The organism is Lichenifustis flavocetrariae (assembly GCF_026130545.1).
In the GTDB taxonomy this organism is placed as follows: domain Bacteria; phylum Pseudomonadota; class Alphaproteobacteria; order Rhizobiales; family Beijerinckiaceae; genus Lichenihabitans; species Lichenihabitans flavocetrariae.
In genome coordinates, this window is the sequence record NZ_JAMOIM010000008.1 from 1 (window position 1) to 56828 (window position 56828).

Below are 56828 nucleotides of genomic sequence, written 5' to 3' on the forward strand. Positions count from 1 at the left end.
TGGGAGCCGAGTGCCCGAATTGGGCCCGCTCGGATCTGTGCGGGGGGCGCTCAGCAATGAGCGTCCCTACCGCGATCGCGCCAAGCTGTCCCTCGCCCGTGCTTGCGGCCGTGGCGCAGCAGGAAACCTTGAAGATGTTGATGCGCTCGGGTGACGACCTGTCGGACGACGCTGCGGAGCCGGACCAGGTCTCGCATGGCCTCGTGATCCGCGTCAGGCACCCAGACCGGCGTCAGTTCTCCGGCGCGATGAAGGCGGGCCAACAGGGTGGCGTCACGGCGGTCTGTCTTCACCCGATCGCCCGGCTTCATCGGAATGAGCGACGGGGCCACCACCTCACAGCGATGACCCAGGCTCGTGAGTTGGCGATGAACGCCATAACCGCACGGTCCCGCCTCGTAGCAAAACGCCAACGGCTTGCCCTGACGCCCGAGCCGCTCGCATAACTTCCGGATCGCGCCAAGGTCGTTGTCGATCTCGCCGAGGTATTCGACAGCGCCAGACCGCCCGCTCTCGGCGACCGCGATCGAGATCCGTTCCTTGTGAACATCCAAGCCAATAAATCGGGTATGGTCCATGTGGCCCGTCTCCTATGCGTGAGGCTCTGTGCCGGCGCGCCGGCTTAACCCTCGTACCGTCGCATATCGGATGACGGCCACCCTCAGGCCCAGCAATCATACGGTCTAGTCGGCATGCGGATGCTCGGTTCGTCATCGATAATCGACAGTGTTCCGGCTTGTCCAACGGATGGGGCGAGGCCCTCCTCTAATATTACTCAGTCAGAAGGCCACAAATGGCTGCCAATGATTGATGTATTCTCGCCCCTCTGCTGTTGAGGGCTTCGGTCATGGACGACAGGGAAACGCAATTTCGGCCTATGTCGCGGCGCTTGTGGACGTAGTGGGGCATGACGGTTCGGGGGGCGCCGTTGCTTGATTACTGTCTGGGCACTCCTTGGCGAAGACCACCTTCTGCTGGTTGCCACCTGACAGGTTGACCACCTTGGCCTCCGACAGGCGCGGGCGGATGTCACAGGTCTCGAGTGCGGTCGCCACATCCCGTCGCTCCAGCGCCCGGGATATGAGGCCGAATGGCATCACGCGCCGCAGCGTCGACATCACGGCGTTCTGAGCCACCGTATGATTTAGCACGAGGCCGGTGCCCCGGCGGTCGTCGGTCACATAGGCGATGGCGGCGTGTCGCGCCGAGCGAGGCCGGCTTGCCGCGGACCTCGACCGTGCCGCGCCAGCGGCCGCTCGCTCGGAAGCCGTGCAGGGCCGACAGAAGCTCGGTGCGGCCGACCCCCATCAGGCCCGTGAGGCCGACGATCACGCCCGCGTGCACGATCAGGGAGACATCATGCGGCGCCTGCCAGCCGGGCCGAGGGTGGCCGGGCTCGGCGAATTCAGGACTGCCCGTTAGGTAAGATCCTTATTCCTATCTTGCGTCCGGGCAAGCGGGACACTTCAACCTTCGTCGTTGCGCCGGAAACGGCCCAGTCTTGCAGTCCCGTTCCAAATGCCCGCAAAATACACAAAAAGAGGACTGCCCATGACCACAGCCACGATAGACCGCCCCGGCTTTTACAAGAACATGCAGGGCACGACCCACGTGAACGCCCTGCCGGAAATCGCCGTACTGGCCATCCCCGAGGATGAGAGGGTGTGGGTGCCTCAGGCGCCCGACGTGTGGTTCCGGCCCCTCATGCTCAACCGTATGGCCGGGCAATGGTGCAACCTGCTGCGCGTGCGCAAGAGCGGCATCTTGAGCCGGCACCTGCATCCGAACCCGGTGCATGGCTTCGTGCTGCGCGGACGATGGAAATACTTCGAGCATGCGTGGATGGCCGAGACCGGCTCCTACGTGTTCGAGCCGCCGGGCGAGATCCACACGCTGTGGGTCCCCGAGGACGTTGAAGAGATGATCACCTTCTTCAACATCACCGGCAGCATGATCTACCTCGACGAGAACCAGCGCCACATTGGCTACGAGGACGTGTTCACCAAGATTGACATGTGCCGGGCGCACTATGCGGCCTGCGGGCTCGGGGCTGATTATGTCGATCAGTTCATACGCTGAAGCCGCGGTGGCGGTGTTCGCGCCGGAGCTCTTCGCGGGCCACCACGTCCTAGTGACGGGCGGCACGTCCGGCATCGGCGCCGCGATCGCACAAGGGTTCGTTGCGCTCGGAGCCACGGTCACCGCCACCGGCGCCACGACCGGCGAGGTCGAGGCCGCGGCTCAGATCGAATCTGTGGCTTACGCGGAGCTCGACGTACGCGACGACCCGGGCGTGCGGGCGCTGGTCGAACGGCACGAGCGGCTCGACGTGGTCGTCAATTGCGCCGGGGTGATCCGCCGTGGCGACGAGCTCGACCCCGAGGTCTTCGCGTCTGTCGTGGACATCAATCTCACAGGCAGCATGCGGGTATGCGCGGCGGCGCGGTCGCGCCTCGCCGAGAGCAGCGGCAGCATCGTCAATACGGCTTCAATGCTGAGCTTTTTCGGGGGCGGCCTCGTCCCGGGCTACGCGGCCTCGAAGGGTGGCGTGGCACAGCTGACCAAGTCGCTGGCCATCGCCTATGCGGCCGAGGGTATCCGGGTCAATGCGGTCGCGCCGGGCTGGATCGAGACGCGGCTGACGAGCGCCCTGCAGAACGACCCGGCGCGTCATAAAGCCATAAGCGACCGCACGGCGCTCAAGCGCTGGGGAACGCCCGAAGACGTGGTGGCTGCGGCGCTGTTCCTTGCCTCGCCGGGCGCCGCCTACATCACCGGCGTCATCCTTCCGGTCGATGGCGGATATCTCGTCGTGTGATCCCGGCCCGTGTTGATGCTTGGACACCTCGACACGGCAGAGACGCGGCCGAAAGTGCATCGCTGCTTGCACGCGAGAGATGCGGGATCGCGGTGTCACCGCGATGCGAACACCACCTCGGGCGGATCAACCGAGGCCGCCCAGGCACGTGTATTTGAGATCGAGATAATCCTCGATGCCGTATTTCGATCCTTCGCGGCCCATGCCGGATTCCTTGACGCCGCCGAAGGGGGCGACTTCGGTGGTGATGAGACCCTCGTTCACCCCGACCATGCCGTATTGCAGCGCTTCGGAGACCCGGAAGGCGCGGCCGAGGTCGCGGGTGTAGAAATAGGAGGCGAGGCCGAAGTCGGTGTCGTTGGCCATGGCCACGGCCTCTTCCTCGGTCTCTACCTTGAACACCGGCGACAGCGGGCCGAAGGTCTCGTCATTGGCCACCAGCGCGTCGGCCGGCACGCCGGTCAGCACCGTCGGCTGGAAGAAGGTGCCGCCGAGGGCGTGCCGCTTTCCACCGGTGACTACGCGGGCGCCCTTGGCGACGGCATCGCCGATATGTTCCTCCATCTTGGCGACCGCCTTCTCGTCGATCAGCGGGCCCTGCTGCGTGCCGGGCTCCATGCCGTTGCCGACCTTCAGGGCCTCGGAGGCCGCCACCAGTTTTTCGACGAAGCGGTCGTGGATGCCAGCCTGGACGATGAAGCGGTTGGTGCAGACGCAGGTCTGGCCGGAGTTGCGGTATTTGGCGATCATCGCGCCTTCGATGGCGCGATCGACGTCGGCATCGTCGAAGACGATGAAGGGCGCGTTGCCGCCCAGTTCCATCGAGACCCGTTTGAGGGTCCGGGCCGATTGCTCCACCAGGATCTTGCCGACCGGGGTAGAGCCCGTGAAGGTGATCTTGCGCACCTGGCGGTTCGCCGTGAGTTCCCCCGCGATCGCCGTGGCCGATCCCGTCAGCACGTTGACGACGCCGGCCGGCAGGCCTGCCATCTCGGCCAGCACGCCCCATGCGAGGCCCGAATAGGGCGTCTGGGTCGCGGGCTTGATGACGATCGGGCAGCCCGCCGCCAAGGCCGGTGCGAGTTTGCGGGCGATCATCGAGGACGGGAAGTTCCATGGTGTGATCGCACCCACGACGCCGACCGGCTCGCGCGTCACCAGGATGCGCCGTCCAGGCCAGGGCGACGGGATGACGTCGCCATAGACCCGCTGGGCTTCCTCGGCGAACCAACGCACATAGGCGGCCGAGAACTGGACCTCGCCGCGCGCCTCGGCGAGCGATTTCCCTTGTTCGCGCGTGAGCAGGGTGCCGAGATCGTCGGCATGGGCCTCAACGAGGTCCGCCAGCTTGTGCAGAAGCTTGCCGCGCGCCTTGGCGGTCTGCGCCCGCCAGGCCGGAAAGGCCGCATGCGCGGCCGCAACCGCACGCGCCGTCTCGGCCGCGCCGCAGTTCGGCACGGTGCCGAGCGTTTCGCCCGTCGCGGGATCGGTCACGGCGATCGTTCCGCCCGCATCGGCCGCAATCCACTTGCCGTCCACGAAGGCGGCCTGTTTCAGGAATGGAAGAGTTTGGGACATCGAGAAACTCCGGGGTCGGCTGGGGCCGATGGTCAATCGTAGAAGCTACGTGGGGCGTGCTTGACGTTCCGCCACGTGTCGGGGTCGTGCCCGGTCACCACCATCGCGCCGGTCTCCTCGGCGATGCGGCGCAGCTTGCGGACCGAGTGGGCAGCGTCGACCGAGGAGCAGACGAGCCCGGGCAGCGCCTTGTCGTTCCAGTGGTCGAGGGTATAGGCGGCATCGATCGTGAGCAGCACCGGACCCGTGTTGGGGAGGCGCACCAGGAAGGACTGATGGCCGGGCGAATGGCCGGGTGTGAAAATCATCCGGATCGCCCCGTCGCCGAACAGGTCGAAGTGATCCGTATATTCGCCGCCGAGGAACTTCCAGGTGAGGTTGGGACGGTCGAAGTCGCGGCGGATGTAGGCGCCCTTGGTGAACCAGTCGGGCTTGAACGCATATTCGTGCTCGATCCGCTGCACGACATGGGTGGCGCGCGGGAAGCGGCCGATCGCCCCCGTATGATCGAGGTGCAGGTGGGATTGCAGGACGTAGCGCACGTCTTCCGGCTCCACCCCGACGCTGCGGGCCTGGGCCACACAGGTCTCGTCACGGCTCATCACCGGCTCGTAGGCGGCCAGCACGTCGCCCCAATGGCCGCGCGCGTCCTCAGCCACCTCCGCCGCATTGCCGCCGTCGATCACCACCGTGCCGAGCGGGTGCTTGATGAGGAACCAGGGCACCGGAATCTCGTAGTCGCCTTCGCCCTGGTTCATCTTGATGTATTTGAGCTTGGTGCGCAGCGTTCCGGTCTGGAACATGAAGAGCTGGATGTCGGACGCCGGCCGGGCGGGTGCCTGCATGGCTTGCCGACGCTGCGCGGCCGCAGGAGGCGGCGCGCCGAACTCGACCACCTTGAGCCGGTCCCGCTCGACGGGGCGGCCATCGTCGCCGAATTCCACGATCTTCATCGATTCCGTCCTGGCTGTCGCGGCTCAGCCGCCCGTCTTCTCGCGGATAATGCGGAGCGCTTCCTTGAGGTAGACCCGGAACACCGGATAGTTCTCGCTCATCGGAAAATGGCCGATGTCGGTCATCTCGATGTAGATGCCGCCTTTGATGCGGCGGGCAGTGTTCTCAGTCACCTCGGGCGGAGTGAGGAAATCATAGGTGCCCGTCATCATCACGACGGGGCAGCGACGCGCATCGATGCGGTCGAGGTCGCGTCGCAGGTCGTGGTCGACCGAATAGAAGTAGAGATCACCTTTGAAGACTTCCGAGCCCTGCGTGTAGTAGTGCCAAGTCAGCCAGCGATCCATGTCGGGCGACTGCGGCGCCATCAGGTCCCAGGTGCCGCTGGCGCAGACTTGGGCGGCATTGACGTGCGGATGCCGCCACCAATCGAGGAAGAACCCCGGCGCGTAGTCAGCGGCCTCGACCGGGATCACGGCACGGAACCGATCGGGATGGCGCATGGCGAGTTGCAGCGCGACGTTGCCGCCGAACGACGAGCCCATGAAGATCGGGTTGTCGAGTTCGAGTGCATCGCAGAGCGTGGTGATGAAGTTCACGTAATGGTCGGCCGTGAGCTTGTACTCGGACTTCCACCACTCGACGTTGAGCGGCGGGTCGGACTTGCCGTGCCGCGCGAGATCGTAGGCGATCACGTTGTAGTCGCGGGTGATCTCCTCGTCCTCGAGCAGGCCGCGCCATTGGTGGTTGTGGCACCCGGCGGTGTGCTGGCAGACGAGCGGCGTGCCCTTTCCATTGTGAAGGTAGAACACTTTGTACTCGAGGCCGTCGACCTCGATGGTCACATAGCGACCCGTAACGGGGGAATGGCGAGCCATGGTCAACCTGCGATGGTGGGAACGGCGGGCGGGCGTCCGATGACGGTCAGACCGGCACGCCGCACTTGCGGAGCAGTTCGAACTGAACGGTGAAGTTGCGAAGGTTTTGCATCAGCACCGTGATGTTGCCCTCGATCTTCAGATCCTCGCGGAAGCTCGCGGCCCAGATGCCATGGAAGTGTGGCCGGGGCACAGGCTTGCCGAACTCGCGCCAGCTCGCGGCACTCGCCCGCAACGCGAAGTCATAGGCGTCGAGCGGCGCCGGATTGGTGTTGATGTGTTTCACCTTGCCGTCGTGCATCTCGACGATGACCTTGGCGTCGCCCATGTCGTACATGAATGTGCAGGTGTAATATTTGGCCATCGCCCCGATGGTCGCGTCGCTGTCGGTCAACGACTTGAACTTGCCGGCCCAATGTTTCAGGTCCGCGGCCATGACGGCGCTCCTTCCTTGACCTCAAGACGGGTCGCACAGGCGTTCGCGTGATGAGGCAGCCGGTCTTTGAGCCCCAAGACGCAGATCTGGCGTGCGTGCGACCTGCCGCGGTCTTCGACCATGTTCGCCTCCCCCGGGGCCGTCACGGGCCCTCGAACCGCTGACTGCCTCTAGCGCGTCGATCGCCTTGGCAATGCGGTCTTGTTCATTGTATTGAACGACAATCGTTGGGCTGAATAGTGCATAGCCAGTTGGAAGCGTCAAGGCGTTCGCGGAGCCCCGTCGGAAGAGTGTCATGAGTCAGTCCCCGCCCGAACGTCAGGTTCCCGCCCTCGTGCGTGCGCATGCCGTGCTGGATCTCGTAGCGCAGACGCGGACGGCGCTGACCGTGTCCGAACTCGCCCGTTCGCTGGATCTGCCCAAGAGCACGGTGCACGGGCTTTGCGCGACGCTGCTTCACCTCGGCCTCCTGGCGCGCCGGGGCGAGACCGGCTTCAAGATCGGCCCGCACGTGATGCGATGGTCGAACGCCTTCGTGGCGGGCGCGGACATCACGACGGAATTCGCGGCGCTGTGGGACGGCCTCAATGTGCTGCCGGGCGAGACCATCACGCTGTCCACGCTGGAGGGCGCCGAAGTCGTTTATATCGCGTGTAGAAACAGCAGTTCGCCTCTGGGCGTCAGTTTTCGCGTCGGCATGCGCCTCCCGGCTCCCTTCACGGCCACCGGCAAGGCGATCCTCAGCACCATGAGCGAGGGCGCGGTGCGGGGAGCCATGGCGAACCGCTGGCCGGAGCCTCTCACGGGCACAAGCGTGCGCGACATCGACAGCTTTCTCGTGGAGCTCGAGGATACACGGAAGCGCGGGTTCTCGATCGACAACGGGCAGGTGCGCGACGGCATGTGGTGCTTCGGCACAACGGTGCGTGATGCCGAGAACCAAGTGATCGCCGGCGTGGCGGTGTCCATGCTGTCGGGCCAGGTGGATCAACTCACGATCGACCTCGTGGCCCGCAACATTCAGCGCATCGCCGACCTTTTGTCCGCGCGTCTCGGGGCGGACCTGCAGGCGCACGCCTGAGCAGATGCAGTCGCATGTGGAGCACTTGACGCGTCTTCAATTGTCAAACATAGTTCAGTAAGTTGGATTATGTTCATCTAATTGAACGACCAATTGAAGAGCTCGTAAAGAGCCACGCCTGGTACGCTGGGCAATCCGTCTGGAGGAGACACGATGCGAATCGCCCAATGCGCGCTCGCCTTGAGCGCGGTGCTGAGCCTGTCCGGGGTTGCCGCCGCCGCGGGCCTCGATGACATTGACCCGGCCGTTAAGGACCGCCTGTACAATTCCAAGATGCTCGATCCGGCCCAGCCGATCGGGCAGAGCGCCTATGTGAACTGGAAGCCCAAGAAGGGGCCGCCGTGGACCATCGGTTATGCGAGCTCCTACGCCGGCAACACCTGGCGGGCCGCCGTGATGCAGGAATTGCAGAACACGATCCTCCCGAAGTGGCAGAAGCTCGGCCTGATCAAGGACGTGGTCATCACGCAGTCGAACCTCAACGACTCGACCCAGATCCAGCAGATGCGCCAGCTCGTCGACCAGGGCGTCGACGCCATCGTGGTCTGCTGCTCGAATCCGACCGCGCTCAACCAGACCGTCAAATACGCCTATGACCATGGCGTGCCGACCTTCTCGCTGACCGGCTACCTGACCTCGCCCTATTCGGTGAACGCGTCGGTGAACTACCAGCTCGCCGGCTACCAGATTGGCAAGTGGATGGCCGACGAGGTGGGCGGCAAAGGCAACATTCTGGTGGTCGAGGGCATCCCCGGCACGTCCGGCTCCGACTCGCAGGATCGTGGCGTCAAGGCCGGCCTCGCCAGCGCCCCCGGTATCCAAGTGGTGGGCGACGTGGCCGGCATGTGGACCGACCAGGTGGCGCAGGGCGAGGTGCAGAAGTGGCTCGCCACCAATCCTGGCCAGCTCGACGGCATCGTGGTGCAGTCGGCCGCCGAGCTAGGCGTACTCCGGGCGCTGCAGCAATCCGGCCGCGACATGGTGCCGGTGGCACTCGGCGGCGAACTCGGTGCGCTCTGCTATTGGCGCCAGAACCCGAAGTTCATCAGCGCGGCCTACCAGGTCTGGCCGCCGGCCGATGAATTCGCGCTGATCTGGAACGTGATGATGCGCACGCTCGAGGGGCAGGGGCCGAAACTCCAGTCCATCATGGTCGATCCCATCAAGATCAACTACGCTGACGTCGAGAAGGCGCTTCCCGCCGATTGTAACCCCGATGCGGACAGCTGGCTCTCGGTCGGCAATGCCAAATGGGGCGGCGATCCGGCCTTCCTGGATCAGTTCTTTACAAAGCCGGCCAATCCGGAAGCCTTCAAGCCCTGAGGTCGATCCGGCCGCAGCGGCGGCCGGATCCGACAAGGCGCGCTTCGACGACCCCGCCAATCGAGTCTGAGCCCATGCCGTCGGACGCAGCACGGAGCGATCGAGCGCCAGCTACTGGCCCAAGCGGTGCCGGCAAGCCCGTCAGCATCAGCGTCGTCGGCGTCCGAAAGCATTTCGGCGTCACCCGGGCGCTCGATGGCTGCAACTTCTCCGCCTGCTTCGGCGAGATCCATGCGATCGTCGGCGGCAATGGCTGCGGCAAGAGCACACTTGCCAAGATCCTGTCGGGCGTGCTGCCGGCCGATGGCGGTCGCGTCTCGGTCCTCGGCCACGCGACGCTGACGCCCTACGAGGCGCGCGGTATCGGTGTCGCCACTGTGTTCCAGGAGGTGCTGGTCGCCGACGAATGCTCCGTCGTCGACAACCTTTTCATGGGCTCCGACGGGCTCTTCACCCAGCGCCTGTCAGGCGCCGCCAAGCTGCGCGCCGCCGATGCGCTGATGCGAGACCTCGCCGGCGAGCGGGTCGACGTCCAGGCACTCGCCGGCACCTTGCCGCTCAATCTCAAGCAGTGGATCACCATCGGCCGCGCGCTGTTGCGCAACCCGCGCATCCTCATCCTCGATGAATCCTCGGCGGCGCTGGACCTCGACTCGACCGAGCGGCTGTTCGCCAAGATGCGCGCTCTGCGCGACGGTGGCGCGACCGTGCTGATCGTCACGCATCGGATCGCCGAACTGATCCGCATCAGCGATCGGGCGACCGTGCTGCGCGACGGGCGCGACGTGGGTGTCCTGGAAAAGTCTGAGATCACCGAGCACAACCTGTTGTCGCTGATGACCGGTAGGTCCGACCACGCCAAGCCGGTGTCCTCCGCCTCCGTCGAGGATGCGCTGCACGGCGAGGTGGTGCTGCGGACCCGAGGCCTGCGGATCTGGCCCGAAAGCCCATCGCTCGACGTCGACCTGCACCGGGGCGAGATCCTCGGCGTCGCGGGGCTCGACGGCCAAGGGCAGAGCGAGTTCGTGCGCATCCTGGCCGGGGTCCAGGCCGCGGCGGCGGGCCATCCGGAGGTGCGCACCGGCGACGGTCGCTTCGCGGCGATCCACGGGCTCGCGGAGGCGACCGGCCACGGCGTGTCCTACGTTTCGGGAGACCGCAAGCGAGAGGGTATCTTCGCCAATCTCAGCATCTTCGAGAACATGCTGATGCCGCTCTACCGGCTCAAGGCGCGCGCCGGCAAGATCGCGACCATCGACTGGAAGGCGCTCGACGCCACCTTCGCCTACGAGGTCGACAACCTGCTCATCAAGATGGGGGCGCGCACCAATAAGATCACCTCGCTGTCGGGCGGCAATCAGCAGAAGGTGCTGATCGGCCGGGGCTTCGCCATGAACCCGGACATCATGGTGCTGAACGATCCCGCGCGCGGGATCGACGTCGGTGCCAAGGCCGAACTCTACCGACACTTGTCCGCCTTCGCGGCGCAGGGCCGCGCGGTCGTCTATATGTCGAGCGAGATCGAGGAATTCGTCGGCTTCTGCAGCCGCGTCATCGTGTTCCGCAACGGTGGCGCCTTCGATGCCTTCCGCGGCTCCGCGCTCGACCCCGCCGTGATCCTCGCCGCCATGTTCGGCCAGACCGATGGGCGGGGAACGCGGCTGCTGACGTCGAGCCAAGCCACGGCGGCCGCCACCACGGTCGGCCCGATCAAGATCCGCGAATTCGCGCCCACGGTTCGGCGAAGCGCCGCCGCCACCGCTGAAGGGCCCCGTTTCGGCACGGCCGACCGCGACAGCCGGCCGGCGATCAGGATCGTCGAATTCCAGGACGGCCACCCGGTCGAGATCGGCCCCACGGACGGGGGCCAGCGATGAGCGCCGTCGCGCGCGATGCCGCCGAGGCCGACCCGATCGCTCCCAGCGGATCGAGCAGCACTTACCTGCTGGTGCCGATCACGCTGTTCTTCGCGCTGCTCTTCGTCGCCGTGCTGCGCAGTCCGCGCCTCGTCACCGTGTCGGGGCTCGGCAGCGCCATCATCGTCGCGGTGCCGCTCGTGCTCGCCACCTATGCCCTGATGGCCTCCACCATCGCGGGGCGCGGCACGGTCGATCTCTCGGTCGGTCCGCTGATCGGTTTCATCAACGTCACGCTGATCCAGATCCATGGCGCCGGTGGACTGCAATCCGAGGCCGCCTTCATCCTCTACGCGCTCGCGAGCGGCGTCGCCTATCAGGTTCTAATGGCGCTCATCGTCATCTTTGTGCGCGTGCAGCCCATCATCGTCGCGCTCAGCGGCTATCTCGCGCTGTCCGGCATCAACCTCGTCATCCTGCCGCGCCCCGGCGGCACCGCGCCCGAATGGATGTCGACCTGGGGCGCCGGCACCGAGGTGCTCTCGCCAGTCCTGGTCATCCTGCTGATCGCCACCGCCGGATGGCTGATCTTCACCCAGACGGCCTTCTACGGGCATTTGCGGCTGATGGGATCGGACGAGCGCGCCGCCTATACGAGTGGCGTCCGCATCACGGTGGTGCGGATCGGCGCCCATGCCATCTCGGGCCTGTTTGCCGGCCTGTCGGCCATCTGCTTCACCGCGCTGATCAGTTCGGGCGACCCCAACCAAGGCACGACCTATACGCTGATCGCCGTGACGGCGCTGGTGCTCGGCGGCGCGAGTCTCGCAGGCGGACGGGGCGGCGTCGTGGGCTCCCTGCTCGGGGCCGTCAACATCTACCTCATCACCTATGTGCTCGCGACCTTCAACTTCGGCGCGGTGCAGAGCTTCGTGACCGACCTGGCCTACGGGACCATCCTGGTGCTGTCGCTGATGATCACGGTCGCGCTGCCGTTCCTGCAAAGGCACCTGCGCTTCGTGTCGCCGCTTCTCTACTTCGTGGTGCTCTCCGTGCTGACGCTCGGCGTCATCCTGCATGCCGGCTTCGATTACGCCCATCTCGCGCCGATGCCGCGGGCGGCGGGTTCCAATCCCGATGTCTTCATCTTCGAGGCTCCGGGGACCTACGCCGAAGCCGCGCAGGGCTCCCGTCTCGCCAAGCCCATCGTCTTCGCCCTCCTGGTCGTGATCGGCCTGACCGGATCGCTGCGCCTGCTCGTGCAGCGCAAGCGCCCGCTCAGCCTGTCGCCCGTGGTGTTCCTGCTCGCGGCCGGGCTGGTGCTGCTCGGCATCTACGCGATCAAGAATCCCCAACGCCTTGGCCACCTGCTCGGACCAGCCGGCATAGAGCGCGCCTCATGAGCATCGAGGCAGGATTCCGCCCCGTGGAACCGCCACTCGCACGATGGATCGGCTTCCTGCTGGCCGCGGCAGTGGCGGGGCTCGGCATCGGGTTCGGCATCTACCAGGGATTGCCGGCCCAGGAGATCATCCTTTTCGGGGTCGCGACCTTCGCGCTAGTGGCGTGGGGCGTCCGTTTCTATACTGCACGCGCACCGATCGACGTGGTGCGCCCCGAAGAGAACGCCCCAATCGCCCCGGCGCGGACTGCGGGCGGCGACCTGCGGATCTTCATCGGCAGGAACCGGCTCCTGCTCGGGACTGCCCTGGCGCTCATCATCGCCTTCGCGATCGCGTCCTTCACCGTCACCGGCTTCTTCACGGTCGTCACCGTGATCTCGGCCCTGGTGCTGCTCGGCCTGCTCATCCTGGCCATGACGGTGAGCAAGTTCGTCGTCGACAACCGCAGCGCTTTCGTCGGCATCGTGGTGCTCGTCGGCCTCTTCGTCATCGGCGCCATCAACATCCGCGGCTTCTCGTCGGCCTTCAACATCAAATCGATGCTGCTGTTCGCCTCGTTCCTGGGCCTCGCCTGCGTCGGCCAGACGCTCGTGGCGCTCCTTGGGGGCCTCGATCTCTCCATCCCCTTCGTGATCGGATCGGCCAACGTTGGATTGCTCTACATCATCGGTCTCGGCACACCGCCATGGCTCGCCGTCATTCTCATCATCGCCCTCGGAACGCTGATCGGCACGATTAACGGCGCGCTCAGTTTCAGGCTGCAGGGCCAGGCCCTTATCCTCACGCTCGGCACGGGCTTCGCGGTGTCCGGGTCGACGCAGATTATCACCAGCATCGGCTCGTCTTTCGCCGGCAACGTCTTCGGCACCGTTCCGCCCTGGCTCAAGAACCTCGCCGCCATGAACGGCTCGACCTTCGGGCTCAAATTTCCCCCCGCCATCCTGATCTGGGTCGTGGTGTCGGTCCTGCTGATCGTCGGGCTCCGCAACACCGTCTACGGCCGCTACCTCTACGCTCTCGGCGGCAACCGGACCTCGGCGGCGCGGCTGTCGATCTCGGAGCGGAAATACTGGATCAGCGTCTATGCGATCAGCGGCGGCGTCTCGGCCCTGACCGGCTGTCTGCTGCTCGGCTGGAGCGGTGGCGGCTTCATCGGCGTGGGCCAGCCCTACCTGTTCATGACCCTCGCGGCCGTGGTGGTCGGCGGAACCTCGCTGCTGGGCGGCGCCGGCGGCTACGGCTTCACGGTGATCGGCGTGCTGGTCCTGCAGGTTCTGACCTCCTTTCTGGTCGGCATGGGCCTCAAGTTCGAGTGGCAGCAGTTCATCTTCGGCCTGCTGATCCTGCCCATGGTGGCGCTCTACGCGCGCTCGCCGCACGTGCGCTCGCAGATCTGAAGGGGAACGGAACGTGACGGCACGACGGATGGGTTCGGGGAGCGGGACGTGAACGGCACAGTTCTTCAAGCGACCGACGTGGCGGGTGGCACCTTCTCGGTCGCGCTCTTCGGCCTGATCGCGGAAGCCGTCCTGCTGCTGCTGGCGACCGGCTGGGTGGCCCGCGCCTGGAAGCTGCCGGTCGCCCTGTCGGCTGTCGTGGCGCTCGTGGCGGCCTTCGGTACGCTGCAGGCGCGCGACGTGTGGCTCGCGACCCATCAGATTCCAATCTCCTATCAATACGTCGGCTGGGCGGTGACGATGCCGCTCCAGGTGCTCACCTTCTTCTTCTTCGTCGCCACGCTCGCGACGCCACCGGCGGCGCTGTTCTGGCGCCTGCTCGTCGTCAGCATCCTGATGGTTGTGGTGCGCTACATGGGCGAGGCGGGCTTCACCCATGCCGCGCTCAGCTTCCTGATCGGCATCGTCGGCTGGCTCTACATTCTGGGCGAACTGTTCTTCGGACGACTCAACGAGATCGTCGCCAACAGCCATGACGAGCCGGTCCAGCGTGGCTACTTCTGGATGCGCCTGATCGTGACGATCGGCTGGGCCATCTATCCGCTCTGCAACTTCATCGCCGGCTTCGGCGGCGGCGTGGGGGGCGGCAGCCTCGCGATTACCTACAACCTGGCCGACTTCGTGAACCGGATCGCCTTCGGGCTCGCGGTTCTCGCCACCGCCATGCTGAAGACGGACGCGGCACCGCGACCGCAACAATCCCGCTTCTGAGGCGAACGATGCACCTCCGCACCGCAGACCGGCGCTTGGCCACCAAGGGGGAGACCCGACGATGAACGGCGCAGACATCATCGCCATCATGATCCTGATTGCGATCATCATCGCGGTCCTGGCCTATCTGCTGCACTGGCTCTACCGCCGCTCGTCCAAGGACGTGTCCTTTGTGCGCACAGGCCTGGGCGGCGAGAAGGTGGTGATGGGCGGCGGCGCCCTGGTGCTGCCCATCGTGCATGACGTGACGGACGTCAGCATGAACACGCTCCGCCTCGAAGTGCATCGCGCCCGGGAGAAGTCGCTGATCACCAAGGACCGCATGCGCATCGAACTCCAGGTGGAGTTCTATGTGCGGGTGATCCCGTCGGCCGAGGCGGTTGCGGCGGCGGCCCGCACCCTCGGCAACCGCACCATGAATCCCGAAAGCCTGCGCGATCTTGTGCAAGGCCGTTTCGTCGACGCCATGGGCGCGGTCGCGGCCTCCATGACGTTGGAGCAGATCCACGAACACCGTTCGGACTACATCCGCGACGTGAAGGCCCAAGTGGCCAATTCCATGACGCAGAACGGTTTGGAACTCGAGACCGCGTCGCTGACCAACCTCGACCAGGCCGACATGAAGCTCTTCAACCCGTCGAATGCCTTCGACGCGGAGGGCCTGACGCGGCTGACTGAGGAGATCGAAAGCCGCCGCAAGAAGCGCAACGATATCGAGCAGGACACGATGATCGCCGTGCGCAAGAAGAACCTCGAGGCCGAGCGCCTGGCCCTCGATATCCAGCGCGAGAGCGAATATGCGCGCCTCGAACAGGAACGCGAGGTCGCGCTGCGGCGCGCCCAGCAGCGGGCCGAGATAGCCCGCGAGAAGGTCCTGCGCGACCGAGAGGTCGAGGAGGCCGAGATCCAGGCCCGGGAGGACATCGAGAAAGCGCGCATCGGTCAGGACCGGGCGATCGACGCCGAACGCATCGCCCGCGAACTCGACCTTGAGCGCCTGGAGATCCAGCGCCAGAAGGCGCGGCAGATCGAGGAACAGGAGAGCGTCATCGCGGTGGCGCAGAAGTCGAAGGAGCAATCCGAGGCGCAGCAGGCCGCCGAGGGCGCGCGAGCCTTGATGATCGAGGCCCAGGAAAACGTCACCACCGTGCGCGACAGGGCCATCGCCGAGCGCCGCAAGCAGATCGACATCATCGTGGCCAGCCAGGAGGCCGAGCGCGAGGCGGTGAAAATCAAAGTGCGGGCGGAAGCCGAACGGCATGCCGCGACCGATCGCGCGGAAGCGGATCGCATCGAGGTCGCGGCCCTCGAGCGGCGCTTCGCCGTTGAGGCGGAGGGCAAGCGCAAGGCCAACGAGGCGGAAAACCTCCGCTCCGACGCGAGCCGCCGCAGCGCCCTGCATGTGCGCCTGATCGAGAACCTGCCGTCGATCATCCGGGAAAGCGTGAAACCGATGGAGCAGATCGAATCCATTCGCATCCTGCATGTCGAAGGACTGCCGGGCTTGTCTGGACCGGGGACGCAAGGCCCTGTCGGCTCCGGCGGGGACAAGGGCGGGACGGGTGACGATGCCGCCCGCGCACCCAACCTCGCCGAAAGCGTCGTCAACTCGGCCCTTCGCTACCGCGCCCAGGCTCCGTTCGTCGACACATTGCTGAACGAGATCGGCATGTCGCCGGCCTCCATCGGCATGGATGGGCTGGGAGGCCTCGGCAAGACCGAATATACGCCCGTGAAGGACGAGGCCGGCAAGCCCTCCAAGCTGCTCGAAACCAAGTGACGGCGCGGTGAGCGGCATGGTCAACCCCATGAGCATCGAAAGCCGATTTGCCGTCATGACGAATTGGAGCCTCTTTGCTCCGTTCGGCGCCGGCTTCGTGCTGTCCGGATTCCGCGTCGCGGACCTGACGCTCGGCCTGTTCGGCTTCGCGCTTCTGGCGGCCGGCACTGTGTCCCACCTCGTGATCAACCGGGTCTACGGCATTGAATTCAGCGACGGACAGATCGCGGTCGCGGCCGGGCTCTTCCTCGTGGCCCTGCTCGGCTTCCTGGCGAGTTGGATCGCCGCGCCCGCCTTCGCGCCCGCCAACGTCCTGCTCGGCCTCGCCGGCACCGCGATAGTGATCGCCGGGGCCTTCGCGTATGTGGCGACCCGCTATGGCCTGCGCGGCGCCTTCTCGATGTTCCACGCCAGGCGCCCGACCTGACATGATGCGCCTGCCTACCCGCGACGCGTGCAGCGGCCCGCCCTTCCGCCAAGGCCGACAATGTCCGAAGCGCTGATCTGGCTCGTGGCGGCCCTGGCCTTGTCGAGCGCCTACTGGCTCTATTGCGGCGTAGCCTGCGCGCGATCGGCCGAAAGCCCCAGGAGCTTCTTCCTGGCCGACCGCGATCTGCCGGCCTGGATGTTCGTTCTCGTCGCCACGGGTGCGAGCTTCCCGGCTTGGATCGTGCTCGGGCACGCTGCGCTCGTCGCCAGCGGCGGCCTCGCCTTCGCCGAAACCGCGCTCTGCGCCATCACGATCCCTCTCGCAGGAGTGTTGTTCCTCAAGCGGCAGTGGATGCTCGGCAAGCGCTATGGCTATGTGACGCCCGCCGAGATGCTGGGGGATTATTTCGGGGGCGAGGGGATCCGCCTCTGCACGGTGCTGATCGCCGTCGTCTTCGCCGTTCCCTTCATGGGAACACAGATGAGGGCGGCTGCGGACCTCCTCGCGGCCGTGTCGGGCGGCGCCGTCGATCCGATCCTTGCCCTTTGGGGAGTGACGGGGCTCGTCTTCGCTTACACCTGCGTGGGTGGGCTGCGGGCGGCTGCTGTCGCGGGCGCCTCGCAGAGCCTGCTGCTGGCGGCTGGCGCGATCATGATCGGGGTTCTCGCTCTCGCTGGCGGATTCGCGGACTTGGCGGGCGGCCTGGGCCAACAGGCCGGCGCGGGCGCGCCCACCGTTTCCGCGCCGCCGCTCGGCATTCCCGGCGTCATCCAATTCGTGCGCGGCCTGGGCGTTGAGCCGCCGCTCGGCAGTCCGTGGACGGCCACGATGATCTTCAGCTACTGCATCAGCCTGATGGGCCTGCAGCTTGCGCCGGCCTTCGGGTTGCTGGCTTTCGCGACGCGCAGCCCCAAGGGCTTTGTGGCCCAGCAGACCTGGGCTGCGGCCGGGGCCGCAGGGGTGCTGCTCGTGGTTGCCATTACGGCCGCCGGTTTGAGCCGGCACGGCGCCTCGACGAGCGATCCCGTGGCGAGGCTGATCGGGGGGCTGGCCGGGGCGGCTCCCTGGTTCGTCGGCATCCTTGCCGTCGCGATGCTGGCCGGTGCCCAAGTGTTCGCGTCACTCAACTTGTCGGCCGCCTCCACCATCCTGGTGCGCGACGTCTATCGCCGCTACCTCGATCCCGAGCTCGACGTCGCCGGCCAGCGCCGCGCCGCGCGGATCACCATGGGGCTGCTGGCCTTGGCGGCCCTGCTGCTCGCCACCTTCGCGCCGGCCGCCGAGCGGGCGCTCGCCGCGCTGGCCCTGGGGTTCGGCCTCCAACTCCTCCCGGCGCTTGCGGGCTTGTGCTGGCTGCGCTGGCTGACCCGGGAGGGCGTCGTGGTCGGGCTCGTGGCCGGCCTCGTCGCCGTGATCTTCACTGAGCCGCTGGGGGGAGCGGTGGCCGGCTTCTTCGGCATCCATCTGCCTTGGGGCCGCTGGCCCTGGACCCTGCATTCCGGCGCCTGGGGCCTCGGGATCAACGCCGCCGCCTGTCTCGTCATCTCGTTGATCAGCCAGCGCGCGCGCGAGCACACACGACGGTCGGCGTTTCATGTGTTTCTGACCGCCTTCGCGGGGCGGCCCCGATCGGGCCGCGCGCTCCGGCCGCTCGCCTGGGCCCTGACGCTCGCCTGGATGTTCTTCGCCATCGGGCCGGGCGCCATTTATGGCAACAGCGCATTCGGTGACGGCTCGGCCTCGGCCGGCGCCCTCGCGACCGGCCTGCCGTCGCTATGGATCTGGCAGATCGTCTGGTGGGCGCTCGGCGTGCTGCTGATCTGGTTCCTGGCCCATCGCATGGCCCTGTCGACACGCCCGGTCCGCCCCATCGAGCCGCTGCCCCGCTCGCAACGTCCACGCTCGGACGTGGCCGCGCTGGCGCCTGGCGAGAGTCAGCGCTGGGCTCTGATCGCGATCGGCCTCGCAGGTCTCGCCATCCTGGCCAACTGGCTCTTCGACTGAAAGGAACCCGCCATGCAGATCAAGGCCGCGCTTCTGCGCCAAACCGGACTGGCGCATCCCTACCGTGACACGCGCCCGCTCGCGATCGAGAAAGTCGCCCTGGCCGGCCCCGGCCGCGGCGAGGTGCTGATCCGCATGAAGGCGGCCGGACTGTGCCATTCGGATCTCTCTGTCATCGACGGGAGCCGGCCGCGGCCCATGCCGATGGTGCTCGGCCACGAGGCGGCCGGGATCGTGGTCGAAGTCGGCCCGGATGTCTCCGACCTCGCGGTGGACGACCACGTGGTCCTGGTCTTCATTCCGAGCTGCGGCCAGTGCCTGCCTTGCGCGACCGGCCGGCCCGCCCTGTGTGAACCCGGCGCCAAGGCCAATGGCGCGGGCACGCTGCTGCGCGGCGACCGCCGCCTGTCCTTGTCCTGCGACGCCGTCAACCACCACATCGGGGTCTCGGCCTTCGCCGACCACGCCGTCGTGTCGCGGGAATCCTGCGTCAAAGTCGACAAATCCCTGGCCTTCGACCATGCGGCACTGTTCGGCTGCGCGGTGCTCACGGGGGTCGGGGCCGTGGTCAACACCGCCAAGGTCCCGGCCGGGGCCTCGGTGGCGGTCGCGGGCCTCGGGGGCGTGGGCCTCAGCGCGATCCTCGGCGCCGTCGCCTGCGGCGCGCGCCAGATCATCGCGGTCGACCTTTCGGAGGAGAAGCTTGCCTTCGCCCGGCAACTGGGAGCCACCCACACGGTGAATGCCGGGACACCAGACGCCGTTGCCGCCATCAAGGATCTGTCAGGTGGGGGCGTCGAGTTCTTCTTCGAGATGGCGGGGGCGGTTCCGGCGCTCGAACTCGCCTATGCGGCCACGGCGCGCGGCGGCACGACGGTCACGGCCGGCCTGCCGCATCCCGACCGCAAGCTGTCCATCCAGGCCGTCAGCCTCGTGGCCGAGGAGCGGACCCTGAAAGGGTCCTATATCGGTTCCTGCGTGCCCCGGCGCGACCTGCCGCACTATGTGGCGCTCTTCCAAAACGGCCGCCTCCCGGTCGATCGCCTCCTGACCCACAGGCTAAAGCTCGACGAGATCAACGAAGGCTTCGACCGCCTCCACGATGGCTCGGCGATCCGACAGGTCGTGCTCTTCGATTGATCCGCAGCGGATATCTGCTGTCGGATTGTGCCGAGACAGATGCGAAGGGCGGGTTGGGCGCTTCGGCCTTCGGCTCCATCGCGGCACCCTCCGCAGAGATTGGATGCGCGGCACATCGAAGTCTCGCTGAAAGGCATAGATCAGGACGTGCGTCATCGAATCGACCTGATCGTCGTGAGGCCCGTTTGCGAACTGCAAGATCTCACGCTGGAACTCGCCGAGCCAAGGCGCCTCGGAGGGGATATACACCTGTCCGCCCACGATGCGAACCGACTGCGATGAGGCTCGCACGACTTGTTGCCTTGCGGCTCGATTGTCAGGTCATCGACGACCTGGGGTGGCTCGTGCGACCGAGGCCGGAGACGTGGCCAGCGATCTTCACGTTATAGGGCGGATCAGAGAAGATGAGGTCCGCCCGTTCACCCGCCATCTGGGCGGCAAAGTTTGCCGCCTCAAAAGCCGAACCGCAGGCTCGTGATTTGAAGGCTGACGAGATATCCGCGGCGCCTCCTCAAGAAGGCGCCGCATAAGCCTTATTCGCCGTAGTGCGCCTTCCGCATCACGCTTTCCGTCGCGCTCTGAGCGTCCTTCAAAGCCTTGTCGACCGGGGTGCCGGCGAGTGCGGAGGCGACGTCTTGGCCGACATTTGTGCCGATCGACTGAAACTCCGGAATGGCGACGAATTGCACCCCGGTGTAGGGCACGGGCGTCGCGGTGGGGTGGGCTGGGTCAGCCGACAGGATTGCGTCGAGGGAGGCCTTCGCGAAAGGCGCGGCCTTCTGATAGTCGGGATTGTCATAGGTGGACTGACGCGTGCCGGGCGGTACCGCGACCCAGCCTTGGTAGTCGGCCACGAGCTTCACATAATCCTTGGACGTCGCCCATTTCAGAAAGCTCTTGGCTGCAGCCTGCTTCTTGGTCGAGGAAGGAATGCCGAGGGCCCAGGACCAGGCCCAGGCGGCGCCCTTCGGCGTGACAGCGATCGGCGCCTTGGCGAAACCTGTCTTGTCCGACACCTGGCTCTGCTTCGGGTCGAAGACACGGCCGGCATTGGAGGTCGCGTCCACCCAGATGGCGCAGTGGCCGGATTGAAACAGCGCCGCATTCTCGTTGGCTCCGTTCGAGGTGGCGCCGGGAGGGCCGTCGGCCTTCATCAGGTCGACATAGTAGCTGATGGCCTGCTTCCACGCATCGGTGTCGATCGTTGGCTTCCACTTCATGTCGAACCAGGTACCACCATAGGTGTTCACGAGGGTGCCCACGAACGCCATGTTCTCGCCCCAACCTGGTTTGCCGCGCAGGCAGATGCCGTATTGATCCTTGGAACGATCGGTCAGCTTGTCGGCCATGTCCCGGATTTGTGCATAGGTCGGCTGCTCCGGCATTGTGAGGCCGGCCTTCTCGAACAGGTCCTTTCGATAGAAGGTCATCGAGCTTTCGGCGTAGAACGGCACCGCGAAAAGCGTACCTTGGTACGACAAGCCGTTCTTCACCGGCCCGAGAAGATCCGCATAGTCGTAGTCGGCGCCAAGGTCGTCGACTTTGACCAGCCAGCCGGCCTTGGCCCAGATTGGCGTCTCGTAAGCGCCGATCGTGATGATATCGAACGAGCCTCCTTTGGTCGCGATGTCGGTCGTCACGCGTTGCCGCAGGACGTTTTCTTCCAGGACGCTCCAATTGATCTTGTTGCCGGTCTGCTGCTCCCACTTCGGCGACAGCTTCTGCATGATGATCATGTCGGAGTTGTTCACGGTCGCAATGGTAATCGCCTCGGCTCTGGCCGCAGCGCTTCCTCCAACCATGCAGGCAGCGCCAAGCGCCGCGAAGAGTTTCGCGTTGTCCATGTTTTCCTCCCTGATGCCGTCCGGTAGCTCCGGAACTACGCCTGCTCATCCGAACAATTCGTCGGCAGGCTGCTTCGATGTCAGGACCGTTTGCATCGCATGTCAAGCAACGATCAAGTGATGCCGAACTGCTTCAAATCCGCTCAAAGGCAACTCGCTTGCCATGAACAAGATCGGGTTGGTGACGATCGTCACGAGTGTCCGGCTGCAAAACAACTCTTGGGCAGCGGAAACGTGACCTGAATGCTCGGCCATGAACCATATGCGGGCAGCACCCCACCTGGTCGCGCTTGGCTGGCTGAATTCAGCACGATGTGAATCCGCCGTCGATCGGCAGGCAAACTCCTGTGATCATCGACGCAGCCTCGCTCAGCAGAAAGACGATCGGGGCCGCGATCTCATCTGCCGTGGCCCATCGGCCCAGCGGCATCTGCTGCAGAAAGCGGTCCTTGATCTCGGGGCGCCCCCAATAACCGGCCGACATTTCCGTCATGACGACGGTCGGGTTCACACTGTTGACGCGAATGTTGTATTTGCCGAGTTCAAGCGCCGACACCCGCGTGATTCCGTCGAGGGCGGCCTTGGAGGCTCCATAAGAGATATGGCCGTTTAGTGCCACCAGGGCCGCCTGGCTCGACACGTTGACGATCGCGCCGCCTCTCCCGAGCCGGACCATCGATTGCGAGGCATATTTGGTGACCAGCAAGGCGCCACGTGTGTTGATTGACATGACCTTGTCAAAGACCGCGATGTCGGTCTCCATGGGCGTCGCGATTTCTCCCCCGAAGCCGGCGCAATTGACCACGCCCCAGAGGTCCAGGTTTGTCATTGCATCCCGCACGCTCGCGTCCGATGTGAGATCGAATGGCAGCGTGCGGCAGCCGGTGTCGCGCGCCAGATCGGCCAGCAGGTTTTCGGCGCGACCATTGGCGATCACGTCGGCGCCCGCGGTCACGAGCTGACGCACGGTCGCGCCGCCAATGCCGCCGCTCGCGCCCGTGACGAGGATCGTGCGGCCTTTCATGTCCCACATCAATCTGGTTCCTTCTCTATGCCATGCGGTCTGGCGGCAGGCGCTTCTTGGCAATTTCGGTGTCGTGTAGTGTCCTGCCCCGGGCCAGACGCTCAGGATCGGGATGCTGCAGAGCAAGTGCGACGCAGATCATCTCGACGATCGCAAGCTGCGAACTCCGCGTGCCGATCGTTTCGTGGGCGATGGGTGAGCGACGAACGGCGGAGATCAGGGTGATGTGGCTTGCCTTGGCGGCGGGACTGTCCCGGTCGCTCGTGATGGCCACGCACCGGCAGCCATGGGCACCGGCAGCTTCGAAGGCCTCGACGAGATCGCGTGTGCGGCCGGAACAGCTGATGCCGAAGAACAGCGACCGCGGTCGGGCGTTGGCGGTCACGGCCGCGAGCACATGCGGGTCGGAATGGACGCTTACGGTCAGACCCAGCATGAGCAGGCGCTGATAGAAGTCGAAGGCGACCGGCGCGGAACTGCCAAACCCCATGAGGTGCGTGTGCTCGGCCGCGAGCAACGCGTCCACGGTTTCCTGCAGGGCAGCGAGCGACACGAGGCTCATGGTCTTCAGCAAGGCTTCCGAATTGACCTCGATCACGCTCCGCATGACGGAAGCAAGCACGTGCTCGCCTTCCGATCCCGGACCGGGTTTCGCGAGCTGCGTCCCGAACGCGAACCCCCGTCCCTCCGCGAGCGCGTAGCGCAGATCCTTGTATCCGGTGAGGCCAAGGGTCTTGCAGAACCGGAACACCGTCGTTTCGCTCACCTGAGCGTGTCGCGCCACCGCCGAGATGGAGAGGCTCGCCACACGGGTCTGGTTGTCGATGACCCATTGTGACAGGCGCGCCATAATGCGATCCGGCGAACGCGAGGCGGCAACGAGTTTCTGAAAGATATCGACCGCGATCGATCCGCTGTCATCGGATCCGCTGTCATCGGGTTCGGTGCGGTCGAGATACTTCTGGCTCATCAAAGGTCCTTCAATGGGCTTCGTAGGCCGAGCTTCAAGCCGTCGCGTTCTGCGTCGGAGCTTCGGCCTCGCGGTCCAAAATCCATCGCCGTCCACCTTCGTCGAACAGGTGACACTTCGCCTCGTCCCAGGACAGTGTAATCGGGTCGCCGCGATGCATGCGGCCGGCCGTTTTGTCTCGCACCACGACCATCTGTTCGCCGCAACGTGCATACACGAAGGTGTCGCTGCCGAGCATCTCGACCACTGCGGCCTCACCTCTCAGATTAATGTCGCCTCCCGTCGCGAGCCGGATGTGCTCGGGTCGGATCCCGACGGTCACTGGTACCGGAGTGGAGTGCGCTTCCTTGACCACGATGGGGAAGCTCGGACCACCTTCGAGCACGACCTGCGCTCCGCCGTCCGGCCGACGTTCCAGAAGCCCGGGCAGTAAATTCATGCTTGGCGAGCCGATGAAGCCGGCCACGAAAAGGTTCGCTGGGCTCTCGTAGAGGTCGAGCGGCGTGCCGATCTGCTCGATGCGGCCGCCATTCATGACGACAATACGGTCGGCGAGCGTCATTGCTTCGACCTGGTCATGGGTCACGTAGATCATGGTTGCGCCGAGTTCTGCCTTGAGCCGCGCTATCTCCACCCGCATTCCCACCCGCAAGGCCGCGTCGAGATTGGATAGAGGCTCGTCGAGCAGGAACAGTTTCGGACGCCGGGTAATGGCCCTGCCGATGGCCACGCGTTGCCGTTGGCCGCCGGAGAGCTCGCGCGGCTTGCGTTGAAGAAAGCTGTCGAGCCGCAGCTTTCGCGCCGCCTGCCCGACCCGGCTCGCGATCTCGGCCTTCGCGGTGCGCGCGATCTCTAGTCCGAATCCCATGTTGCGATCGACGTTCATGTGTGGGTAGAGCGCATAGGATTGGAACACCATGGCGATTCCCCGATCAGCGGGCTCTGCCCGGCTCACCTCCGCATCGTCGATGAGGATGCGGCCGGAGGTGATCGGCTCCAGGCCGGCGATGATCCGCAGCAGGGTGGACTTGCCGCAGCCCGACGGCCCGACCAGCACGCAGAATTCGCCGTCCTCCACCGCCAGGTCGAGCTTGGAGATGACCGAGACGACCCCATAGGATTTGGTGATGCCGTCGAGTGTGAGCGTGGCCATGCGGCCTCCCTGCAGTGAGGTTTCGTCAGCCCTTCACGGCTCCAGCCAGCAGGCCGCGCACGAAGGCGCGCTGGACCAGAACGTAGAGGCCGATAAGCGGAAGGGCGATGATGGTGAGGATGGCGAAAAGGGCGCCAGGATTGGCCATGTAGAGTCCAGAATATTGCATCGGTACGATGGTCACGGTCTTCATCTCGTTCTCGGTCATCACGATGAGCGCGAGGAAGAATTCGTTCCAGGTCACGATGAACTGCCAGATGGCGACGAAGACGAGCGCGGGCCGGACCAGCGGCAGCGTCACATGGATGAAGGTCTGCCAGGGGGTGCAGCCGTCGACACGCGCGGCCTCGAACAGTTCCTTCGGCGCATCCTCCATGAAGGCCTTCAGGATCACGACAGCGAATGGCGCACCGAGCGCCACATAGGGAAAGATCAGCCCGACATAGCGGTTGACCCAGCCGAAGGTTTTCAAAAGGATCGCCAACGGCAGCACCAGCGAGGCCATCGGCACCATCAGGGTGGTGAGCAGCACGGCATAAAGCACTGTCGTCCCAGGTAATCTCAGCACTGCAACCGCGAATGCGAAGAGAGAAGATACCGCGAGGACGAGGATCACCGTCGCGACCGTAACGATGAGGCTGTTTAGAAAAAAGGACGGCAACGGGTTGTCTTTGATTACCGTCACGAAGTTGTCGAAGGTCAGCGGCCAGGTGAACAACGTCGGGTCGAACACTGTTTCGGGTGCGCGCATGGCGATCGACACCATGTAGGCTTCCGGCACCATCCATAGGAGGAGAACGAGCCCGAGGCCGAGATGAACCGTGAGGTTGGCCGGTTCGAGACCGGCAATCCGGGTTGTCATCGCGCGGCTCTCCGGCCACCGAGCCGCGCGCCGAGAAACACGATCTGCGCGAGGGTGAGCCCGAAGGCGAGCGCCAGCACGATCACCGACAAGGTTGCACCGGTATTCGTGTCGCCCAGCACGAAACTCTGCCGGAATATGTCCGTTCCGAAGACCTCGCTCGAATGGCTCGGACCACCGCCGGTCATGAGCTGAACTATGGGAAAGGTCTGCAGCGTGCCGATGATACCAAGGAGGAGCAGCGATTTGGTGACCGGCGCCAGCATGGGCACCACCACTGAACCCGCGAGCCTCATGCCACGCGCACCGTCAATTCGCGCGGCGTCGAGCACTTCGGAGGGCAAGTTCGCGATGCCGGCCACATACATAAGCATGGAAAACCCAGTCCACTGCCAGATGTTGACGACGATCAGTGCGTAGATCGAGGTGGCCGGATTGCCGAGCGCCGAATCCGTCATGGTGATGCCTAGGACTTGAAGGTAGTTCTGGGCGATCCCGTAGTAGGGCGCGTAGATCTGTGCCCAGACGAGACTGACAACCGAGACGGAAGTGACGACAGGCAGAAAGAACATGGTGCGGAAGAAGCCGCGCCATTGCTGCGTGTGCCGTTCGATAAACCAGGCGATAAGCCCGCCGATCAGCATCTGCACGGGGATGGTAATGAGCCCCCACAGCGCCATATTGCGCAGCACAAGCCAGAATATGGGATCCTGCAACGTGGCCAGATAATTGCCGAGCCCGACGAAGTGCCGCACTCCGTCCGATCCGGCACGCATCAGGCTTTCGTCGAAGACCCAAAGGATCGGATAGGCGACGAACCCGATGAAGAAAGCGGTGGCGGGAAGCAGGAACAGGTAAACGGTCCCTTGGCGGCGTCCCCGGTGGGGCCGGATCTCCGCCAGGGTCCGGCCGGCCGGGCTTGCTGTGAGGGTCTGGGACATGATGCCCTGTGCTGAGCCATGAAGATGGACGCGAAGGTCGTCGTTCCCCCGTGTCGGTCGAAGCGCACCCGTGACAGCCTTCGCGGATCAGCGCCCCTTTGCTTTAGCCCTTCTCAGCGCGACGAGAGAGGCGCTGTTTGGGGGAGGCGCTCACAGGCGAAAGCGGAGGGGGCCCTACCTGGTCAGGATTTCAGCGCTTTGTCGGTCGCATCCTGCACAGCCTTCAGAGCATCTTCGGGTTGCTGGCTGCCCGAGGCCACGGCCGCCAGCGCGCTATCAAGGGCATCGGCTATCGCGGGAATGGCGAAGCGTTGGTTCTCGGCCTTCGGAAGGTCGGCCATGAAACGGTCGTACATGGCTTTGACATGGGGAGAGACATCGCCCTTCGGCTCGTGACCCACGAAGGCCGGCAGGTCGTTGAGGTCGTTCAGTGCCTCCTGCAGTCCCTCACCGTTGGTAAGCGAGGCCAGGAACGTCCATGCTGAGGGGTTCCGGCCGCCGTTCTTGGTAAGGCCATAGCCGATGTCGACGCCACCGACCGGCGGTGAGGCGTGATCGGACCCATTCAGGGCAGGCATGTAGAAGAAGTCGAACCCGTCCATGTTCTGCACATATTGCGAGCGGGGCGGCGGGAACTTGCTCTCCTGCATCCACCATGACCCAAGTGCCATCATACCGACGCGCCCTTGGGAAAAGAGCTGGGCGCCGGTCGGATAGGCATGGGCGCCTAGCGCACCCTGCTGGAAAACGCCGTCGGTAAACAGCGCGCGCCAGTCCTTCATGGCCTGTAAGAGCTCGGGCGAGCTCCAAGGTGCCTCGCCCTTCTGGGCCTTGTCGACGAGACCGGCGGCACGCTGGTTGGCAAGCATGAGATAGACGTTCTCGTTCTGCCAGCCGTCCGCAGCCCCTTGAAACATGGGAATGATGCCTCCCTTGGTGAGGGTCTTGGCGGCCGCCACCAGGTCACCATAGGTCTTCGGGACTGTGATGCCGAGCTTCTCGAATATTTTGGTGTTATACCAGATCACGAGATCCTGCGATTCCTGCGGTAGGATATAGATGTTCTGGTCGCCAGGCGGATTTCCCATCAGTATCTGCTTGCGGTTGACGGGAAACATCTTGTCCTGCCAGCCGTCGCCCCAGTCCTTCGCGGCCGGTCCGTTCAACGCTTCAAGCTGTGGACGATATTGCTGGGTGAGTGATCCGGGCTGCAGGCCGATGACGTCCGGCAGACTGTCTGAGGCCGATGCCGCCTTGAGAGCCGTGATGTATTCAGGCGAGTAGTTATAATAGGTGTATTTGACCTTGATGTCCGGATGCGCCTTTTCAAAAGCTTTGATGGAGTTCTGCATCGTGCTTTGCACGAACCAAGACCAGACAGTGACCTCCTTCTGGTCGGCTTTCAGTGGTGCGAAACCCGCGACAGAGGTTAACAGGATCGTGGCGAGGGCAATCGTTCGTTTCATGACGTTCTCCCGGCTCTTACGACGTGGCCGGGATCGGCGGCGCTCGCGCACAACCTCTCCGCTCACCCATCGCTTCTGCCGGATCTCGGACGACGCGCCCAGCCCGGCTTGCCGCCCAATAAAGCGCACTTTTCGCTCGAACAAAAGAAGAAAATTCTTTCTTTTTGGGTCGCAAGAAATCTGGTTCTTTCGACACTTCGCATCATTCACCAAAACGCACAGTGAACCTCATCGAATCTGCCGGAGGCTTATTTCATCAACTATGCGGCCATGAAGGCGACATAGACGAACCCGTCCCAAGTAGAAACGTACTTAAATTCTGACATTTACAGCATATTTGGGCTCGGTGCGTGGAACTTCCTGTTGACGTGATCAAGCCGGCAAGTCGCGCCCTTGTCGCTCATCGTGGTCTTGATCGGCGTGCCCCGGATAGCGCCAGCCAATCTCATGCGACGCATTAGCCGGGCAAGCGTGCCGCGGGCCACATTGACATGTTCACGCCGGAACTGCCGCCATACCTTGCGCACGCCATAGACCGAGGAATTCTCGGCATGGAAGCGCTTGATCTCGGCGACCTGTGTCTCGTCGCGCTTCGCTCGCTTGGATCGCCCAGCGGGATCGACCCGTCTGGATTCGTGATCGTCATAGATCGACGGGGCGATCGGCAGATGGGCTCTACCCCGTGTCGGCCCGTGGTCTCACCGGTGAACGAGATCACTTCTTCAACGGGCAGTCGAGCTCCGCCTGGGCAAAATAGGCGCTCGCCTGGCGTAGAATGTCATTGGCCTGCCTGAGTTCCGGGTTCTCCCGCTCAAGGCTGAAGCATGAAACTGCGTAACGAGTTGCCCTTTGCACGCAACAGTTTTGCTCCTTGAGCTTGTCGTCGACGGGAGAGTGCTACGGGCGCTGCCCTCGTTCTCGGCGTAGGCGGACGGAGCTGGCCTGCACTGAATACGTCTTCTTCGTTTCAGGACAGCCAGGTTGGCAGGCGGGCAGCGGCACTGCCTGTCAGAAGTGCCTCGACGCAGTCCGCGAGGGTGCCCAGACGAACCGCGCAACCTGAGAGGCCGGGTCCATAATGGGCGTACTTGCCGGACGTTGTGATTACCGTCTTGACGTCGACCGGGAAGACAGGCCGCGATATCGAACACCAGCAGAGATCGCCAATCATCTCGGCCCCGGAGGCCGCCAGGCTCTCGCGCGTTCCGTCGGCTTCGGCCGCGGCGAGAACCTGCCGTCCGGCCGTCACGATGGCCGCGACCGACGGGTTTCGGCTTCGGCCGTCGAGCACCTTCGCGAGGGCCCGGCACTCTTCCAACGACGCGTGCGGGCTGCCAATTGCGACAAGGTCGACCTTCGCCGGCCCGTCGTTGAGCCGCCGCCAACCGGCCGCCAGGTCGTGGCGGGTAAGAGCTGCGCGAGCGGCGTCTGGAAGAGCTGCCCCGTCGGCTTCAGGTGTAACGCCTTCGACGTGCAGCATGGGCGCGGCCGACGTCGTTCCGAAGGCGGCGCAGAGCGCCTTGAGGTCGTCCCGAGTTGGGTTGCCCTTGGCCACTCCCCTAAGCAACGGCACCCGCTCCTGCGCGAGGTGACCGGAAAGGTAACCGATGAGGGGCCAGGCCTCCGGCCCGGCGCTTGTCGGCAGGTCGACGTCGATCACAAGGCGCGCGCGTCGTTCGGTGTCGAGGAACGGACCCGCGAGCGGCGCCCGGCCGGTCATCGCAATGCAGAGATCCAGAAAGTCGGGATGCTTGGCGGTGCGCGCGCCCAGCACACTGTTGGCAAAGATCACCGCATTCGACTCAGACCAGCCGATAAACTCGTCCAGTCTCGGGGCGTCGTCGAGGAGGTAGGGCGCGCACGTGAATGTCGGGCGGCACCCCATGCGCACGTAGGCATCGGCGAGCCGTGCCGCCGGGCCACCGAACGCCGCCGGCACCCCCTGCCGTTCCCAATTCTCTCGGTCGACAGATATCGCGTTCATGGTGGTGGGCACGCGGACCCGCGCGCCCTTTGCCTCCATCGCCTCGGCAAAGATCAGGTTGGCGGGGCCAGCGTAGATGCAGCCATCGATATGGGCGCGGGACACATCGGTGAGGCGTACGGCACCTTGCTGGCGGCCCATGGCGATGATGATGCGCATGGCCTGCGCGACCGCAACGCCTTCCTGGCCCGCCAGCATGGCGCGATCTGCGCCCGTCATCTCGAGCGCGACGTCTGGCATGGGAGTCAAGGGAACCTCAAGCCCATCGGCCGAGATCGACGTGTTCGTAATGCGGGCGAACGAGGTTCGGGCGAGCGCGTTGTAGGCGGCCGGCCGCAGCCGGAGCACGGGAAGGGCCCGCCCGAAGATCTCGGCGGCGACGAGCGCGCCCAAGGTCGCCACGTCTTCAGGTTCAGAAAACACCAGGGCCGCCGGGGCGCGACCCGTCAAGGCGAGTTCAAGCACGACGCCCGAACCTGAGCAGGAGCCGCGGCTTGTCGGCATCATGACGATGGCACCGGTAAGCGCCGCGCCATGCTGAGGGTGGCGCGCATCTATGATGCGCCCTGTCGTTGGGTCGACACCGCCCCAGAAGCTGAGGCCTTCCGACAGGGCGATCACGGGTCCGTGCGCGGACCCGCTGAGAACCGAGAACCCTGTTTCCGTCGTGCTCACGTTCCTCGCCTCTGTCGGGATGCAGGAACCATAACCGAATCCACAAGGCCGGATGGGACAAGTTAAATAAAAGTGTCGCTATGACGCCATGGGGGGCAATTCTGCATACCTCCGACGCAACGCTGCGTTGCGGCGCGTCGTGTTGCGATGCACAACGGCATGGACTATTTCTGGGACAACTAGGGAGGTTCACCACATCGGTCACAGACCGGAGGAGAACCAAATGATCAAAACATTGATTTCCACCTTCCAGGCTCGGTTGGTCAAGCGCCGTGAATATCTCCGGCTCATCGCTGAAATCGAGTCGCTGAACGCACGGGATCTGCAGGAACTGCGTGCCGATCCGGCGCAAATGCGGCAGGATGCTTGGCATAGCGTCTACGGTTGAGGCACGGGCGACGCCGAGCGGCTTTTGTCGCTCGGACATCGTTAGACTGCGAGTTGGTCCCGCATACATTTTCCGCTACAATCCACTAGCTTTAGTTGCTGAAGCGGGAACGGTGTATGGGTTCGGCGCTATTCAGTTGGAGGCAGGACGGGAGAAACTCTTCACCCAGCTTTTGCAGCGTCCTCAAGGTCGGTGCGGCAGATGGGTGAGGGCTTGCCGGGACATTTGGCTCGATGAGCGGCACTACAAGACCCCGCTCCATTGCCTATGACAGGCAGACGCTACGACATCCAAATCCATTCGCGCGTTTCGCGCACGTCAGACGTCATAAGACCGCCGTGCGTTTCGCCACGCGGTACTTGGCCCCACACGGGAGCATCCTCGACGTGGGGGCCGGAACCGGTGCGCTCCTCGGTGAAATCGGTGCGGCACGGCCTGATGTCACATGCACGGCGTTCGAGCCCTATATGGCCTTGAGCGCGCCGGGTCTACGTCATGTCACGGCGCTCGACGTCCTCCAACACCACAGCGTCGATGTCGTATCCGCCTTCGAGGTGTTCGAACATCTCACACCTTCTCGGGTGGACGGTTGCCTCGCGGAGGTGAAGCGGCTGCTGAAGCCCGACGGCCATTTCATCGTGTCGGTCCCCATCATGGAGGGGATTGCACTCCCTTTGAAGGAGGGATCGCGCGCAATCCTGTTCCGCCGATCGAGCGACTACAGTGGCGCTGAACTGATCGCCGGTATGTTCGGTCGCGCGGTTGCACGCACTGAGAATCCGCTCGTGTCCCACAAGGGATTTTCCCACCGCGGCCTCGCAGCCCGTTTGGCGAGTGACTTTCGGTTGATCGAGCGCCGGTTCAGTCCCTTCCCGTGGCTCCCGTGGTGGATGAATTCGCAGGTCTTCTTGGTCCTGAGGCATCCCTGACGCCCGGGTTTGCCACGAAGGGCTTGCACGCAACCCGCCGATACGGCAAACAGAGGCGGCGCGTATGGCTGCGGCCGCCGCACAGGAGTGTAGCTCAATCGGCTAGAGCACCGGTCTCCAAAACCGGGGGTTGGGGGTTCGAGTCCCTCCTCTCCTGCCAAGCCGGCAGAGTAGGCCGAACGAAGCCCGTATTCCGAGATCGTTGAACCGGGTGTACCGATGAGGCTTGTAGGAGCTGCCGTTCTGGGCCTGAATCACATCACGTTGGCAGTGAGTTATTTTGCTCGCCCGGCTCTGGAAAACCAACCGAAGCGAGGGAGCTTCGCTGTATTTCCTCGACCCCGATGGCCGCAAGCTGGAGCTTCACGTCGGATCGCCGCAGTCTCGCCTGGCACATTACCGCGCTGAAGGAACTTCAGGGGTCGTCATCGACTGTGGTGAAGTCTAACAAGAGTCACAGCGAAGCTCATCGCGCCGCCGCACGGCGCCGATAAACCGGGTTAGATCGATGGATCGCAGAATCTTGTGGGTGTTGGTTCTGGTGATTCTCGTGATCATCCTGTGGCTCGCCCTCGACCACGTTCTGTTTCCGGCTCTACCGGTTCCGGCAGGTGTTCCGTCGATCACCAAATAATCGGTGGAGTGAGGCGAGGCCGAGCGTCTCCTGCTCACCCTTTTCGCTTCAAAGGTCCGTTCGGCAGGCGCGCTGGATCGAAGGCCTGAAGATCCCGGATCAGTTCGATGAAGGCCGCCGCGCCGAAGTCTGCCGCGGTCTCGCCTTTCGCCGATGTGGCCGCAGCGGCATTGCCCATCGCGCCTGACCGCGAATTGTCCTGCGCCATCCATCCGAAGCCGATCGGCTGCGTGACGCGCAGCCATTTGAACTCCTGCTCGATGGCGACGCTCTCGGGGGTGAAATTCTCGGCCTGCGCCATGCGGACCAACTCGGGCCGATATGCCAGCATGAGCGACGTCTCGACCTCGCCGGCATGGATGCCGTGCGTGCGCTCGTGCGGCGAGGCGACCTCCTCGGGGTATCCGAATCGATGCCACGATACGGCGACGACCAGCATGCCGAGCCGCACGCGCAGGTCTCGGGCAACGATGTCGAGGCTGGTCACATTGCCACCGTGCGAATTGAGCAGCACGAGCTTGCGGACGCCCGCCCGATGCACGCTTTCACCGATTTCGGTCCAGGCCCGTATAACAGTCTCGGCCGACAATGTGAGAGTCCCGGGATATTCAATATGTTCGTTCGACTTGCCGATGGCCTGCACGGGTAGGAACAGAACCGGCAGGTCGGCAGGCAGGGTCGCGGCCACGCGGCGCAGATAGCCCTCCATGATGAACGTGTCGACGCCGACCGGCAGGTGTGGGCCATGCTGCTCGATGGCGGCGACCGGCAAGACCGCAATGGTCTCGGCCATGTCGGTCGCCTCGAAGTCGGCCCAGGTCCATTCAGCCCAGAGTTTGGAGGAAGGCATCAGGTTTTTCCGTTAGAGGCGCGCCGCCAAGGCTTCTATTTCCACCACGAATTCCGGTCGTGCGAAACCGGACACGATCATCAGCGTCGATGCCGGCGGGGTCTCACCGAAAAACCGGTCACGCACCCCCATATAGCCCTTCAGGTGCTCGCGGCCGGTCACGAAGGCGTTGATGCGCACGACATCGCCGAGCCCCATACCGGCTTCGGCCAGAATGGCCGCGATAGCCGTGAAGCACAAAGCGGCCTGATCCTCGACACCGGCGGGAATGTCTCCCTCCTTCGAGATCCCCAACTGTCCCGAACATAGGACGAGCCGTGCGCCTGCCGGGATCTCGATCCCGTGGGCATAGCGTGCGAAGGGCGGATGGATCGAAGGCGGGTTAAGTGGCTTTAGCATAGGGGAGGGACTCGGCTTGGCTCGCGGATCTCAGCCGAGGTCGATGATGGCGCCGCGTGACGGCTTTAGCCAGCCCTCAGAACCATTTCGCGTGCTGCGAGACGGTTGTGTCGCGAGCTATCCCGCAAAGGTGTTCTGGCGGAATAGCTCACGAGAGGCCGCGACTTTGCAACATAGCCCAGTGCCTTAGCCACCCGTCGCAGCCGTCGTTGCCAGGGTGCTGGCCGGCGACGCCAGCGGAGCGCTGGCGGACACGCCAGGCGGTGTCTCCGGCTGTACCAGTGGGGGGTTCGTCAGGGGTGGTGCCGCGTCCCACGGCCGGACTGACTTGCCTCGCTCGTACCCGAGGTTGAACAGCGACGTCATATATTCGGGACTGAATTGCTCCTGCGCACGATCGGCCGGCAGGTCCGCCACGCCGGCATCAATGAAGGCGAGGTGATAGCTGATATGATTGCGCGTGGCGTAAGCATAGGCGCTCATCACATTGTTGCGCCCCTCGCGCTTCAGGATCGTGGCGAGCGACCTGGCCCCGACCGCCACCGTCGCGTCCTCCACCACGGTGAAGGTCGGATCGATCTTGTTGTTCACCAAAATGTAGAGATCCTTGATGCCGGTGCTGCCGCTTCCGCCGCCATAGATCACTTCGTCGGGGGCCACGTAGAGTTGACGGAGGGTCCCCCCGTCGACGTGCATCTCCTTGAAGGACTGCCCCTCCGCCGAGACCTCGATCAAACGCGGCGGAAACAGGCCCGGCACAGAGGCCGAGGCGGCCAGCACCTGGCGGAACAATGCGAGCGCATTGGGGGCGCCGCTCGTGGCAATGGCGCCCATGTCCCAGACGTCCGATCGCTGCGTGTCCAGGTTCGTCGTGGCGATCAGGAGACGCCGTCCCTTGCGGTGCTCGGCTGCGATTTTCTGCAGGATGGAATCATCGATGTAGCGCGCGATCAGCCGCCCGAGCTTGTCGCTATCGACCAGCGAATTGCCGAAAATGCCGTTCAGAACGTTGACGTCCTTGACCAGCGAAGCTCCGAAATCGGAGGTGTAGATGGTCTGCAGCGTGGCGTCGTAGGCTGGCCCGAGGAAGACGAATGGCGCCATCAGGGCGCCGGTGCTGACGCCCGACACGATTGTGAATTCGGGACGGTGGCCGGTTTCCGAAAGGCCTTTTAGAAAGCCCGCGCCGTAGGCTCCGTCGCCTCCTCCACCCGACAGGGCGAGATAACTGACCGATGCATGGCGGGCTGCGGCCTGCTGCACCACATCGCGACGCAAGCGGTCGAACTCTACGGCCGAGCCATCGCCGGAAAACCTGACGTTCCTCATATTCGGAATCTCGGCATGAGCCGCCTCGACCGGCGTATAGGCAACTCGTTCAATGGTCGAACAGCCAGCCATGGTCATGCCGATCAAAGCCGCCAACGCAGCGCGCCACGAACCTCCGTGTGCCATTATCCCTCTCGTCCGGTCGTCGTTCCAGCCGGGCCAGTCAACATGCGCCAGCGTTTCGTTTTCTAAAGGCACAACGGGGTCAACCGGAGAGTTTCTTCCTTTCCCGAATGTTTGAGGCGGCTTGTGTCTTTCGAGAGACATCCGCCAAGCATGCTATTGGTGGGCCGCACTATCGGCAAACAAACGGCTTCCGGCGGTGAGGAAACGCATGGGATCCACTGGCTCTCCATCGATACGCGTCTCGTAATGAAGATGCGGGCCGGTGGCGCGACCCGTGGCACCGACCCTGCCAATCACCTCTTCGGCCTCGACATGCTCGCCGAGTGCAACTGATATGGCGGACAGATGGGCGTAGCGGGTGGCCAGTCCGTTGCCGTGGTCGATCTCGACCATCGTTCCATAGCCGCTGGCAGAGCCCGCGAAGCTGACGCGCCCCGGTGCCGTCGCAAGCACGCTCGTGCCAGTCTCGTCCCGAAGATCGAGACCCGTATGCATAGCAGCGCGGCCGAGGAACGGATCGATGCGGGCGCCGAAGGGCGACGTCACTTCCGGCGAGCCCTCCAGCGGCTTGCCGAAGGGCACGTGGGCCACAAGGCCTTTCATCTTTTCGGTTTCTGCGAGTGTTCCCAGGAGTTCGAGCGACGTCCGCTCGAACGGGGTCCGGGCTTTGGACGGATCGAGTGGCACGAAGGGTCCACCCATGCCTGCTCCCGCGGGTGCGGCGAAGCGACCAGCCGTCAGCCCGACCCCGGTCAAAGCATCACGAAACCGGGTCAGGCGATCGGCTGCGGCGCTCTGTAGGCTGGTGAGGTCTTGCTGTTGGCGGGATGCGATCACGCCGAGATCGGACGAAAGGTTCGCTAATCGATCGGACAAGGGTTGCCCCGGGTCTGGTTCAATCCTGCCAGCGGTCTTTTCCAACGCGCCGTCGACTTGTCCCACCGACGGGGCAGGGTGAGAGAGGTCTTCCTGTAGGGTTCCGCTCGACCGAGCGGACAGGTGGAGCAACTGTTGAGCCAGGTGCGAGACCGTCCCGGCATTTCGCCTCAGTTCAACCTCCTGATTGGCCAGAGTTTCGAGCTTGGATCCGATCGCACGTTCTGTCTGCGCATGCTGGCTGAGGGCGCGTTCGAGCTGACGTTGCAGCGCGGCGATCTGGTCTTCATAGTCGAATTGCAGATCGCGTTCGCGGCGCGTCATGGCGCTCAGGAGCGTGTCGTGGGCCGCCACATAAAATGTGCAGCCGACCGACCAGAGGGTCGCGAAGACCAAAACGATTGCCGCGGTCAGGGCGGTCCAGCGTGAGATCGCGATCGTTTTCTGCCGGTGGCCACGGGCGATCGTCAGGAATACATGGGAGGAGGGCAGGGCCGCATCGGCATCGTGCCACCCGGTCATCGCCATCTCCGAAAAGGTGTTGCACCCGGGGCCGCCTCGTGCCCCATCCAGAATCATTGATCATTAAGGTTAATGGACCGGTAAGCGCCGACCCGCGTGTCGCGAGATGCAGGCTCGCGGTCACCTATGTTTCAAGGTACGATGAAATACGACCCTTGATCACGCTGCGAGGATTTCATGCCTGCGAAGCAACTCGTTCTCGGCGCCTTCATGCGACCGGTCAGCATCCACACTGCGGCCTGGCGCTATCCGGGGGGCATTCCGGACGCCAATTTCAACCTGCCCGCCCTGGTGCGCTTCGCCCAGACGCTGGAACGCGGCAAGTTCGATGCCTTCTTCATGGCGGATCATCTGGCCGTCATGAACATGCCGATGGCGGCACTCAAGCGAAGCGCCACCGTGACGTCTTTCGATCCGCTCACGCTGCTGCCCGCCCTCGCCATGGTGACGACCCGGCTCGGACTCATCGCGACAGCCTCGACGACCTATAACGAACCCTATCATGTCGCCCGCAAGTTCGCCTCGCTCGATCATATCAGCGGTGGCCGGGCGGGGTGGAACCTTGTGACCTCCGGCAATCCCGCCGAGGCCATGAACTTCGGTCTCGACTCTCACGTCGAGCATTCCACCCGCTATCGGCGGGCGCGCGAGTTCTACGATGTCGTGACAGGTCTCTGGGATTCCTGGGCTGACGACGCCTTCATCCGCGACGTCGAATCGGGCCAATTTTTCGACCCCGCCAAGCTTCACACGCTTGCCCATGAGGGCGAGTTCCTCAAGGTGCGGGGGCCGCTCAATATCGCGCGACCAATCCAGGGTTGGCCCGTGATCGTGCAGGCCGGTTCCTCGGAGGCCGGACGACAGATCGGCGCGGAAACCGCCGAAGCTATCTTCACATCTCAGAACAACATCGCGGATGCCAAGGCCTTCTATGCGGATGTGAAATCCCGCATGGCGGCGGTGGGGCGCGATCGGGACCATCTCAAGATCATGCCCGGGGCTTTCGTGGTCGTCGGTGACAGCGTTTCGGAAGCGCAGGCCAAGAAGAAGCATCTCGACAGCCTCGTCCATCCGGACAGCGGGATGGCGAGCCTTTCCGTGCAACTCGGTACGGATGCGGCACGCTTCGACCTCGATGCGCCATTGCCGCGCGACCTGCCGGACACCAATGCCAGCAAGAGCGCCCGTGACCGGCTGATCCTGAAGGCCGAGCGCGAGAAGCTGACGGTGCGCGAACTGGCGCAATATGTCGGCGGAGCATTCGGCACGCTCGAGATGATCGGGACACCCGCGACGATCGCGGACATGATGGAGGAATGGCTCGGCGGCGAGGCGGCCGACGGGTTCAACATCATGTTCCCGTTTTTGCCAGCCGGACTCGATGATTTCGTCGACAAGGTTGTGCCCGAGCTGCAGCGCCGCGGCTTGTTTCGTCGCGACTATGCGGGTCCGACGCTTCGCGAGAACATGGGCCTGCCAAGGCCTGCCAACCGCTATTTTCCGGATCCGACGAAGGAACATGTGGCGCCTACGGAGGCAGGTTAACCAACAATGACCGCCGAAACGCCTCATTGTTGGCCCAACTTCCCGCCTCGCTCCGTGCCGTCGACGGATGGCGCGTGTCGGAGCAGCGTGAAAGGACACTATGACAAACCTCACTCGAACGGCCGGCATTGCGCTGACCGCGGCGACGATTCTGGCCAGCGCTTCGCAGGCCTTCGCGCAGCCTTACGGCTATGATGCAGGCGGTAACCCTCCGGTTGTCTACGCCGCACCTCCACCCCTTGCCGGTCACCCGCTGACAGTCGCCCGTCGCCCGACCTACAATCCCTATGAAGGCCCGAAGGCCGTGGTGACAGCGCCGATCTATGTGGCGAGCGAATTGACGGCTCTACCGTTTCGCGTCGTTAACAGCATCTTCCCGGCTGACCCTCGGTCGCCTCTGGCGATCGTCGGCGCGCCTGTCTACGCGGCCGGCCAGATCGCCCAGATTCCGTTCCACGTGATCCAGGCGCCGTTCGGCGACCGAGCGATCTACGGGCAGTAATCAGTGAAACGCCTTCTCCCGCGAGACGCGGGAGAAGGTCTTGAGCACTCATAGAGCCGCTTGGGACTGCCCTCAGTCGGCCCGATCGGCTTAAAAGGCAAAGACAGTCGCGCCGGCATCCGCCGGGCCGACCGCCGCCCGGAACGGGGCGAAGAGTTCGCGGCCGACCCCGAACTGATTCGCGCTGAGATCCTCCGTCACGGTTTCGCGGCTCAGCCATTCGTCGCCGTCGACCAGGATCTCGATCCGACCGCTTACGGCATCGACCCTGATCCGGTCACCGTCCCGCACCTTGGCGATGGCGCCGCCCTCCGCGGCTTCCGGCGTCACATGAATCGCCGCCGGAACCTTGCCGGAGGCGCCTGAGAGCCGGCCGTCGGTCACGAGGGCGATCTTATGTCCACGATCCTGCAGGACGCCAAGCGGCGGCATTAACTTATGCAATTCAGGCATCCCGTTCGCTTTCGGACCCTGGAACCGCACCACGGCCACCATATCCCCCGTCAACTCGCCCGCTTTGAAGGCCGCCTGCAGGGCTTCCTGTGAATGGAACACGCGGGCAGGCGCTTCGACGACATGGCGCTCCTGCGTGATCGCCGACGTCTTGATGATCGCGCGGCCGAGATCGCCGTCGAGCACCTTGAGGCCCCCCGTTGCATGAAACGGCTGGGCCGTGCCACGCAGCACCGCCGTATCCGCGCTCGCGGCCGGGCCGTCCCGCCACGTGATCGTGCCGTCGGGGTCGAGCGTCGGTTCCTTCGTATAGGAATCGAGGCCCTCGCCGAACACGGTCGTGACATCGCGGTGCAGGAGGCCGGCTGACAAAAGCTCGCGGATCACCACGCTCATGCCGCCCGCCGCATGGAAATGGTTCACATCGGCCTTGCCGTTCGGATAGACGCGCGTCAGCAGGGGCACGACCTCGGCGAGGTCGGAAAGGTCGTTCCAAGTCAGCTTGATGCCGGCCGCGGCCGCCATGGCGACCACATGCAGCGTGTGGTTGGTCGACCCACCAGTCGCATGCAGGCCGACGATGCCGTTGACGAAGACCCGCTCGTTGAGCATGCGCCCGACAGGCGTGAAATGATTGCCGAGGGCCGTGACGCTCAGCGCCCGCTTGGTCGCCTCGACCGTGAGTGCCTCGCGGAGCGGCGTATTGGGGTTGACGAAGGATGATCCCGGCAAGTGCATGCCCATGATCTCCATCATCATCTGATTGGTATTGGCCGTGCCGTAGAACGTACAAGTGCCCGGTCCATGATAGGAGGCGGCTTCAGCTTCGAGCAAAGCGTCTCTCCCGACCTTGCCTTCCGCGTAAAGCTGCCGGACCCGCGATTTCTCATCGTTCGACAGGCCCGACGTCATGGGGCCGGCCGGGATGAACACCGCCGGCAGATGCCCGAAGGCGAGTGCGCCGATGATCAGTCCGGGTACGATCTTGTCGCAGATCCCGAGGTAGACCACGGCGTCGAAGGTCTGGTGTGAGAGGGCGACGGCCGTGGCCAGCGCGATCACCTCGCGCGAGAACAGCGACAATTCCATGCCGGCTTCACCCTGCGTAACGCCATCGCACATGGCGGGCACGCCGCCCGCCACTTGCGCGGTTGCTCCGACCGTGCGCGCCGCCGCGCGGATCAGGTCCGGGTAGGTCTCATAGGGCTGATGGGCCGACAGCATGTCGTTGTAGGCCGTCACGATCGCGAGATTGGCGCCTTCCCCTTCGCGCAGCATGGCCTTGTCGCGCGGGCCGCAGGCCGCGAAGCCATGCGCCTGGTTCGCACAACCGAGCCGCATGCGTCGTGGTCCGGCTTCGGCCGCGTCGCTGATCCGGTCGAGATAGCGGGCACGCGTGTCGTGGCTGCGGGCCGCGATCCTCGCCGTCACTTCGCCGATGCGGGCCTGAAGGGTCATGAAAGCACCTTTCCGTAGGTCACGTCCGAGTTTTCAGCCGTAATCCGGGCGTTTGTCCAATGTGTGAACAAAAGCTCAAACGCTTGTGTGTCTTGACGGGATGTGGTCGCCACGCCCAATTTCGACCGACTGCAACGAAAGGGCAACAGCAACCATGCGGCTTTGGCTTAAATCGCCGATGGCGATTCTTGCAAGCGGGGCCGATGGGGGCTTGGTGGTGGACCAGGGCCGGATCGCCGAACTCGTGCCCAGGGGTGGTGCGCCCGCATCACCCGTCGACGAAACACTCGATCTGTCCCGTCATGTGGTGTTGCCAGGGCTGATCAATACCCATCATCACATGTATCAGACCCTGACCCGGGCGAACCCCGCTGCGATCAACCGTGAGTTGTTCGACTGGCTGAAGGCGCTCTATCCGATCTGGGCACGGGTCGTCACACCCGAGAGTTTTCGCCTGTCGACGCGGCTTGCCTTGACGGAACTCATGATGTCCGGCTGCACGACGGCGGCCGACCACCAATATCTGTTTCCCACGGGACTCGAGAACGCGCTCGACATTCAGGCCGAGGAGGCGACGGCGCTCGGCATCCGCATGACCCTGATGCGCGGCTCGATGAACCTGTCGGTCAAGGACGGCGGCCTGCCGCCCGACAGTGTCGTGCAGGACGAGGATATGATCCTGAGCGACTGCGAACGCGTGATCGGTCGCTATCACGACCTCAGTGACGGCGCGATGCTGCAGGTGGCGTTGGCGCCTTGCTCGCCTTTCTCGGTCACCAAATCCCTCATGCAGGCCTCGGCCGATCTGGCCACCCGCTGCAATTGCCGGCTGCACACCCATCTCGCCGAAGCCCTCGACGAGGACGACTATTGCGTGTCGCGGTTCGGCTGCCGGCCGGTCGATTACCTGGAAGAGGTCGGCTGGATGTCGGACCGCGCTTGGCTGGCTCATGGGGTTCACTTCCAGCCGGACGAGATCACGCGGCTCGGCCGGGCAGGGGTCGGGGTCTGCCACTGCCCCACGTCCAACATGCTGCTCGCCTCCGGCTCCTGCCGGACCCGCGACCTGGAGCAGGCCGGGGCCCCGCTCGGCCTCGGTGTCGATGGGTCGTCCTCGAATGACGGCTCCAATCTGATGGAAGAAGTCCGCCACGCGCTTCTCCTCAATCGTCTCACCTATGGCACGAATGTCACCGACCGGGACGTGCTGCGCTGGGCCACGGAAGGGTCCGCCCGATGTCTCGGCCGTGCAGATATTGGCGCGATCGCGGTTGGCAAACAGGCGGATCTGGCCTGCTTCACGCTGGATGATCTGCGCTTCTCGGGCGCCGGCGACCCGATCGCCGCGCTGGTACTCTGCGGTGCGAGCCGGGCGGATCGCGTGATGGTTGCAGGCACATGGAAGGTCGTCGACGGCATGCCGGTTGGAGTAGACGTCGAGCGGCTCCGGTGGGAGCATGGAGAAGCGGCGCGGCGGTTGATCGCGGACTAAAGGATCTGGGTGGTCCCGCCAAACCTTACGAAGGATGCACGCCCATGGTGAACACGGTTCTCCGCATGCTGTCGTCGTTGCGCCAAGCGTGCTCTACCTCAGAGAGGGGAACGGGCGTGAACGCGACCTGAAAGGCGCGCGGCACCGTGGCTTCCAGGACCCCGGCAGCGGCTTTCAGAAGACGATCGAGGGGAATACTTCCGATGCCGCTGCCCATTAATTCGATCGCCGATGACCGCAACGCGGCGCTCGGCAACACGATGTTCGGCCCACTCGACGCGCCGATCTGCACAAAGCGAATGGGCACGGCATCGGCACCGGCTTTGGCTCCCGCGATCAGCAGGCTCTCGGCGCTCTGACCCCACAGATAGTCGATGACGACATCGACGCCGGCGGCAAATTGCTCTTCGAGCCGTTCTTCCAAGTCGCCCGCGACGAGCGAGATCGTCACATCGGCACCAAGAGCCGAGACGGCCCGCAGAGCATCGGCATTTCGGCCGGTCGCAATGACCTTCTTGGCCCCGAGATGCTCGGCGATCTGCACGGCAAGGCGGCCAGAGGTGCCCGTGGCACCGTTGATCAGCACGGTTTCGCCGGCTTTCAACTTCGCGCGTTCGGTCAAGGCAGCCCACGAGGACATGCCGGGATTGGCGATCGCGGCGGCGGTGAGGTCGTCGATGTCGTCGGGAAGCGCAATGCAGTGAGCTGAAGACGCGACCACCCGTTCCGCCATGCTGCCATACGGCGGTTGTGGAAGGACAAAATAGACTCGTTTGCCGTCATCAAGTCGTCCAACCCCGTCGATACCGGCGATGAAGGGGAACCGGGCTGAAGAACTATAATGCGTGCCGAGGGCACGGCTTTTCGCGAGGTGGCTCATCGCGGCGGCCGTGACAGTGACGCGGTTCTGGCCGGCGGACAGCGGGGGCTCCGGAAAGTCCCCGAAGACGGGTGTGTGGCCGGCGTCCCGAACGATGGCAGCTTTCATGACGATTTCGCTTCTGCTGGTAATATATGCGTGTAAAATGCACATAAATGGAGGAGGCGAATGACGTCAATAGATAATGTGCATAATACACATATTGGTGGCCAGTTACGGGTGCTGCATGGGGCTGTTCTCGATATCGTGGCCACGATCAATCGGCCTCAGCGCGACGAGACATTGATCAGGGAGGCCGGCATCCCCCTCGACCGGGCACTGTTTCCGCTGCTTGTCGGCATCGAAAGGTTCGGGCCGGTTGGCGTTGTGGAGATGGCCGATCGGGTGGGACGCGACTACACCACGGTCAGCCGTCAGTTTGCGAAGCTCGAAGGCCTCGGCTTGGTCACCCGCCAGGAAAGTGCCGCCGACCGGCGCGTGCGAGAGGCCGCCATTACGCCGAAGGGCAAGACGATGACGGATCGCGTCGATGCCGCGCGCGAGCGACTTGGGCGCGCGATTTTCGAGACTTGGGACGCGGACGAGATCGACGAACTCGTTCGTCTGATGCGAAAATTCGCGGATGCCGTAAAGGACGAGGCACCTGTCCGCGGCTAGACCAGGATGTTCCAACCGCAATCGAGTGCTTGAGGAACAAGGCGCTTGGAATATGCAAAAGTCTGATTCAAAGCGGCTTTGATCACGGCTCGCGTGTCCGACCGTCCAACACGGCCCTTGCGATCCACCGCCCGGATCTGTGAAACAAGAAGCTGACCAACGGGGAAGCATCGGCTGAATGAGCGTCACAGCACTGCGAGGCGCGGCGATCACGTTTCGCGACGATCCGTTCCAGGCCTCCCCGGGCGATTGCCTGGTGCATGAGCCCGATGCGCTTATCCTGATCGAGGATGGTCGGATCACGGCGTTCGGGCCTTATGCCGACCTTCGGGAGAGCCTCCCCGAGGGCACTCTCGTCACGGAGTACAAGGACGCCATCATTTCCGCCGGATTTGTGGATACGCACGTCCATTATCCGCAACTGCCCATGATCGGCGCTTACGGCGAGCAACTGCTCGAATGGCTCGAAAAATACGTCTTTCCGGTCGAAGCCAAGTTCGCAGATCCGGAACACGCCGCGCAGGTAGCCGCTGTGTTCCTGCGAGAATTGCTGCGGGCCGGGACCACGACGGCTGCGGTCTATTGCACCGTTCATCCGCAATCCGTGGAGGCGTTCTTCACGGAATCGGCGCGATTCGACACCCGCATGGTGGCCGGCAAGGTCTTGATGGACCGGCATGCCCCCGAGGTCCTGCGGGATACGGCGCAGCAAGGCTACGACGAAAGCGCGGCGCTCATCGCGCGTTGGCACGGACGAGGCCGTCAGCATTATTGTGTGACACCGCGCTTTGCTCCCACCAGCACTGAAGCGCAACTGGAGGCCGCCGGCGCTCTGTTGAAGACGGCTCACAACCTTTTCATGCAGACCCACATTGCCGAGAACCGCGCCGAATGCGCCTGGGTCGAGGCCTTGTTTCCCGAGCGGTCCAACTATCTTGACGTCTATGCCCATGCGGGCCTGATCGGACACCGCTCGGTCCTGGGACACGGGATCCATCTCGCGGAACAGGATTTCTGTACCTGTCATGCGACTGGCGCGGCCCTCGCTCATTGCCCGACCTCAAACCTGTTTCTCGGCAGCGGCCTGTTCCGACTGTTCGACGCTATGGACCCGCGGCGCCCGGTGCGGGTCGGGCTCGGCACGGATGTGGGCGCCGGCACCAGCTTGAGCCAGCTCGCCTCCCTGAACGAGGCCTACAAGGTTGCCCAGCTCACAGGCCGGAGGCTGAGCGCGCTGCAATCCTTCTGGCTGGCGACGCTCGGCGGGGCACGAGCGCTCTATCTCGATGATCGTATCGGGCGCATCGCACCTGACTACGAAGCCGATCTCTGCGTGCTTGACCTCAAGGCCACCCCCCTGATGCGGTTCCGGATGCCTTTTTGTGAAAGCCTCGAGGACCAATTGTTCGTGCTCATGACCCTCGGCGACGATCGGGTCGTTCGGGCCACTTACGCGGCCGGACACAAAGTGTACGATCGGGACCAAGGATGCTTCATCTATGCCGGACGGCATGACCCTTGCTGAGCGGTCGCAAACCATGGAGAGTTCATCAAAGCTGAGATCGGCCGCTTCTCCAACGGACATGCGCCGGTACGCCAGTTGCACTGGCGGCTCGACATGAGGGTTGTTTGGATCATCCGCTTGGACCGATCCGAGCGCCGATCGAGAAAAGTCGCGTGGAGGGGAATCTGTCGCAAACGACGTTGACGGCAGGGCACACGGCCGGAACGGATGAACGGCTCGACCTGCGCGGGATCACCAAACGGTTTCCCGGGGTGGTCGCCAATGCCGATGTCAGCCTCGCGATCCGCCCGGGCGAGATCCATGCGCTTCTCGGCGAGAACGGCGCCGGCAAATCGACCCTGGTCAAGATCATCTACGGCATCTTGCAGCCCGACGAGGGCGAGGTCCGCTGGAACGGCACACCGATGATCATCCCCAATCCCCATGCTGCGCGTGCGCTGGGGATCGGCATGGTGTTCCAGCACTTCTCGCTGTTCGAGGCCATGACGGTGCTCGAAAATGTGGCGATCGGTCTCGATTCTCCGGAAAAGCCCAGCAAGCTCGCCGAACGCATCCGCGGCGTCAGCGCCGCCTATGGTCTGCCTCTCGATCCGCTGCGGGACGTCCATACGCTCTCGGTCGGTGAGCGTCAGCGCATCGAAATCGTGCGGTGCCTGCTGCTTGAACCGAAGCTGTTGATCATGGACGAGCCGACATCCGTGCTGACTCCGCAGGAAGTCGGCAGGCTGTTCGAAACCTTGCGCAAGCTGGCCGCCGAGGGCTGCTCGATTCTCTACATCAGCCACAAGCTTGCCGAGATCAAAGCCCTATGCGACCGGGCCACGATTCTGCGCGGCGGCCGGGTGGTGGGCGGATGCGACCCGAAGGTCGAGACGGCGAGCAGCATGGCGTCGCTGATGCTGGGCGCTCAGATCAAACCGCTCGCGCGCCGCGCCACGACGGCCCTCGGTCCATCGCGGCTGGTCGTCGGCGGTCTCGATCTGCCGGCCGATACGCCGCATGGCATTGGCCTGCGCGGGATCTCGCTCGACGTCAGGGCAGGGGAGATCCTCGGGATTGCGGGTGTTGCGGGCAACGGCCAGAACGAGCTGTTCCTGGCTCTCAGCGGCGAACGGACGGTGGAAACGCCCGGGACCATCATGATCGACAACACCCGGGTCGGGCACCTAGGGGCCGAGCGTCGGCGTGCGCTGGGCCTATGTGCTGTGCCGGAGGAGCGCAACGGCCACGCGGCCGTCCCGGAATTCTCGCTCGTCGACAATGCCGTGCTGAGCGGCCATCGTCGCGAAAAGCTCCTGGCGGGCGGCCTGATCAGGGCTGGTCGCGCTTTGGATTTCGCAACCCGCATCATCAAGAGTTTCGACGTCCGCACGCCGGGGCCGGGGGCCGCGGCGTCGAGCCTGTCGGGCGGCAATCTGCAGAAATTCATCGTCGGGCGGGAAATCCTGCAAAAGCCCGGTGTGCTGGTCGTTTCGCAGCCCACCTGGGGCGTCGATGCCGGTGCCGCCAGCGCAATCCACGCGGCTCTTCTGTCACTCACGAGCGAAGGATCGGCCATCGTCGTCATCAGCCAGGATCTCGACGAACTGCTCGCCATCAGCGATCGCATCGCGGTGATCAATGTCGGCGTGTTGTCGGCCGCGAGGCCGACCGCCAGCGTCTCGTTGGAAGAACTCGGGTTGCTGATGGGCGGGATGCACGAAGCCGACGTGGCGAAGGCCGCGTCGCCCGAGCGGGAGATGGCGGATGCGCCTTAAAGTTGAGCCTCGTCGACAGGTCTCCAAGCCGTTGCAATATGCGACGCCTCCGCTTTCTGTCCTCGGAACGGTCGTCGCGGCATTCGTCCTTTTCGCCATCATGGGCTACGATCCGCTGCGCGCGCTGTATGACCTCTTCGTCGCGCCGCTGGGCAACGTACAGGGGCTCTCCGAGCTGGCCCTCAAAGCCTCACCGCTGGTGATGATTGGTGTCGGACTCGCGGCTGGCTTCCGGGCCAACGTCTGGAATATCGGGGCCGAAGGACAATTGATGATGGGCGCGATCGCGGGCGGCGGCGTCGCCCTGGCGTTCTATGGCCGGGAGGGTTGGTGGATTCTGCCACTGATGTCCCTCGCGGCGGTCGCGGGCGGCATGGCCTGGGCGGCCGTTCCGGCCTTTCTCAAGACACGGTTCGGCGTGAGTGAGATCCTGGTCAGCCTCATGCTCACCTATGTGGCCGAGCAATTCCTCAGCTACCTGGTGCTGGGTCCCTGGAAGGATCCGGAAGGAATGAATTTTCCGCAATCGCGCATGTTCTCGGACTCGGCCCTCCTGCCGGTGCTGTTCGACGGCACGCGCGTCCATGCCGGGGTTCTGGTGTCCCTCCTCGTCGTCGTAGTGGCATGGGTCGTCATGTCCCGCTCGATCCTCGGGTTTGAGATACGGACAGTCGGATTAGCGCCCGCGGCTGCCCGCTATGCCGGCTTCAGCCAGACGCGGGTCGTGTGGCTGACGCTGCTGGCCACCGGCGGCTTGGCCGGGCTGGCAGGCCTGTTCGAAGTGGCGGGTCCCATCGGCCAACTCATCCCCAAGATCACGCCCGGATATGGGTTCACGGCCATCATCGTGGCCTTCCTGGGACGCCTGCACCCGTTGGGCATTCTGCTGGCCGGGCTCGTCATGGCTCTGTCCTACATCGGAGCCGATCAGGCTCAGGTCGACATGGGCCTTCCCAATGCGGCGACGGGTCTCGTGCAGGCCATGTTGCTGTTCTTTCTTTTGGCGTCGGATTTCCTGGTGCGTTACCGGGTGCGGCTGGTTCGGCCTGCCGCAACGTCCGAGCCTGCGCCGGCCCAGAAGGCTACGGCGTAACCTGGAGACTTTCCTTCTCCCGCGTGAGCGGGGAAGGGCCTATCGAGCCGAGGTTCCATGAATTTGTCGATCCTGGTTCCGCTTCTCGTCTCCGTGATCACAGCGGCCACGCCGCTGCTCCTCGCGGCCACGGGCGAACTCGTGGTGGAACGCGCAGGCGTATTGAACCTCGGCGTCGAGGGCATGATGCTGGTCGGTGCGATCTGCGCCTTCGCGGCCATGTTCATCACCGGCAGCCCGATCCTGGCCATGCTCGCCGGAGCTGCCGCGGGTGCGGTCTTGTCGGCGCTCTTCGGCGTGCTGGTCTTGACGCTCGCCAGCAACCAAGTGGCGACGGGGCTCGCACTGACATTGTTCGGCCTCGGACTCAGCGCGCTCATGGGCGCGAATTTCGTCGGCCACCCGATCGTCCCTTTGGCCAAGCTCGCCATCCCCGGCTTGTCGAGTTTGCCAGTCATCGGCCCGCTCCTGTTCAGCCACGACGCGCTCGTCTATCTCTCGGTATTGATGACCGGTGCCGTCGGCTGGTTTCTCAACCACACCCGTGGCGGCCTCATCCTGCGCGGCGTCGGCGAATCGGACACGTCGGCCCATTCCATCGGCCATGATGTGATCCGCATCCGCTACTATGCCGTGCTGTTCGGCGGCGCCATGGCGGGCCTGGGCGGTGCGTATCTATCACTGGCCTACACGCCCATGTGGGTGGAAGGCATGACGGCCGGTCGGGGTTGGATCGCGCTCGCGCTCGTGGTCTTCGCGGCCTGGCGTCCGTGGCGCGTGCTGGCAGGGGCCTATCTGTTCGGGGGCGTTACGGTGCTGCAGCTCTACGCGCAAGGCAGCGGTTTCGTGCTCGTGCCCACGCAGTTTCTAACGATGCTGCCTTATCTCGCCACCATCGTGGTGCTGACCCTGATGTCCTCGGGTTCTGTGCGGAGCCGCCTCGCGGCGCCGGCCTGCCTTGGCAAGCCGTTCCGGCCTGTTTCTTAGGCAGCAATGCCAAAAAACTGCGCTTGGCCAAGCCTCGGCATCATGCTTTGACGAGGGAAGATGGGCGTCGCCTCGGACCCCTGGAGAAGGAAGCGATATGACTATTCTGATCCCTCGCCGGACGTTTCTGGTGGGTTCCGCGACGGCCGCAGCAGCGATGACGGTCGGCCAGGAGGCCCGTGCGGCAGGACCCGTCAAGGCCGCATGGGTCTATGTCGGACCGGTTGGCGACTTCGGATGGTCCTATCAGCACGATCTCGGGCGCAAGGCCGTGGAAGCCGCTTTGGGCGACAAAGTGAAGACGTCCTTCGTCGAGAAGGTTGCCGAAGGTCCCGATTCCGAGCGTGTCATCCGCCAACTGGCCGGCGTCAACGACATCGTTTTCACGACGTCGTTCGGCTTCATGAACCCGACCGAACGGGTCGCGAAGCAGTTTCCGAAAGTCAAGTTCGAGCAGGCCACCGGCTACAAGACGGGGGCGAATTTCGCGGAATACAATGCACGGTTCTACCAGGGCCGCACGGTGGCGGGCACGCTGGCCGGCCTTCTCTCCAAGAAGGGCGTCGCGGGCTACGTCGGCTCCGTGCCGATTCCCGAGGTGGTGATGGGCATCAACGCCTTCACGATCGCGGCCCGCAAGATCAATCCGAACTTCCAGACCAAGGTCATCTGGGTCAATGCCTGGTTCGATCCCGGCAAGGAAGCTGATGCGGCGAAATCGCTGATCGATCAAGGCGCCGACTTTATCAACCAGCACACCGACAGCCCGGCCGTCGTACAGACCGCGGAGGCGCGTGGCGTGATGGCGGTGGGCGAAGCCTCCAACATGCAGAACTTCGGCCCGAAGGCACAGGTTACGTCCAACATGGACGATTGGGGCCCCTACTATATCGAGCGGATCAAGGCCGTCATCGACGGAACCTGGAAATCCCAGAGTGTTTGGCTCGGCATGAAGGAGGGCGCGGTCGCCATGGCGCCCTATGGGCCTGCCGTGACGCCGGAAGCCGCGGCCGCGGCCGACAAGGTGAAAGCGGCCATCATTGCTGGCACGCTCGACCCGTTCGCGGGCCCGATCAAGAACCAGAAGGGCGAACTCAAAGTGGCGGCAGGTCAAACCATCGCAGACGCCGACCTGCAGAAGATGGATTGGTACGTCGAAGGCGTACAGGCCTGACCGAGGACTTCGATTAACAACGTGCCGGTCGGCCCGTAGAAGGTCTGACCGGTGCTTGGTTTCCACCCAAGTTGTGGGGAGGGCGGACGCCGGTGTTACGCTGGCCGAGGCGTCGGATTTGCCGCTTCGCCACTCCGATCCTCGCGACCGAGAACCGTGCAGATGACCCAGGTGACCGCGATCGTCGCGAGCCACCATGGATCCCAGGCCTGTACCCCCACAAGCCCCATCATGGTCGCGCTGGCGAGAAAGGCCAGCCGCGGGGCCCGGTCCCGCGGCGACAGGCCCCGCAGGCTCGCGAACAGGTGAGCGATCATCGCCAAAACCGCAACGGCCCCCACCGCGCCGAAGTCGATCCACACCTGTAGCAGTTGATTGTGAGGGTGAATGCCCTGGATGACCTCTTCTCCGGGTCGTCCGGCAGGAGTGCCGGCCGCGTCGGCGACGCGGAAGCTCGCGTCGAATCCATGCCCGAGCCACGGACGCTCTTGGACCCGCTGTTCGAAGGCCGTCCAGATCGCGACACGTTGCTTCGCATGCTGCTCTTCGAGCAGCATTTCGACGCGCGGCGGCAGCAGATGCGTCATGAATGTCCCTGTCCAGGGCGCGATGAGCAGGGCGACCGTCATGATCGCGGCATAGCCCCACAGCGTCACGCGCGGTGCATAGAAGCTCAGGGCGTAGACCGCACCCCCGAGAAGAATCGCGACGATCGAAGCCGAAGAGTGAGACACGATCGCGCCGACCTCGGCAAAGACCACGAGGCTTCCGGCGCGGTAGAATTGCCTGTCTCGATGACATAAGGCAAAAGCTGGCCAAAGCAGAAGCAGAGGTGGAATGGAGCTGCGCTTCAGGTCGAACGGGAGGGCACGCACTCTCACAAGTTGATGCAGTGGCATCCTTGTCGCGGCTTCGAACGCAATCAGCGACCCGGCGAGGACAATCCCCAAAACCAACAGCTTCAGGTCGGAACGGCGCGCCACTATTGGCCATGCGGCGGCAGCGGCCCACCCGAAGACGACCTCGGGCAACATCTCGCGCAATCCCCGCGCCGTCATCGGCACCGAGATGGTCCACGTGAACGAAAGGACCGCCAAGAGCAAAAAGATTGTCAGCAAAGCTCCCGACTTGGTCCAGAGCACGTTGCGGTAACGTTGAAGCAGCTCAACGCGGCGACCTGCCACGATCGCGGAGATATTTGCGAGCAGCGCCCCGACGCCGAGCGGCACCGGCGCCGATTTGTTCGACACGACCATCACCACCGGAAGCAAGACACAGAACGTGACCGCCGCCGCTAGGCCGAAAGCTCTCGACCAGTCGATGCGCGTGGGCGCGATCTCGGGCTGCATGGCGCCGTCCCGAGGCAGTCGTGCCTCTCGATCCTGACTGGGATGGGGCTTAGGCATCGGTGGCAGGCGAAGGGACTTCACGAGAATTGACCAAGTGCGAGCATCTTGGAGTGTGGTTCAAACACCCAGGTCTGCTCTGACATGTTCGTAGCATATGCCTTCGGAATGTGTGACTGCACGGGCCACGTCGCCTTACGGGACGTCCCTAGCATGCCGTCCGTCGAATGCAATCATGCGCGCGAAAATGCTGCCGGGCGGATGGGAACTGATCCACATGGTTCGCATTGGCCTCGTGCCGCTGCGCAGGACTTCACATGGCTTCACGTTCGTTTTGGAAAGGCTATCTCAAGCTTTCGCTCGTGACCTGTGCGGTGACGATGGCCCCCGCGACGACAGAGAGCGAACGCGTTCGCTTTCACACCCTCAATCGAAAGACGGGTCACCGCGTCGAAAGCCGCTATGTGGACGCCATCACGGGGCGCCCTGTAGACCCCGAAGACGAAGCGCGGGGCTACCAGCGTGGCGAGGGCGACTACGTGGTGATCGAGGATGAAGATCTTGCGGCGGTCGCCCTGGACAGCGCCCGGACGATCGACATCCAGACCTTCGTGCCAAAAAATTCCATCGGTTGGGTCTGGTACGATACGCCGCATTATCTGGCCCCGGCCGACCAAGTCGGAGAGGAGGCCTTTTCGGTGATCCGCGAGGCGATGACGGCGAGCGGGACGGTCGGGATCGCCCGGCTTGTGCTCTACCGGCGGGAGCGTGCCGTGCTGCTTGATCCGCGCGATCGAGGCATCGTGCTCTGGACGCTCAGATTCGGCGACGAAGTTCGCGAGGGCCCAAAGCCGGTCAAATCGCGTGAGGAGGACGGCAAGACCCTGGCGATGGTCAAGCGCTTGATCGATACGCGCACCAAACCTTGGGACCCCGCGATGCTGACCGACCCCGTTCAGGGAAATCTACAGGACCTTATCGCGGCCAAAGAAAAAGCGGGACGTCCCGCTGCCAAGCGGAAGAAGGGAGAGGCCCCGGCTGCCACCAACGTCATCGATATCATGGACGCTTTGCGAAAAAGCGTAGCGGCGGAAACCGGCAAGAAAAAAACGCGCCCTTGACGTCCTCAATCGCCTAAGCCCAATTCAATTCCACTTGAATTTAATTCTCTCTAAAATTGTAAAAATTTCGTTAACAACCTTGCATTGCACGTTCAAAGCGAATTACGCTCTCTAAATACTTGAGAGTCGTTATTCTGAGTTGAGCAAGGGTGTATTGCCATGCATGCCGCCATACCGGTCGCAACATCGCAGGTTCAGGCCCCTCCCAAACTCGCTGCTCCTTTGTTCCCGCTCACCCGCCCAAACGCGCCCCGGCTGAGCGCCTATGTGGATGATTTGGCGGCGATCGAAGACTCCTGCTGGTTGTCGAACTATGGGCCGGTCAACGACCGACTTGAGCATCGCCTGGTCGAAAAGCTTTTCGCCGGTGTCGGCGAATGCCTGACGGTTTGCAATGCGACGATCGGGCTGATGATCGGGCTCAAGCTTGCCTCGGAGCGCAGCCGTAAGGGCCCTTATGTGCTGATGCCCTCCTTCACATTCGCGGCAGCGGCGCATGCAGTTCTCTGGGCCGGGCTCAAGCCGCTTCTCGTCGACATTGAGCCGGAGAGCTGGACTGCGGATCGTGCTCAGGAAGAGCGGCTTCTCGCGGCCCATGGCGATGAAATCGCGGCGATCATGCCCTATGCGACCTTCGGGACCTGCCTCGATCTGGATCGCTACGATCGGCTTTCGGACCGCTACGACGTGCCGGTCGTGATCGACGCGGCCGCCTCGCTCGGCAGTGTCGATGCACGCGGAATGGGTTTTGGCACCGGGTCGCGACACACGATCATCTATTCGATGCATGCGACGAAAGCGTTCGGGGTGGGCGAAGCCGGTCTTGTTTACAGCTCCGACGCCGAGACAATCGCGCTGCTCCGCCGGATGGGTAATTTCGGGTTCGGGGCAGACCGGTCGGCGACGCTGCCTGGGCTGAACAGCAAGGTCAGCGAGGTCGCGGCCTTGTCGGCTCTGGTAAAACTTGCTGATTTTGAAGCGCAGATCGCGCACCGCACGGCTCTGGCCGAAACGTACCTCCAGGAGCTGCCCGGTTGGACAGCGCAGCGCACCGAAGGGCGGCGGATTGCTTATCAGTTCATGCCGATGTTGCTGCCGGCGGATCTGATCTCGGCGCGTGATCGCATTCGCACGGCTTTGTCCTCAGCCGGCGTCGGGACGGGTCAATATTTTACCCCGCATATCTTTGAGCAGCCCTACTTCCGAACGCGCTGTGCGGCGGAACCGCTTCCCGTCACCGAAGCTCTTTGCGCGCGCATCATGTCTCTTCCGATATCGGACTTCATGACAGCCGATGACGTCGCGACCGTGTGTCAGATCGTGCGAGGCATTTGCGCCGAGATCCTCGGAGCCGATGCCGTCCAGGGTTTTCGAGCGTGACCGGTAAGCAGGCTCATTTTCGAACGATCATTGTTGGAAGCGGCCCCGCTGGGCTTGCGCCGCTCGTGTCGGCCTCGCGGGACGGCCGCCTCGACAAGTTGCTTGCGGGCGGTCTTGCGATCATCGAGTCGACAGATGCAATCGGCGCGGGCCGCCTTGGCCGTTACGCCATCACCTCCGACAGCACGGCCGAGACATTTCTGACGGCCGTCACGGGACATGCCGACAAGCGCCTCGAGCGCTTGCTTTCGACGCAACTCTGTCTCGACCTTGCCAAAGCGGGCCGAGGCGCCGTGCCTTTGGCACAGGCCGCAGCGCTGATGTCCGAGATCGGTACCGTCCTGGCTGAAGCCATTCTCGATACAGGCGGCAGCGTGTTGACGCGGCATGAAGCTCTCCAGGCGCGACAAGGTCGGGATGGCGCTTGGACGGTCACACTTCGCCAGCTCGACAGCGGTCTGGAATATGACATCACGGCTGACACGCTCCTGCTCGCGACCGGCGGAGAGCAAAGCCTTGAGCGTTTGCGCAGCGAGAAGGTTGCGGGTCTGCCCCTATGGCCAACCTACGAACAGACACTTCTCCTCTCCGACGATGCCTTGCAACCGTCCGGTCTGGCGCTCATCCGACACAGGCTCGCACAATCTCCGCGACCCCAGGTGGCGATCGCGGGAGGCAGTACGAGCGCGCTTGCGGCTGCGGGACTCCTGCTGCGAGCCTGCCCGGAGGCGACGAGCACCCCCGGCAGCATCACCATATTGCACCGGCGTCCCTTACGGGTCTTCTATCCGTCAGCGGATGCGGCCCTGGCCGACGGCTACACGGATTTCGGACCGGAGGACGTCTGTTCGCTCAGCGGCTTCGTGTTCCGTCTGGCTGGACTTCGCCTGGACTCCCGCGATCTTTTGATGGGCATTCTTGGCCTCGGTGGACGGCCGCCGGAGCAGCGTGTCGTTCTGCATCGGCTGGATCACAGCACGTCTGCAGAGAGCCATCGTGTGTTGGCTTCCGCAGATGTCGTCATCGCGGCCCTGGGATACCGACCCCGTGCGCTGGCTCTTTATGATGCCGATGGCGACGATATCCTGCTGCGGGGTCGCCTCGGCAAAGAGCCTCTCGTGGACGATCGGTGTCGGATCTGTAACGCGGAGGGCCATCCGATCGCTAATCTATTCGGCATCGGGCTTGCGGCCGGCTTCAGGCCGCACGGTCCGCTTGGAGGCGAGCCGAGCTTCGTAGGGCAAGCCAACGGACTTTGGCTGTGGCAGACGGCGGTGGGGTCGATAATCGTCGATTCCCTGTTAGCCGCCTCCCTGCCTGAGCGAGCTCCGCTTGGGCTGGTGGTGTCATCTCTCAGCATGAGCCGCTCAGGCCAGCTAGCCGGTTGACGCCTCGGCCATCGGCCGAGGTTGTGGTATCCCCCAGAACCGAAGCGATTCCAGGCGATCATTGCACCTATGCGACGCGGCCTGGGGTTACATCCATGATTACTCCATAACCGTCGTTGCTTGGGTCAACTCATCCGAGGATGATGTGGGCCAGAGGCCCCGCGGTTCGGGCGAGGGGGAGCGGCAAAGCCCGCACGGCCGTTCGGAGGCGCTCTATATCTTCCGGCAATAGGGCCGACGACATTCTTACGGCTGCTAGATACACGATGGCTCCGGCCGGAATGGCGATCGCGAGCCCCAAGACACCATCGTGGGCCGCCAGTCCCAACTTCGCGGCGGCACCGCACAGCAGGGCCGCACCCAACAGCCTCAAAAGTGAGCCGATCGGCACCGCAAACCCGAGTCGGGACGCCAGGAACCACGACGAGATCCCGACCGCTGCGGCCTGGGTGATGCCGCGGGAGAAGGCCGCCCCGATTTCGCCGAAGGGGGCGATGAGAAGCAGGCCGCCAACCACCGCCAGCGAGGCTCCGACCAGGCTTGCGTAGAAATCGACATCGCTGCGTTCCAGTGCCCAGACGAGGTTCGAACCCACGGCCGAGACGGCCGAGATCGATGCAGCGCAGATCAGGATCTGGGCGGCCGGGATCGCACCCACGAAAGCTTGGCCGTAAAGGAGTGGAAGAAGCGTCGGAAGCACGGCGGCAAGGCCGAAACAGGCCGGAAAGATCAGGAAGGCGAGAAGCCGGGTCCCGGTGCCGTACAGGTTTCGCATGCTCTCCCGGTCCTGACGGCCGTGCTGCTCGGCGAATTGCGGCAACAAGGCCCAGGTCAACATCAGCGGCCCTTGCACCGCGAGGTTGGCGAGCGTGAGACCGACAGAGAAGAGGCCGATCGAGGCGACACCCCAAGTGAGTTGCAAGAACAGGATCTCGATCCGAGACCACACCAAAAACCCGAGCAGGTCCGAGGCCCAGCGATATCGGGTGTAGCGGATGATCCGCTGTGTCACATCCCCGCGCAGGTGCCCTTGAGGCGCCGGGAGTTCGGCCAACACCATCAAGGGCAGCAGGCTTGCCACGACATAGGCCGCGACCGCGCCGCGCGGGCCAAACAGAAAGCTCCCGAGTGCCAGGCCTCCGATCTGCAAGCAGGCTGAACTGCTGGTCAGCCTTGCCACGCGCCCGAATTCGTGCGTGCCGCGCAATACGCTCCGTGCGAAATCTCCGAGAGCCTGTGTCGTGCAATT

The 56828-nt window shown here is 64.1% G+C and carries 49 protein-coding genes, 1 tRNA gene, 1 pseudogene and 1 other annotated feature (1 of these 52 running past the window's edge); of the genes and pseudogenes, 29 read left to right on the forward strand and 22 right to left on the reverse strand.

Annotated elements, in window-relative coordinates; genetic code table 11:
- Positions 1-50 precede the first annotated feature (50 nt).
- The gene (locus M8523_RS13275) at positions 51-578 is read right to left on the reverse strand and encodes an IS110 family transposase (protein WP_282585361.1); all 528 of its coding nucleotides are present in this window, start codon (positions 576-578) and stop codon (positions 51-53) included.
- Positions 579-1188: 610 nt separating this feature from the next.
- Between M8523_RS13275 and M8523_RS13280 the strand changes: the two genes are divergently transcribed.
- From M8523_RS13280 to M8523_RS13290, 3 genes are all read left to right on the forward strand, one after another.
- A complete protein-coding gene (locus M8523_RS13280) occupies positions 1189-1422 on the forward strand; it encodes a hypothetical protein (protein ID WP_282585362.1) in 234 nt (77 codons plus the stop codon).
- Positions 1423-1593: 171 nt separating this feature from the next.
- Positions 1594-2079 (forward strand): 2,4'-dihydroxyacetophenone dioxygenase family protein, encoded by a 486-nt coding sequence (locus M8523_RS13285; protein ID WP_282585581.1) that lies wholly within the window; start codon positions 1594-1596, stop codon positions 2077-2079.
- Positions 2057-2818: an SDR family NAD(P)-dependent oxidoreductase gene (locus M8523_RS13290; protein WP_282585363.1), complete on the forward strand. Its 762-nt coding sequence runs from the start codon at positions 2057-2059 to the stop codon at positions 2816-2818. The genes M8523_RS13285 and M8523_RS13290 overlap by 23 nt, the downstream gene beginning before the upstream one ends.
- A gap of 126 nt (positions 2819-2944) precedes the next feature.
- Here the strand turns inward: M8523_RS13290 and M8523_RS13295 are convergent, their stop codons facing one another.
- The 4 genes from M8523_RS13295 to M8523_RS13310 form a co-directional block, all read right to left on the reverse strand.
- The gene (locus tag M8523_RS13295) at positions 2945-4396 is read right to left on the reverse strand and encodes an NAD-dependent succinate-semialdehyde dehydrogenase (protein ID WP_282585364.1); all 1452 of its coding nucleotides are present in this window, start codon (positions 4394-4396) and stop codon (positions 2945-2947) included.
- A 32-nt stretch (positions 4397-4428) separates the two neighbouring features.
- Positions 4429-5241 (reverse strand): AttM family quorum-quenching N-acyl homoserine lactonase, encoded by an 813-nt coding sequence (gene attM, locus M8523_RS13300; protein WP_282585582.1) that lies wholly within the window; start codon positions 5239-5241, stop codon positions 4429-4431.
- Positions 5242-5373: 132 nt separating this feature from the next.
- Complete coding sequence (locus M8523_RS13305) at positions 5374-6228, reverse strand: alpha/beta fold hydrolase (protein ID WP_282585365.1); 855 nt, start codon at positions 6226-6228, stop codon at positions 5374-5376.
- Positions 6229-6274: 46 nt separating this feature from the next.
- Positions 6275-6664, reverse strand: a complete 390-nt coding sequence (locus M8523_RS13310) for a hypothetical protein (protein WP_282585366.1) — start codon at positions 6662-6664, stop codon at positions 6275-6277.
- Between the two features lie 295 nt (positions 6665-6959).
- Here M8523_RS13310 and M8523_RS13315 point away from each other — a divergent pair, with 295 nt between their 5' ends.
- From M8523_RS13315 to M8523_RS13360, 10 genes are all read left to right on the forward strand, one after another.
- Positions 6960-7745 carry an IclR family transcriptional regulator gene (locus tag M8523_RS13315; protein ID WP_282585367.1) on the forward strand — a complete coding sequence of 262 codons (786 nt, stop codon included), beginning with the start codon at positions 6960-6962 and terminating at the stop codon, positions 7743-7745.
- 153 nt (positions 7746-7898) lie between these two features.
- A complete protein-coding gene (locus M8523_RS13320; RefSeq protein ID WP_282585368.1) occupies positions 7899-9068 on the forward strand; it encodes an ABC transporter substrate-binding protein in 1170 nt (389 codons plus the stop codon).
- Positions 9069-9142: 74 nt separating this feature from the next.
- Positions 9143-10945, forward strand: coding sequence for a sugar ABC transporter ATP-binding protein (locus M8523_RS13325; protein WP_282585369.1), 1803 nt, complete (start codon positions 9143-9145; stop codon positions 10943-10945).
- Positions 10942-12327, forward strand: coding sequence for an ABC transporter permease (locus M8523_RS13330; RefSeq protein WP_282585370.1), 1386 nt, complete (start codon positions 10942-10944; stop codon positions 12325-12327). Before M8523_RS13325 ends, M8523_RS13330 begins: the two co-directional genes overlap by 4 nt.
- Positions 12324-13724 (forward strand): ABC transporter permease, encoded by a 1401-nt coding sequence (locus M8523_RS13335; RefSeq protein WP_282585371.1) that lies wholly within the window; start codon positions 12324-12326, stop codon positions 13722-13724. The genes M8523_RS13330 and M8523_RS13335 overlap by 4 nt, the downstream gene beginning before the upstream one ends.
- A gap of 48 nt (positions 13725-13772) precedes the next feature.
- Positions 13773-14495 (forward strand): bacteriorhodopsin, encoded by a 723-nt coding sequence (locus tag M8523_RS13340; RefSeq protein WP_282585372.1) that lies wholly within the window; start codon positions 13773-13775, stop codon positions 14493-14495.
- 61 nt (positions 14496-14556) lie between these two features.
- Entirely contained in the window at positions 14557-16275 is a 1719-nt protein-coding gene (locus M8523_RS13345; RefSeq protein WP_282585373.1) for a flotillin family protein, read from the forward strand.
- 28 nt (positions 16276-16303) lie between these two features.
- Complete coding sequence (locus M8523_RS13350) at positions 16304-16702, forward strand: hypothetical protein (RefSeq protein WP_282585374.1); 399 nt, start codon at positions 16304-16306, stop codon at positions 16700-16702.
- A 60-nt stretch (positions 16703-16762) separates the two neighbouring features.
- Entirely contained in the window at positions 16763-18709 is a 1947-nt protein-coding gene (locus M8523_RS13355) for a sodium:solute symporter family transporter (RefSeq protein WP_282585375.1), read from the forward strand.
- A 12-nt stretch (positions 18710-18721) separates the two neighbouring features.
- Positions 18722-19849 (forward strand): zinc-dependent alcohol dehydrogenase family protein, encoded by a 1128-nt coding sequence (locus M8523_RS13360; protein WP_282585376.1) that lies wholly within the window; start codon positions 18722-18724, stop codon positions 19847-19849.
- A 533-nt stretch (positions 19850-20382) separates the two neighbouring features.
- On the opposite strand, the gene M8523_RS13365 is transcribed toward M8523_RS13360, so the two are convergent.
- The 9 genes and pseudogenes from M8523_RS13365 to lhpI form a co-directional block, all read right to left on the reverse strand.
- Positions 20383-21693, reverse strand: a complete 1311-nt coding sequence (locus M8523_RS13365; RefSeq protein ID WP_428350479.1) for an ABC transporter substrate-binding protein — start codon at positions 21691-21693, stop codon at positions 20383-20385.
- A gap of 304 nt (positions 21694-21997) precedes the next feature.
- Entirely contained in the window at positions 21998-22726 is a 729-nt protein-coding gene (locus M8523_RS13370) for an SDR family oxidoreductase (protein WP_282585377.1), read from the reverse strand.
- A gap of 16 nt (positions 22727-22742) precedes the next feature.
- On the reverse strand, positions 22743-23687 hold the full coding sequence (locus M8523_RS13375; RefSeq protein WP_282585378.1) for a MurR/RpiR family transcriptional regulator: 945 nt from the start codon (positions 23685-23687) through the stop codon (positions 22743-22745).
- 34 nt (positions 23688-23721) lie between these two features.
- A complete protein-coding gene (locus M8523_RS13380) occupies positions 23722-24840 on the reverse strand; it encodes an ABC transporter ATP-binding protein (protein WP_282585379.1) in 1119 nt (372 codons plus the stop codon).
- 25 nt (positions 24841-24865) lie between these two features.
- A complete protein-coding gene (locus M8523_RS13385) occupies positions 24866-25702 on the reverse strand; it encodes a carbohydrate ABC transporter permease (protein WP_282585380.1) in 837 nt (278 codons plus the stop codon).
- Complete coding sequence (locus M8523_RS13390) at positions 25699-26643, reverse strand: carbohydrate ABC transporter permease (RefSeq protein WP_282585381.1); 945 nt, start codon at positions 26641-26643, stop codon at positions 25699-25701. The genes M8523_RS13385 and M8523_RS13390 overlap by 4 nt, the downstream gene beginning before the upstream one ends.
- Before the next feature lie 182 nt (positions 26644-26825).
- Positions 26826-28109, reverse strand: coding sequence for an ABC transporter substrate-binding protein (locus M8523_RS13395; RefSeq protein ID WP_282585382.1), 1284 nt, complete (start codon positions 28107-28109; stop codon positions 26826-26828).
- A gap of 329 nt (positions 28110-28438) precedes the next feature.
- Positions 28439-28928, reverse strand: a pseudogene (locus M8523_RS13400) (IS3 family transposase); the annotation flags it as partial.
- Positions 28763-28869: a sequence feature (AL1L pseudoknot), on the reverse strand. Its footprint overlaps the pseudogene before it by 107 nt.
- Positions 28929-29076: 148 nt before the next feature.
- Positions 29077-30768 (reverse strand): cis-3-hydroxy-L-proline dehydratase, encoded by a 1692-nt coding sequence (lhpI, locus tag M8523_RS13405; protein ID WP_282585383.1) that lies wholly within the window; start codon positions 30766-30768, stop codon positions 29077-29079.
- 223 nt (positions 30769-30991) lie between these two features.
- Here lhpI and M8523_RS13410 point away from each other — a divergent pair, with 223 nt between their 5' ends.
- From M8523_RS13410 to M8523_RS13425, 4 genes are all read left to right on the forward strand, one after another.
- The gene (locus tag M8523_RS13410; protein WP_282585384.1) at positions 30992-31156 is read left to right on the forward strand and encodes a hypothetical protein; all 165 of its coding nucleotides are present in this window, start codon (positions 30992-30994) and stop codon (positions 31154-31156) included.
- A 233-nt stretch (positions 31157-31389) separates the two neighbouring features.
- Positions 31390-32085 carry a class I SAM-dependent methyltransferase gene (locus tag M8523_RS13415; RefSeq protein ID WP_282585385.1) on the forward strand — a complete coding sequence of 232 codons (696 nt, stop codon included), beginning with the start codon at positions 31390-31392 and terminating at the stop codon, positions 32083-32085.
- A gap of 83 nt (positions 32086-32168) precedes the next feature.
- A tRNA-Trp gene (locus M8523_RS13420) sits at positions 32169-32245 on the forward strand.
- Positions 32246-32593: 348 nt separating this feature from the next.
- Positions 32594-32719, forward strand: coding sequence for a hypothetical protein (locus M8523_RS13425; RefSeq protein ID WP_282585386.1), 126 nt, complete (start codon positions 32594-32596; stop codon positions 32717-32719).
- Between the two features lie 34 nt (positions 32720-32753).
- Here the strand turns inward: M8523_RS13425 and M8523_RS13430 are convergent, their stop codons facing one another.
- The 4 genes from M8523_RS13430 to M8523_RS13445 form a co-directional block, all read right to left on the reverse strand.
- Positions 32754-33569 carry a creatininase family protein gene (locus M8523_RS13430; protein ID WP_282585387.1) on the reverse strand — a complete coding sequence of 272 codons (816 nt, stop codon included), beginning with the start codon at positions 33567-33569 and terminating at the stop codon, positions 32754-32756.
- Positions 33570-33581: 12 nt separating this feature from the next.
- On the reverse strand, positions 33582-33968 hold the full coding sequence (locus tag M8523_RS13435; protein ID WP_282585388.1) for a RidA family protein: 387 nt from the start codon (positions 33966-33968) through the stop codon (positions 33582-33584).
- A 186-nt stretch (positions 33969-34154) separates the two neighbouring features.
- Entirely contained in the window at positions 34155-35423 is a 1269-nt protein-coding gene (locus M8523_RS13440) for a patatin-like phospholipase family protein (RefSeq protein ID WP_282585389.1), read from the reverse strand.
- Between the two features lie 153 nt (positions 35424-35576).
- Positions 35577-36821 (reverse strand): M23 family metallopeptidase, encoded by a 1245-nt coding sequence (locus M8523_RS13445; RefSeq protein WP_282585390.1) that lies wholly within the window; start codon positions 36819-36821, stop codon positions 35577-35579.
- A gap of 177 nt (positions 36822-36998) precedes the next feature.
- Here M8523_RS13445 and M8523_RS13450 point away from each other — a divergent pair, with 177 nt between their 5' ends.
- A complete protein-coding gene (locus tag M8523_RS13450; protein ID WP_282585391.1) occupies positions 36999-38366 on the forward strand; it encodes an LLM class flavin-dependent oxidoreductase in 1368 nt (455 codons plus the stop codon).
- A gap of 100 nt (positions 38367-38466) precedes the next feature.
- Positions 38467-38868 (forward strand): hypothetical protein, encoded by a 402-nt coding sequence (locus M8523_RS13455; RefSeq protein WP_282585392.1) that lies wholly within the window; start codon positions 38467-38469, stop codon positions 38866-38868.
- A gap of 90 nt (positions 38869-38958) precedes the next feature.
- On the opposite strand, the gene edd is transcribed toward M8523_RS13455, so the two are convergent.
- A complete protein-coding gene (edd, locus tag M8523_RS13460) occupies positions 38959-40779 on the reverse strand; it encodes a phosphogluconate dehydratase (protein ID WP_282585393.1) in 1821 nt (606 codons plus the stop codon).
- A gap of 154 nt (positions 40780-40933) precedes the next feature.
- On the opposite strand from edd, the gene M8523_RS13465 reads away from it, so the two are divergent.
- Positions 40934-42271: an 8-oxoguanine deaminase gene (locus M8523_RS13465; RefSeq protein ID WP_282585394.1), complete on the forward strand. Its 1338-nt coding sequence runs from the start codon at positions 40934-40936 to the stop codon at positions 42269-42271.
- 25 nt (positions 42272-42296) lie between these two features.
- Here M8523_RS13465 and M8523_RS13470 read toward each other — a convergent pair whose 3' ends face one another.
- The gene (locus tag M8523_RS13470; protein ID WP_282585395.1) at positions 42297-43259 is read right to left on the reverse strand and encodes a quinone oxidoreductase family protein; all 963 of its coding nucleotides are present in this window, start codon (positions 43257-43259) and stop codon (positions 42297-42299) included.
- 60 nt (positions 43260-43319) lie between these two features.
- Here M8523_RS13470 and M8523_RS13475 point away from each other — a divergent pair, with 60 nt between their 5' ends.
- From M8523_RS13475 to M8523_RS13500, 6 genes are all read left to right on the forward strand, one after another.
- Complete coding sequence (locus tag M8523_RS13475) at positions 43320-43808, forward strand: MarR family winged helix-turn-helix transcriptional regulator (protein WP_282585396.1); 489 nt, start codon at positions 43320-43322, stop codon at positions 43806-43808.
- Positions 43809-43986: 178 nt separating this feature from the next.
- Positions 43987-45333 carry a guanine deaminase gene (gene guaD / locus M8523_RS13480; protein WP_282585397.1) on the forward strand — a complete coding sequence of 449 codons (1347 nt, stop codon included), beginning with the start codon at positions 43987-43989 and terminating at the stop codon, positions 45331-45333.
- Positions 45334-45485: 152 nt separating this feature from the next.
- A complete protein-coding gene (locus tag M8523_RS13485; RefSeq protein WP_428350488.1) occupies positions 45486-47090 on the forward strand; it encodes an ABC transporter ATP-binding protein in 1605 nt (534 codons plus the stop codon).
- Positions 47080-48183 (forward strand): ABC transporter permease, encoded by a 1104-nt coding sequence (locus M8523_RS13490; RefSeq protein ID WP_282585398.1) that lies wholly within the window; start codon positions 47080-47082, stop codon positions 48181-48183. The genes M8523_RS13485 and M8523_RS13490 overlap by 11 nt, the downstream gene beginning before the upstream one ends.
- A 63-nt stretch (positions 48184-48246) precedes the next feature.
- Entirely contained in the window at positions 48247-49170 is a 924-nt protein-coding gene (locus M8523_RS13495) for an ABC transporter permease (RefSeq protein ID WP_282585586.1), read from the forward strand.
- A gap of 97 nt (positions 49171-49267) precedes the next feature.
- Positions 49268-50344, forward strand: coding sequence for a BMP family ABC transporter substrate-binding protein (locus M8523_RS13500; RefSeq protein WP_282585399.1), 1077 nt, complete (start codon positions 49268-49270; stop codon positions 50342-50344).
- A gap of 95 nt (positions 50345-50439) precedes the next feature.
- Here M8523_RS13500 and M8523_RS13505 read toward each other — a convergent pair whose 3' ends face one another.
- Complete coding sequence (locus M8523_RS13505) at positions 50440-51693, reverse strand: O-antigen ligase family protein (protein ID WP_282585400.1); 1254 nt, start codon at positions 51691-51693, stop codon at positions 50440-50442.
- Positions 51694-52007: 314 nt separating this feature from the next.
- On the opposite strand from M8523_RS13505, the gene ku reads away from it, so the two are divergent.
- From ku to M8523_RS13520, 3 genes are all read left to right on the forward strand, one after another.
- Positions 52008-52811, forward strand: coding sequence for a non-homologous end joining protein Ku (ku, locus tag M8523_RS13510; RefSeq protein ID WP_282585401.1), 804 nt, complete (start codon positions 52008-52010; stop codon positions 52809-52811).
- A 159-nt stretch (positions 52812-52970) separates the two neighbouring features.
- Positions 52971-54191, forward strand: a complete 1221-nt coding sequence (locus M8523_RS13515) for an aminotransferase class I/II-fold pyridoxal phosphate-dependent enzyme (protein WP_282585402.1) — start codon at positions 52971-52973, stop codon at positions 54189-54191.
- Positions 54188-55579: a hypothetical protein gene (locus M8523_RS13520; RefSeq protein ID WP_282585403.1), complete on the forward strand. Its 1392-nt coding sequence runs from the start codon at positions 54188-54190 to the stop codon at positions 55577-55579. Before M8523_RS13515 ends, M8523_RS13520 begins: the two co-directional genes overlap by 4 nt.
- Before the next feature lie 130 nt (positions 55580-55709).
- Here M8523_RS13520 and M8523_RS13525 read toward each other — a convergent pair whose 3' ends face one another.
- On the reverse strand, positions 55710-56828 hold the 3' portion of the coding sequence (locus tag M8523_RS13525) for a lipopolysaccharide biosynthesis protein (protein WP_282585404.1). The gene runs 393 nt beyond the window's last position; the window shows 1119 of its 1512 coding nt (coding positions 394-1512); the start codon falls outside the window, past its right edge; the stop codon is at positions 55710-55712.

Excerpts from the sequence above, each read along its gene's own strand:
- M8523_RS13275 (WP_282585361.1), bottom strand. The coding sequence starts at position 578 with ATGGACCATACCCGATTTATTGGCTTGGATGTTCACAAGGAACGGATC.
- M8523_RS13280 (WP_282585362.1), top strand. The coding sequence starts at position 1,189 with ATGGCGGCGTGTCGCGCCGAGCGAGGCCGGCTTGCCGCGGACCTCGAC.
- M8523_RS13285 (WP_282585581.1), top strand. The coding sequence starts at position 1,594 with ATGCAGGGCACGACCCACGTGAACGCCCTGCCGGAAATCGCCGTACTG.
- M8523_RS13290 (WP_282585363.1), top strand. The coding sequence starts at position 2,057 with ATGTCGATCAGTTCATACGCTGAAGCCGCGGTGGCGGTGTTCGCGCCG.
- M8523_RS13295 (WP_282585364.1), bottom strand. The coding sequence starts at position 4,396 with ATGTCCCAAACTCTTCCATTCCTGAAACAGGCCGCCTTCGTGGACGGC.
- attM (WP_282585582.1), bottom strand. The coding sequence starts at position 5,241 with ATGCAGGCACCCGCCCGGCCGGCGTCCGACATCCAGCTCTTCATGTTC.
- M8523_RS13305 (WP_282585365.1), bottom strand. The coding sequence starts at position 6,228 with ATGGCTCGCCATTCCCCCGTTACGGGTCGCTATGTGACCATCGAGGTC.
- M8523_RS13310 (WP_282585366.1), bottom strand. The coding sequence starts at position 6,664 with ATGGCCGCGGACCTGAAACATTGGGCCGGCAAGTTCAAGTCGTTGACC.
- M8523_RS13315 (WP_282585367.1), top strand. The coding sequence starts at position 6,960 with ATGAGTCAGTCCCCGCCCGAACGTCAGGTTCCCGCCCTCGTGCGTGCG.
- M8523_RS13320 (WP_282585368.1), top strand. The coding sequence starts at position 7,899 with ATGCGAATCGCCCAATGCGCGCTCGCCTTGAGCGCGGTGCTGAGCCTG.
- M8523_RS13325 (WP_282585369.1), top strand. The coding sequence starts at position 9,143 with ATGCCGTCGGACGCAGCACGGAGCGATCGAGCGCCAGCTACTGGCCCA.
- M8523_RS13330 (WP_282585370.1), top strand. The coding sequence starts at position 10,942 with ATGAGCGCCGTCGCGCGCGATGCCGCCGAGGCCGACCCGATCGCTCCC.
- M8523_RS13335 (WP_282585371.1), top strand. The coding sequence starts at position 12,324 with ATGAGCATCGAGGCAGGATTCCGCCCCGTGGAACCGCCACTCGCACGA.
- M8523_RS13345 (WP_282585373.1), top strand. The coding sequence starts at position 14,557 with ATGAACGGCGCAGACATCATCGCCATCATGATCCTGATTGCGATCATC.
- M8523_RS13350 (WP_282585374.1), top strand. The coding sequence starts at position 16,304 with ATGAGCATCGAAAGCCGATTTGCCGTCATGACGAATTGGAGCCTCTTT.
- M8523_RS13355 (WP_282585375.1), top strand. The coding sequence starts at position 16,763 with ATGTCCGAAGCGCTGATCTGGCTCGTGGCGGCCCTGGCCTTGTCGAGC.
- M8523_RS13360 (WP_282585376.1), top strand. The coding sequence starts at position 18,722 with ATGCAGATCAAGGCCGCGCTTCTGCGCCAAACCGGACTGGCGCATCCC.
- M8523_RS13365 (WP_428350479.1), bottom strand. The coding sequence starts at position 21,693 with ATGGACAACGCGAAACTCTTCGCGGCGCTTGGCGCTGCCTGCATGGTT.
- M8523_RS13370 (WP_282585377.1), bottom strand. The coding sequence starts at position 22,726 with ATGTGGGACATGAAAGGCCGCACGATCCTCGTCACGGGCGCGAGCGGC.
- M8523_RS13375 (WP_282585378.1), bottom strand. The coding sequence starts at position 23,687 with ATGAGCCAGAAGTATCTCGACCGCACCGAACCCGATGACAGCGGATCC.
- M8523_RS13380 (WP_282585379.1), bottom strand. The coding sequence starts at position 24,840 with ATGGCCACGCTCACACTCGACGGCATCACCAAATCCTATGGGGTCGTC.
- M8523_RS13385 (WP_282585380.1), bottom strand. The coding sequence starts at position 25,702 with ATGACAACCCGGATTGCCGGTCTCGAACCGGCCAACCTCACGGTTCAT.
- M8523_RS13390 (WP_282585381.1), bottom strand. The coding sequence starts at position 26,643 with ATGTCCCAGACCCTCACAGCAAGCCCGGCCGGCCGGACCCTGGCGGAG.
- M8523_RS13395 (WP_282585382.1), bottom strand. The coding sequence starts at position 28,109 with ATGAAACGAACGATTGCCCTCGCCACGATCCTGTTAACCTCTGTCGCG.
- M8523_RS13410 (WP_282585384.1), top strand. The coding sequence starts at position 30,992 with ATGATCAAAACATTGATTTCCACCTTCCAGGCTCGGTTGGTCAAGCGC.
- M8523_RS13415 (WP_282585385.1), top strand. The coding sequence starts at position 31,390 with ATGAGCGGCACTACAAGACCCCGCTCCATTGCCTATGACAGGCAGACG.
- M8523_RS13425 (WP_282585386.1), top strand. The coding sequence starts at position 32,594 with ATGGATCGCAGAATCTTGTGGGTGTTGGTTCTGGTGATTCTCGTGATC.
- M8523_RS13430 (WP_282585387.1), bottom strand. The coding sequence starts at position 33,569 with ATGCCTTCCTCCAAACTCTGGGCTGAATGGACCTGGGCCGACTTCGAG.
- M8523_RS13435 (WP_282585388.1), bottom strand. The coding sequence starts at position 33,968 with ATGCTAAAGCCACTTAACCCGCCTTCGATCCATCCGCCCTTCGCACGC.
- M8523_RS13440 (WP_282585389.1), bottom strand. The coding sequence starts at position 35,423 with ATGGCACACGGAGGTTCGTGGCGCGCTGCGTTGGCGGCTTTGATCGGC.
- M8523_RS13445 (WP_282585390.1), bottom strand. The coding sequence starts at position 36,821 with ATGACCGGGTGGCACGATGCCGATGCGGCCCTGCCCTCCTCCCATGTA.
- M8523_RS13450 (WP_282585391.1), top strand. The coding sequence starts at position 36,999 with ATGCCTGCGAAGCAACTCGTTCTCGGCGCCTTCATGCGACCGGTCAGC.
- M8523_RS13455 (WP_282585392.1), top strand. The coding sequence starts at position 38,467 with ATGACAAACCTCACTCGAACGGCCGGCATTGCGCTGACCGCGGCGACG.
- edd (WP_282585393.1), bottom strand. The coding sequence starts at position 40,779 with ATGACCCTTCAGGCCCGCATCGGCGAAGTGACGGCGAGGATCGCGGCC.
- M8523_RS13465 (WP_282585394.1), top strand. The coding sequence starts at position 40,934 with ATGCGGCTTTGGCTTAAATCGCCGATGGCGATTCTTGCAAGCGGGGCC.
- M8523_RS13470 (WP_282585395.1), bottom strand. The coding sequence starts at position 43,259 with ATGAAAGCTGCCATCGTTCGGGACGCCGGCCACACACCCGTCTTCGGG.
- M8523_RS13475 (WP_282585396.1), top strand. The coding sequence starts at position 43,320 with ATGACGTCAATAGATAATGTGCATAATACACATATTGGTGGCCAGTTA.
- guaD (WP_282585397.1), top strand. The coding sequence starts at position 43,987 with ATGAGCGTCACAGCACTGCGAGGCGCGGCGATCACGTTTCGCGACGAT.
- M8523_RS13490 (WP_282585398.1), top strand. The coding sequence starts at position 47,080 with ATGCGCCTTAAAGTTGAGCCTCGTCGACAGGTCTCCAAGCCGTTGCAA.
- M8523_RS13500 (WP_282585399.1), top strand. The coding sequence starts at position 49,268 with ATGACTATTCTGATCCCTCGCCGGACGTTTCTGGTGGGTTCCGCGACG.
- M8523_RS13505 (WP_282585400.1), bottom strand. The coding sequence starts at position 51,693 with ATGCAGCCCGAGATCGCGCCCACGCGCATCGACTGGTCGAGAGCTTTC.
- ku (WP_282585401.1), top strand. The coding sequence starts at position 52,008 with ATGGCTTCACGTTCGTTTTGGAAAGGCTATCTCAAGCTTTCGCTCGTG.
- M8523_RS13515 (WP_282585402.1), top strand. The coding sequence starts at position 52,971 with ATGCATGCCGCCATACCGGTCGCAACATCGCAGGTTCAGGCCCCTCCC.